Below are 54,936 nucleotides of genomic sequence, written 5' to 3'. Positions count from 1 at the left end.
AGGGCAGCGCGAGCTGGCCGCAGGGCACCGTCAGCCCCATCGCCAGCAGCACGGCGCCGCGGCCCGTCGCGTCGAGGCCATGGACGTCATAGAGGTAAGGGCCGGCCCAGAGCGTCAGCAGCGTCGCCATCACCGCATAGGCCACGCAATGCAGCGACAGGATCCGCAGCAGGCCGGGCGTCTTCCAGACGACGAACTGGCCGGCCAGGACCTCCTTCAGCGTCTCCTTGGGCCGCTGCGGCATGGTCACGCCGGGCGGCGTATCGGCCGCGAAGCGCCACCAGGCGATGCCGACCAGCACGGTCAGCCCCGCGGAGATGAGGTAGGCCCCCCGCCAGCCGACGAGGCCGGACATGAGCGCCAGCGGCGCCCCGGCTGCCAGGATGCCGACCTGGCTCCAGGCGAAGATGCCGCTCATGGCCTTGGTCAGGCCGGGGCCGGCATGCCAGCGGCCGGCCAGCACCACGGCCGACATGAAGCTCGCGGCGCAGCCGAGGCCCAGCAGGAAGCGCGCAGCGAGGAACTGCGCGCCATCCTGCGCCAGCGCCTGCGCCACCGAGCCGATGACCGCCAGGATGGTGAGCCAGGCCACCAGCCGGCGCGGCCCTATCCGGTCGAGGCCCACGCCCACGGGCAATTGCGCGACGAGCAGCGCCATGAAGAAGGCGGTGTTCGCGCTGCCGAGCGCGGTGGGGCCCAGGCCGAGCTCCGCCGCCAGCTCGGGCGCGACCACGCCGACGGCCGCCCGGTGAAATTGCGAGACGGCCGTCATCGCGGACATCGCCGCGCCTACACGTATAACGGGACTCATGCGGTGATCCCGAACTCCGATGAGAGGGCACGCGCGCCCTCGGGTGTACAGGTGAGCCGACGCCGCAGCAGCGTGTCGGACGAAGAGGGTTCGATCCGCCTGAGCCAGTGGCGGCGGGTGAGCATCGAAGTGATCTCCCGCCCCAGCCCGCCCGCAAGATGCGGCCGGCGCTCGGACCAGTCCATGCAGTCACAGGCGAAGCGGGTTGCGCGCCGGGCCTCGACCAGGTCGACGCCGAGCTTGCCGAGGCGCGCCTCGCCCATCTCGGTCGCGACCCAGCCGCCCGGGGCAGCCTCGATCCAGCGGTCGGTCGTGAGGCTGTCGTAGAGCGCCACGCCCAGCCTGCCGGCGAGGTGGTGCCAGCACAGACGGGCCTGCCGGAAGGCGTCGCCATGCGGCCAGGACCGGCGCGGGCTGGTCTGCGGCAGCGCGATCAGGGTCTCCAGCGCGGCCGCGACCTCCTCGCCCGCCAGGCGGTGATAGCGGTGGCGTCCCTGGGCATGGACGGAGACCAGGCCCGATTCGACCAGCGCCTTCAGCTGCCCGCTGGTGGCGGCCGCACCGATCCCGGCCACGCGGGCCAGCTCCCCGGCCGTCAACGCCTCGCCGGGCAGGAGGGCCTGCAGCATGGCCGCCCTCGAAGGGTCGCCGATCAGGTGGGCGATGGTGGCAAGGTTGGACATTTCCGTTCCGATCCTACCGAGTTTGGGAACGGCAACATACTGCCCTGGGAGCTTCTTTGTTTCGGGGGGGACCGAAGGCAGAGCCCGCTCGCCGGCACCGCGATTTGCGGTCAGGATGCCTGGATGAATCGACTGCTTCTCGCCCTCCTCCTGCTCGCCGCGGCACCCCTGCAGGCCGCGGAAATCAAGCTCTCCACCTGGAACATCGCCTGGCTCACGCTCCGGCCGCCGACCGATCGCGCCCTGCCGCGGGACCTGACGCCGCGCGAGCCAGGGGATTTCAACCTCCTCGCGAACTACGCCCGACGCCTCGATGCGGACGTCCTGGCGTTGCAGGAAGTGGACGGGCCGGAGGCCGCCGCCCGCATCCTCGACCCGCGCGACTACAACTTCTTCTTCGCCGACGAGCGCGACATCCAGCGCACCGGCTTCGCCGTGCGGCGCAACCTGCGCGTCATCCGCAATGCCGACCTCGAGGAGCTGGACCTCAACCCGCATGCGCGCTTCTCGCTCCGCCGGGGCACCGACATCACGGTGGAGGTCGATGGGCGGATGCTCCGCCTGCTCTCCGTCCACCTGAAGGCCGGCTGCCGCGAAGCCGCCGACGAGGGCCGCGACTGCGAGACGCTGATGCAGCAGTCGGAAATCCTCGCCGGCTGGATCTCGGCCCGCCGGCGCGAGGGCACGGCTTTCGCCATCCTGGGCGACTTCAACCGCCGCTTCCCGACGCCACGCGACCCGGTGCTGAGCCAGCTGAATGCCGCGGCCCCCCTCACCCGCGCCAATGAGGGCGTCTCCAACCCCTGCTGGTCGGATGCCCGCGGCGGCCGGCCCTTCATCTCCCATATCCTGCTGGGCGGCCCCGCCCGCGGGTGGCTGGTGCCGGACAGCCTCCGCGTCATGATCTATGCCGAGCGCGAGCGTTCCATGCGCCAGCGCCTCTCGGACCATTGCCCCATCAGCGTCCGCCTGCGGGTCGGCTGACATGCACACCTTCTTCCGGATCACCTTCCCGCTCGCCCTGGTCAATTTCCTGAATCAGGCGAGCCGGGCGGTGATGGCCGTCCTCGGCCCGCTCCTGGCGCTGGAATTCGAACTCTCCGCCTCGGATCTGGGGCTGCTGGCGGCGGTGTTCTTTGCCGCCTACGGCCTTGCGCAGCTGCCCGTGGGCCTGGCGCTCGACATCTTCGGCGCGCGCCGCGTCCAGACCGCGCTCGCCCTGACCGCGGGCGTGGGCTTCCTCATCTGCGCACTGGCGGAGGACGTGCTGGCGCTGGGCGCCGGCCGCTTCGTCACGGGCATCGGCGTGGCCGCCGGGCTGATGGCGATGCTCAAGGCGAATACCCAGTGGTTCCCGCGCTCCAAGGTCGCCGCCATGACGGGCAGCGGGGTCTTCATCGGCGGGCTGGGCGGCATGATCGCAACGCTGCCCCTGCAGGCGCTGATCCCGCATACCGGCTGGCGCGGCGGCTTCCTCATCTTCGCAATGCTGAGCTGCGTCGTCGCCCTCTGGATCTGGCTCTCGCTGGACGACGCGCCGCCGGGCCATGTGCCCCCGCCGCGCCGCAGCCTGCTCGCCGAGATCGGCGCCTTCGGGCCCATCTTCACCCACCCCTATTTCCGCCGCTTCGTGCCCGCGATCCTGATGCTGACGACGATGAACTTTGTCTATCAGGGCCTCTGGGCGGGCCCCTGGCTGCGCGACGTCGCCGGGCTCGATCATCACGCGCGCGGCGTCGTGCTCTTCACCTATGCCTGCGGCTCGGCAGTGGGCAGCCTGCTCACGGGCCAGGCAGCGAGCTTCTTCCAGGCGCGCGGCTTCTCGCCCCTGATGGTGCCCGCCATCGCCATGGGCGTGATGCTCGCGATCCAGGCGATCCTGATCCTCGCCCCGCCCTCGGGCGTGCCGGCGCTCGGCTTCATCTGGATGTGCTTCGCCATGGCCGCCTCCGCCGGGCCCGCCGGCTACGCCGCCGTGGGGCAGCGCTTCGGCCCCGAGCTGGCAGGCCGGGTCGCGACCGCGATCAACGCCTCCATGCTCGCGGTCGTCTTCCTTCTGCAGATCGTGATCGGCGCGATCCTGGACCTCTGGCCGCGAAATGCGGCCGGCGGATGGGACGCGACAGGTTATGGTTGGGCCATGGGCCTCACCCTCGCCGTCCAGGCCGCCGTCGTCCTGCATGCCTGGCGGGGCCGCAAATTGCTGGGAGCATGACCGACATGGACATCGAAAAGATCGACATCGAAGGAATCCTCGCGGGCTACCGCATCGAGAAGGGCAAGGGCTTCAAGCTGAAGAAGCACCGCCCCGATGACACCGCGGGGCTCAAGCTCTCCAAGACCGACGCCGCCGCGCTGCTGCACGAGGGGGTCGACCGCCTCACCCTCCAGCAGGACATGCTCTACGCGCAGGATCGCTGGTCGGTGCTCTGCATCTTCCAGGCCATGGACGCGGCGGGGAAGGACGGCACGATCAAGCACGTCTTCTCCGGCGTTAACCCGCAGGGCTGCCACGTGGCCGCCTTCAAGCAGCCGAGCACGACCGAGCTCGACCATGATTTCCTTTGGCGCCACGCCCTGGCCCTGCCTTCCCGCGGCCAGATCGGCATCCATAACCGCAGCTGGTACGAGGAGGTCCTCGTCGCCCGGGTGCATCCGGAGATCCTGACGCACCAGAAACTGCCCCCGAAGCTCGTGACCAAGCGCATCTGGGACGAGCGGCTGGAGGATATCTCCAGCTTCGAGCGCTACCTGGCCCGGCAGGGCATCGTCGTCCTGAAGTTCTTCCTCAACGTCTCGCAGGAGGAGCAGAAGCGGCGCTTCCTCCAGCGCCTCGACGAGCCCGAGAAGAACTGGAAGTTCTCCGCCTCCGACGTGGCCGAGCGCCAGCACTGGGACGACTACATGGAGGCCTACGAGCAGGCGATCGCCGCCACGGCCACTCCCCAGTCGCCCTGGTACGTCGTGCCGGCGGACCGCAAGTGGTTTACGCGGCTCGTCGTCGTCGCCGCCATCAACCGGGCATTGAAGTCCCTTGATCTGCATTACCCGAAGGTCACGGACGAACAGCGCGCGGCCCTCGCCGAGGCGCGCCGCAGCCTGGGCTGAGGCACGCCGTCCCTGGGAATCCTTCGGTTCGCGGAACCGTCACGCAAGCCCGCAACTGCCCGGCCCCGGATGCGTTGAAACCGCGAAAGGCCGCGTCATCCCGGCGCGCCATCTGAGGAGACCACCATGGACAAGGATCGCATCGAAGGCGCCGCGAAGCAGGCCAAGGGCGCCATCAAGGAAGCCGCCGGCAAGGTGATCGGCGACGCCAAGCTCGAGGCCTCGGGCAAGGCCGACAAGGTCGAGGGCAAGGTGCAGAACGCCGTTGGCGGCGCGAAGGATGCCGTTCGCGACGCCACCAAGAAGTAGCCTGCCTCGCGGGCCGGCGGGGAAACCCGCCGGCCCGCGCCCGCATTGACACCGCCGGTCGGAAGATGATCCTGCCGCCAGGACGCCCGCGTTGGGGCGTGACAGCGAAGGCAGTCTTTACATGCGGATTCTGATCCTGGGTGCCGGGGCGCTCGGCGGCTATTACGGGGCCCGACTCATTCAGGGCGGCGCGGCTGAGGAGGTCGCCTTCCTGGTGCGCCCCAGGCGCCAGGCGCAGATCGCGGCCGAAGGCCTCGTCGTGAAGAGCCCGCTCGGCGATTTCAGCCTCCCGGCGAAGACCGTCACGGCCGAGGCGCCAGGGACCGACTGGGACGCCGTCCTGCTCAGCTGCAAGGCCTACGACCTCGATTCCGCCATCGAGGCGATCCGCCCGGCCATGGGGCCGAAGACGGCGGTGCTGCCCGTGCTCAACGGCATGTCCCACCTCGGCACCCTGCAGGCCGCCTTCGGCGAGAAGGCCATCCTCGGCGGCGTCGCCAAGATCGGCGCCTCGCTCAGCGCCGAGGGCCATATCCTCCACATGCAGCCCATCGCCGACATCATCTTCGGCGAGATCGGCGGCGGCACCTCGCCCCGCGTCGAGGCCTTCTCGCGCGCCTTCGCGGCCGCGCCGCACATCAAGTCCACCGCTTCCGCCAATATCGTGGACGAGATGTGGGCCAAGCTGGTCATGCTGGGCTCCCTCGCTGCGCTGACCGTGCTGATGCGCGGCAATATCGGCCAGATCATCCGCGCCGGCGGCCAGGAGCTGATCCTGCGCATGTTCCGGCTCTCCGCCTCCATCGCCGCCGCCAGCGGGCATCCGCTGACGGAAGAGCAGCTGGCCGGCATCGAGCGCAACTTCACCAACCCGAAGTCCACCGCCACCGCTTCCATGTTCCGTGACCTCCTGGCCGGCGGCCCGATCGAGGTCGATCACATCGTGGGCTACCTCGCGGAAGCCGGGCGCCAAGCCGGGCTCGACGTCACGCTGCTCGAGGCGGCGCGGATCAACGGCCGGACCTATGAGGCCCAGCGGGCGGAGGCGGCGCACTGATGGATATCGCGGCGCTTCGCCCCCACGCCCACCTCGTCCTGCGCGAGGCGGCGATTCCCGAGCTGCCGGCGCATTACAGCGGCAAGGTGCGGGAGAATTACGACCTGCCGGACGGCCGGCGCATCCTCATCGCGACCGACCGGCTCAGCGCCTTCGACCGCATCCTCTGCGCCGTGCCCTTCAAGGGCCAGGTCCTGACCCAGACCGCGCGCTTCTGGTTCGAGCGCACGGCGGACATCTGCCCCAACCATGTGCTGGACTATCCCGACCCCAACGTCGTGATCGGGCGCCGGCTGGACATCCTGCCGGTCGAGATCGTGGTGCGCGGCTACCTGGCCGGGACCACCAGCACCTCGGTGCTGACCATGTACAAGGCCGGCCGGCGCGAGATGTACGGGCTGCGCCTGCCAGACGGCATGCGCGACAACGAGCGCCTGCCCCAGCCCATCATCACGCCCACCAGCAAGGCCGGCCACGGCGACCATGACGCGCCGCTCTCGCCGGAGGAGATCCTGTCCCAGGGCCTGCTGACCGCCGCGCAGTGGGAGCAGCTGACCGCCTATGCCCTGGCGCTCTTCGCCCGCGGGCAGGAGCAGGCGGCCGCACGCGGCCTCATCCTCGCCGACACCAAGTACGAATTCGGCACGGATGCCGAGGGCCGCATCGTCCTCGCCGACGAGATCCACACGCCGGACAGCAGCCGCTACTGGCGCGCGGGAAGCTATGACGCGCGCTTCGCCGCGGGCGAGAAGCCGGAGAGCTTCGACAAGGATTTCGTGCGGAACTGGGTGGCGGCGCGCTGCGATCCCTACCGCGATGAGATCCCCGAGATTCCGGAGGAGCTGATCCTCGGCACGGCCGCCGTCTATATCGAGGCCTTCGAGACCATCACCGGCCGGAAGTTCGAGCTGCCCCTCGGCGAGACCTCCGTGCTGGACCGGGTGCGGCGGAATCTGGCGCCTTTCTTCACCAAGTGAGTCCTCGCCTGAGGCTCACCCTTTCTGATAAGCTTCGCCTCCAGCGACACCCAGGAGGCGAAGCCATGCGTCCCAACCGGCATCGCGCCACGTGGCGGGACAACGCCATCGCGGCGCTATTTCTGCTCAGCTTCGTGGCCCTGCCCTTCGCCGCCTGGTCGCAGCACCTCTATTCCTGCGGCGCGGATGATCGCTGGGCCTTCGCGACGGTCGGCGCGATCGTCTTCCCGATCGGCGTCGTGCACGGCACCGGCGTCTGGTTCGGCGTCTGGGGATAGGGCGCAGGCCCTCGTCGGGGCCAGGGCGGGCGGCGTATCGGGGCGAGAGGATTCGAACCTCCGACCTCCTGCTCCCAAAGCAGGCGCACTACCAGGCTGTGCTACGCCCCGCCGTCTCGCACCTTTACGAGCAGCCCGCCGCCGTATCAAGCGCCGGGCCGCAAAGGCGTTTGCCCGGCGGTCTCAGACCGGCGGCAGTACCTTGCCCGGGTTCATCCGCCCGTCCGGATCCAGCGCCGCCTTGATGGTCCGCATCAGGTCGAGCGCCACCGGCGATTTCAGCAGCGCCATGCTCGGCCGCTTGGACTGACCGATGCCGTGCTCGGCCGAGAAGCTGCCGCCGAGCTCCACCGCCAGCTCGCTCACCCGCTCCTCGAAATCGGGCGCGCGCGCCTTCAGCTCGGCATGGCTGGTGCCGGCCGGCGCCTTCATCGACAGGTGGATGTTGCCGTCGCCCATATGGCCGAGCGCGACCATCCGCGCCTCCGGCCAGAGGGAGGCGATCAGCGCCTGGGTGCGCTCGAGGAACACCGGCACGGCCGAGACGGGCACGCAGGTATCCGTCGGCAGGCCCGGTGCCTCGAGGCGGGAGGCCTCGGGGAAGGTCTCGCGGATGTCCCAGAGGTTGCGGCGCTGGGCCTCGCTCTCGCAGATCACCACGTCCTCGGCCTCGCCGGCCTCGATGCCGGCCATGAGCGCGGCTTCCAGCGCCTCGCGCACCGGGATGGCGGCATGGGTGCTGGCGGCCTCGATCAGAACGTACCACTCGGTGCTCAGCGGCATCGGCTCGCGCACATTGGTGCCGTGCTGCAGCGTGATCTCGATGCAGTTGCGCTGGATGAGCTCGAAGGCGACGAGTTCCGCACCGCTCTCCTGGCAGCGTGCGAAGAGGCGCAGCGCCTCGTGCGGGGAGCGCACGGCGGCCAGCGCCGTCTCGCGCTTCACGAGCTGCGGGTACAGCCGCAGCGAGGCCGCGGTGATGACGCCCAGCGTCCCCTCGGCCCCGATGAAGAGATGCTTCAGCGCATAGCCGGAATTGTCCTTCCGGACGCGCCGCAGGTCGTCCAGCACGCGGCCGTCCGGCAGCACGACCTCCACGCCGAGCACGAGGTCCCGCGCATTGCCGTAGCGGATGGTGGTGATGCCGCCCGTGTTGGTGGAGAGCGCGCCCCCCACCATGGCGCTGCCCTGCGCGCCGAAATGCAGGGGGAAGAGGCGCCCCGCCTCGGCCGCCGCGTTCTGCACGGCCTCGATGGTGCAGCCGGCCTCGGCGACCAAGGAGTTGTCGAGCGGATCGACCGAGCGGAAGCGGTTCATGCGCTCCAGGCTCAGCACCACGCTGGCCGGCCCCTGCGACAGGGGCACCGCCGCGCCGCAGAGCGAGGTGCGCCCGCCCGCGGGCACCACTGCGAGGCCGAGCTCGGCGCAGGCGCGCAGCGCGGCGCTGACCTGGGCGGTATCGGCGGGCTTCAGGACGGCCGCCGGCGTGCCGCGATAGACGCCGCGCCAATCCACCGCATAGGGCGCGAGGGCGGCGTCATCACGCACGCAGCCGGCGGGGCCCAGCGTCTGGGCGAGGAGATCGAGAGGAGACATGCCCGCATGCGAAGCCCGCCGGCCGCATCGCGTCAAGAGGAGGGGAGGCGCCGATTCGCTTGACCGTGACGGCCGCCAAGCGGACCATCCATGGCGGATCGTTGGGAGGCGTCGCGTGGAAGAAACCGATGTGGTTGTGGTGGGCAGCGGCTCGGCGGGCAGCGCCCTGGCCGGACGGCTCAGCGAGGATCCCCGGATCCGCGTCACGGTCCTCGAGGCCGGCAGCCGAGACCGCAATCCCTGGCTGCACGTGCCCATCGGCTACGCCAAGACCATGTACCACCCCACCATCAGCTGGAACTACGCCACCGAGGCCGAGGAGGAGCTGGCGGGCCGTTCCGTGCCCTGGCCGCGCGGGCGCGTGCTGGGCGGTTCCTCCGCGATCAACGGGCTCATCTACATCCGCGGCCAGCCCGAGGATTACGACCACTGGCGCCAGCTCGGCTGCACCGGCTGGGGCTTCGACGACTGCCTGCCCTACTTCCGCAAGGCCGAGCGGCAGGAGCGGGGCGCCGATGCCCTGCACGGCGCGGACGGTCCGCTCTCGGTCACCGACCTGCGCGAGAAGGGCGTGCTGGAGCGCGCCTTCATCGATGCCGCGAAGGAGCTCGGCTATCCGGAAAACCCGGACTTCAACGGCCCCGAGCAGGAGGGCGCCGGCTGGTACCAGGTGACGGTGCGCAACGGCTTCCGCTGCTCGGCCGCTACCGCCTACCTCAAGCCCGCGCTGAAGCGGCCGAACCTGCGCGTGATCACCGACGCGCATGTGGAACGCATCCTCATCGAGGACGGGCGCGCGACGGGCGTGGTCTATCGCGTCGGCAACCAGACGCGGACGCTGAAGGCGAGTCGCGAGGTGGTGCTGAGCTCCGGCGCCATCGGCAGCCCGCAGATCATGATGCTCTCCGGCCTCGGCCCGGCCGCGCATCTGGCCGAGATGGGCATTGAGGTGCATCGCGACATCCCGGGCGTGGGCCAGAATCTGCAGGACCACCTGCAGGCGCGCCTGATGTATCGCGCCAACCAGCGCGTGACGGTGAACGAGCGCATGGGCCTGCTCGGCATGGCGCAGATGGGGGCGCAATTCGCGATGACGCGGCGCGGCCCGCTGAGCTTCGCGGCCGCCACCTCCGGCCTCTTCGCGCGCGTCCTGCCGCAGAGCGCCACGCCCGACGTGCAGTTTCACTTCATCCCCTGGAGCGCGGACAGCGTGAAGGAGGGGCTGCACAAGTTCCCGGGCTTCACCGTCAGCGTCTGCCAGCTCCGCCCCGAGAGCCGCGGGGAGATCAGGCTGGCCAGCACCGATCCGCTGGCCAAGCCGCGGATCCACGCGCGCTACCTGACAAGCGAGACGGACAAGCAATGCATGGTGGAGGGCGTGAAGCTGGCCAAGCGCCTGGCTGAGACCCGCGCCCTCGGCCGCTTCATCACCGATCGCTACTCGCCCCCCGAGGACGCGCCGGAGGACGACGACGCCTGGCTCGACTTCGTGCGTCGGACGAGCGGCACGATCTACCACCCCACCAGCACCTGCCGCATGGGCGAGGATGACGCCGCGGTGGTGGACACGCAGCTTCGCGTGAAGGGCGTGGGCAACCTGCGCGTGGCGGATGCCAGCATCATGCCGACGGTGGTCAGCGGGAACACCAATGCCGGCTGCATCATGATCGGCGAGCGCTGCGCCGTGTTCATGACGCGCGCGGCCTAGCCGGCGCGGATCAGGTCCACGAAGGCCCGCAGCCCAGCCGGCATCAGGCGCCGGCTGGGGTAGTAGAGGAAGGGGCCCGGAAAGGGCTCGCACCAGTCGTCCATCACGGGCTCCAGCGTGCCGGCGGCGATATCCGCCTCGCAGTATTCGGAGAAGGTCAGGAGCAGGCCCAGCCCGGCGCGCGCCGCCTGCAGGTGCAGCCGCGTCTCGTTGGCGCCGAAGGGCCCATGCGGCGGCAGCGTCACCACGCGCCCCTGCTTTTCCAGCGTCCAGGGCAGCTCGTTGCCGTGCGGGAAGAGGCGCGAGAAGCGGGCATGCGCCGCCAGCTCCTCCGGCGTCTCGGGCCGGCCCCGGCGGGCGAAGTAGTCCGGCGAGCCCACGATGCGGTAGCGCTGCGGCGCGCCGAGCGGCACCGCGATCATGTCCTGGTCCAGGTTCTCATCGTAGCGCACGCCGGCGTCGAAGCCCGCCGCCACGATGTCGGTGAGGGCCGCGTCGGACACGAGCTCCACCCGCATGCCGGGATAGGCCGCCATGAAGCGCGTCAGCCAGGGCATCAGCCGGAACTCGATGGCGGGCTGCGGGCCATTGATGCGCAGCGTGCCGACCGGGTCACGGCTGAAGCTACCGATATTCGCCACCGCAGCGCCGATCGTGCCGAGCGCGGGCCCGACTTCCCCCAGCAGGCGCGTGCCCGCCTCGGTCAGCGCCACGCTGCGGGTGGTGCGGTTGAAGAGCCGCGCGCCCAGTCGCTCCTCGAGGTCGCGCACCGCCTCGCTGACGCTGGCGGGCGAGAGGCCGAGCTGCAGCGCCGCGCGGCGGAAGTTGCGATGCCGGGCGACGGCGACGAAGAGGTTCAGGCGATTGAGATCCGGCGTCATTGTTCGGATTTTCCTGACGGCCCATTCAAATCTATCAGGATTAATCGAAAGGATCACGGGTCCTAGCCTCCGTTCACACCCAGCGAAGGATGCGAACCATGATCACCCGGCAACTCGGAACCACCGGCCCCACCGTCTCCGCCCTCGGCCTCGGTGCCATGGGCATGTCCGACTTCTACGGCCCGGCCGACCGCGGCGAGAGCATCGCCACGATCCACGCCGCCATGGAGGCCGGCGTGACGCTGATCGACACCGGCGACTTCTACGGCATCGGCCATAACGAGCTGCTGATCCGTGAGGCGCTGCAGGGCAAGCCGCGCGACAAGATGGTCATCAGCGTGAAGTTCGGTGCCTTGCGCGACCCCGCCGGCGGCTGGAACGGCTACGACGCCAGCCCCGCCGCGATGAAGAACGCGCTGGCCCATAGCCTGAACCGGCTGGGCACCGACCATATCGACATCTACCGCCCCGCCCGCCTCGACCCGAAGGTGCCGATCGAGGAGACGATCGGCGCGATGGCCGAGATGGTGAAGGCCGGCTACGTGCGCCACATCGGCCTCTCCGAGGTGGGGGCGGACACCATCCGCCGCGCCCATGCCGTGCACCCCATCTCCGACCTGCAGATCGAATACTCGCTCATCTCCCGCAATCCGGAGCACGAGATCCTGCCGACGCTGCGCGAGCTCGGCATCGGCGTGACGGCCTATGGCGTGCTGTCCCGCGGGCTCATCAGCGGCCATTGGAGCAAGACGCGCGACGCCGCGCCCGACTTCCGCTCCCACAGCCCGCGCTTCCAGGGCGGGAACCTCGATGCCAACCTCGCCCTGGTGGAGAAGCTGCGCCAGGTGGCGGCGCGCAAGGGCGTGACGGTGGCGCAGATTGCCATCGCCTGGGTCGCCGCGCAGGGCACGGACATCGTGCCTCTGGTGGGCGCGCGGAAGCGGGACCGGCTGGCCGAGGCGCTGGGCGCGCTCGACCTCACGCTGACGCCGGCCGATCTCGCCGAGATCGAGGCGGCCGTGCCCAAGGGCGCCGCGGCGGGCGACCGTTACAATGCGCAGGGCATGGTCATGCTCGACAGCGAGCGCCGCTAGGCGCCGCGGTCGGGGCAGCGGAGACGCCGGCGCGGGTGGCGCGCCGGGGCGGGACCGGTGAAAATCGGGAAACCGCTGCCGGGGCCGGGATGATGAGGATCGCCGACGAGGATCTTGCGCGCGCCCGGCTCCGGCAGGCGGCGCGGGCGGCCGGCCGATGATCGTCCGTACCAAGCCAGGCCTGCGGGATGTCCTGTTCTCGATCAACGGCTCCATCCTGCCGCGGATCGCCTGGCGACTGGTCACCATCGCCCTGGTCTGCCTGGCCGCCATCCTGGCCTCGCAGCAGCATCCGGGCATCTTCGGCCAGATCAGCGCGATCCCCTTCACGCTGATCGGCATCGCGCTCTCCGTCTTCATGAGCTTCCGGAACGGCACCTGCTACGATCGCTGGTGGGAGGGCCGGAAGCTCTGGGGCGGGCTGATCATCGCCTGCCGGTCCTTCGCGCGGCTGGCCTCGACGCTGGACGAGCCGGACCGGCAATACCTGCTGCGGGGGCTTTGCGGCTTCGCCAATGGCCTGGCAGCCCGCCTGCGCGGCCGCGACGAGCCGGCGGCCCTCGCGGCCTGGTGCGATGAGCCCAGCCTGGCTGCCTCCCCCAACCCCACCGATGCCCTGCTCCACCGGATGGGGCACCATTGCCTGCTGCTGATGCAGGAGGGGCGGATCGGCGCCATCCACCACTCCCTGCTGGAGGCGCAGCTCGGCGCGCTGTCGCAGGTGCAGGCGGGCTGCGAGCGCATCGCCAATACACCCATCCCCTTCGCCTATTCGCTGCTCCTGCACCGCACCGCCTATATGTTCTGCCTGGCCCTGCCCTTCGCCCTCGCGGGGCCGCTGAATTGGTGGACCTTCATGCCGGTGATCGTGGTCAGCTACACCTTCTTCGGCCTCGATGCGCTGGGCGATCAGCTGGAGGATCCCTTCGGCCTCGAGCCCAACGCCCTGCCGCTGGACGCGATGACGCGCACCGTCGAGCGGGAGATGCTGGCGCTGCTGGGAGAGACGCCCCTGCCGCCCCCGGCCGCGCCGCAGCGCTATGTCCTGACCTAGAAGCCGGCGCGCGGGTGCCGGGTGCCGGCGTTCCATCGCTTGACGCCACGTTCCAAACGGCCCGCGCCGTGCGGAAGATGCTTGTCTCCGCCACCGCCACCGGTGCTCCTGCGGTCTCGTTGAGAGGGATCCGTCCGATGCGCCGTTTTCACGCTTCTTCCGCCCGCCAGGGCTGTCTCTGCTGCCCCCCGGCCCTCGACCGCCGCGGGATGCTGAGCCTCGCCATGGGGGCGGCCGCCCTGCCCTTCCTCGCCCCCAAGGCCCGCGCCGAGGACGGCACCGTCTTCGATTCCATGCTGCTCACCTGCATCGATCCGCGCTTCGTCACGCCGGTGAATGGCTGGATGGCCACGCGCGGGCTGGCGGGCAAGTTCAGCCAGTTCGCCATCGCGGGCGCGCCCGTCGGCGTCGTGGCGCCGGCCTTCTCGGCCTGGCACACCGCCTTCTGGGACAATCTCGGCGCCTCGATCCAGCTGCATAAGATCACGCGCGTGATCTCCGTCAGCCATCGCGACTGCGGCGCGGCGGCGATCGCCTATGGCGATGCCTCCATCGCCACGCGCGACGCCGAGACGGCGCTGCACCGCCGGGTCTTCGGGGAATTCAAGGCCGAGCTCGCCAAGCGCCAGCCCACGATGCGGGTCGAAGGCACGCTGATGGCCCTCGACGGCACCGTGGAAACGCTGGACTGACGCCGGTCACGGTCGGGGGCGGCGCCCCCGGCCGCTCAGGCCTTGGCGGCGCCCAGGCCGTGCTGCTCGCGCAGCGCGTGGAAGCTCAGCGTCTTCCACTCGTCCTCGGCCCGCTTGCGCCGCCAGTCGGAGGTGAAGAGCGCCACCAACTCGCCGTCGTGGTCCTCGGCGAGCTCGTGGCGGTTGAACTGCCTGAACTTCTCCAGCGAGGCCTGGTCCGTGGTGCTCACCCAGCGCAGGTATTCCCACTGCGTCTGCTCGAAGCCCGCGGGCACGCCGTATTCCACCTTGAGCCGGCTCTGCAGCACGTCGACCTGCAGCAGGCCGACCACGCCGATCACGGGCGGCGAGCCGTCGAGCGGCTTGAAGATCTGCACCACGCCCTCGTCGGCCAGCTGCTCCAGCGCCTTGTTGAGCTTCTTGGCCAGCATCGGGTCGTCCAGCCGCACGCGGCGCAGATGCTCGGGCGCAAAGGAAGGAACGCCGCGGAAGTTGATCGGCTCGCCCTCGGTCAGCGTGTCGCCGATGCGCAGGATGCCGTGGTTGGCGATGCCCACCACGTCGCCCGGCCAGGCCTCCTCGGCCACCTGACGGTCCTTCGCGAAGAAGAAGAGCGGCGCGTTCACCGGCACCTGCTTGCCCGTGCGGACCTGCAGCAGCCGCGCCCCCTTCTCCAGCCGGCCGGAGCAGATGCGCAGGAAGGCCACGCGGTCGCGGTGCTGGGGGTCCATATTGGCCTGCACCTTGAAGACGAAGCCCGTCAGCTTGCCCTCGCCCGGCACGACCATCCGCGCGTCGGACTGCCGCGCCCGCGGCGGCGGGGCAAGGCGGCCGAGCCCGTCCAGCAGATGGCCCACGCCGAAGTCGCGCAGTGCGCTGCCGAAGAAGACCGGCGTCATGGTGCCCTGGAGGAAGGCCTCCTCGTCGAATGCCGGATAGCCGCCCTGGACCAGATCCGCCTGCTCGCGCAGCTCCGCGAGCCGCCCGGCGGGGATCATCTTGTCGAGCGCCGGATCCTCCAGCCCCGTCACGGGGATATGGCTGCCCTCCTCGGTGTCCAGCATGCGGACGGCGGGGTTCAGCAGGTCGTAGACGCCGAGCAGGTCGCGCCCCTGGCCGATGGGCCAGGCGGCAGGCGAGACGTCCAGCGCCAGGGTCTTCTCGATCTCGTCGAGGAGGTCCAGCGGGTCCCGCCCCTCGCGGTCCATCTTGTTGATGAAGGTGATGATGGGGATGTCGCGAAGCCGGCAGACCTCGAACAGCTTCAGCGTCTGCGCCTCGATGCCCTTGGCGGCGTCGAGCACCATCACCGCGGCGTCCACAGCAGTGAGGGTCCGGTAGGTGTCCTCGGAGAAGTCCTCGTGGCCCGGCGTGTCGAGCAGGTTGAAGATCAGCCCGTCCCGCTCGAAGGTCATGACCGAGGTGGCGACGGAGATGCCGCGGTCCTGCTCGATGCTCATCCAGTCCGAGCGCGTGGCGCGGCGGTTGCCCTTGGCGCGCACCTGGCCGGCCAGCTGGATGGCGCCGCCCTTAAGCAGCAGCTTTTCCGTCAGGGTGGTCTTGCCGGCGTCCGGGTGCGCGATGATCGCGAAGCTGCGGCGGCGTGCGGCTTCGGTCGCAGCCTGGGAGGCGACGGGGGTATTGGGCAGGGTGTCCATTTCCACAGGCAAATGGCACGCCGGAGGCCCGGGGTCGAGGGAGATCGCCCCCGGCCCCGGAATACCTGCATGGCCTGGCCGCATTTCCGGCCGCCGGGCCCTCAGGCCCGGCCCGAAAAATGCTCAGCCGGCGAGCGTGCGCCCGGCCGAGCCGAGGTCGGCGAAGGCCTCGTTCAGGCGCGCGACGATGCCCTTCTCGCCCGCGCGCAGCCACTTGCGGGGGTCGTAGAGCTTCTTCTGCGGCTTGCCGTTGGCCGGGTCGATCTGATGCTTGAAGGCCACCGGATTGGCGTCGACATAGGCGCCCACCGGCTCGGCGAAGGCGAACTGCGTGTCGGTGTCGATGTTCATCTTGAACACGCCGTAGGAGACGGCCTCGGTGATCTTGGCCTTCTCGGAGCCCGAGCCGCCGTGGAAGACCAGGCTCATCGGCTTGGCGCCGCCGCCGAAGCGGGCCGCGACCGCGTCCTGCGAGGCCTTCAGGATCTCGGGGCGCAGCTTCACGTTGCCCGGGGCATAGACGCCGTGGACGTTGCCGAAGGAGGCCGCCATGGTCACGTGGCCGAGGGGCGAGAGCACCTCCCACGCCTTCAGCACGTCCTCGGGCTGGGTGTAGAGATGGGCGTTGTCGGCCGATTCCTCGATGTCGTGGCCGATGCCGTCCTCCTCGCCGCCCGTCACGCCGAGCTCGATCTCGAGGCTCATGCCCAGGGGCGCCATGCGCTTCAGCACGCGCGCGCATTCGGCGATATTCGCCTCCAGCGGCTCGGCCGAAAGGTCGATCATGTGCGAGGAGAAGAGCGGCTGGCCGGTGGCCTTCAGGTGCTCCTCGCCGGCGTCGATCATCGCGTCCACCCAGGGCAGCAGCGAGCGGTCGGCATGGTCGGTGTGCAGCACCACGCAGACGCCATAGGCGGCGGCCACGGTGTGGACGTGCCGCGCGGCGGAGACGGCGCCCAGCAGGCGCGCGGCATTGGCGTCGGGGCAGCCCTCGCCGGCGAAGAAGCGCGCGCCGCCGTTGGAGAGCTGGATGATGACGTCGGACTTGTTCTTCGCCGCCGCCTCGAGCACCGCGTTGATGCTGTTGGTGCCGACCACGTTCACCGCCGGCAGCGCATAGCCACCCTCGCGGCAGGCCTCGAGCAGCTCGAGATACTGCGCGCCCGTGACGACGCCCGGCTTCAACTTGGTGGTCACCGACATAGTGCTTCCTTTTCTGTCAGGCAGAGGGGCCGAAATAGGCGCAGGCGTCGCCTTCGGAGTCGCGATAGACCGTGACTCGGGCAAGGTTGGGGCAGTCCGCCTCCAACCTGCGCCAGATCCAGGCGGAGAGGTTCTCGAGGGTCGCGGGGCCGAGGCCGGCCACCTCGTCGAGGAAACGATGGTCCAGCCCGTCCCGCACGTCATCGAGCGCGCGGCGGAAGACGCCGAGGTCCATGACCATGCCACTCTCCGGGTCGCGCGGGCCGCGCAGGGTGACCTCGGCGCGGTAGGAATGGCCGTGGATACGCCGGCTCGGCTCCACGTCGATCGCGCGGTGCAGGGTATGGGCCGCCTCGAAGCGGAACTGCTTGCTGAGCTCGAACATCAGGGGATCCCCAGCAGCTTGTGGGTCTGCAGGCTCAGCCGCCATTGCGGATGGGCCAGGCAATAGGCGATGGCGGCGGCGGTGTTTTCCGCCTGGGCCGGCCCGTCCATGGGCTGAAGCAGGAACTCCTCGAACCGCAGCCCCTCGAAGCGGGCCGGCAGGGCGGCGGGCTGGGGGAAGACGAGCTTCAGCTCGTGCCCCCCGGTCACGGCCAGCGGCGCATCCGCCTTCGGGCTCACGCAGATCCAGTCCAGCCCTTCGGGCGGGGCGATGGTGCCGTTCGTCTCGACGGCGATGGTGAAGCCCTGAGCATGGAGGGCGTCGATCAGCGGGGCATCCACCTGGAGCAGCGGCTCTCCGCCCGTCAGCACCACGAAGCGCTGGGAATGCGTGGCGCCGGTCCAGGCCGCGGCGACGGCGGCGGCCAAGGCGGGGCCATCGGCGAAACGCCCGCCCCCCGGCCCGTCCATGCCGATGAAATCGGTATCGCAGAAGGTGCAGACGGAGGTCGCGCGGTCCTCCTCACGGCCGGACCACAGGTTGCAGCCCGCGAAACGGCAGAACACGGCCGGGCGCCCGGCGTGACGGCCCTCGCCCTGCAGCGTGTAGAAGATCTCCTTGACGGCATAGCTCATCGCAGGGGGGCCTTAGCCCCGCGCAGCGTTCTTGTCACCGAGAGGAATGCGCAGGGCGCCCGAACGGGCGGCATGCGGGGTATGCCCGGAACCGCCGGCAGCTCCCGGGGCGCCGGCCAAAAGGCCCTCAGTTCGCCCCGCTGCCCGTCTTGGCCCGGCGGCGCGGCGCCGGGGTCCGGGCCGGGCGGACGGGGCATTCGATCCCCCGGATCAGCTCGCCGCGCTTCCCCGCGCCCTCCGCCGGCTTCCCCTCCTGGTCATCGAGGGGGCAGCACAGGCTGGCATAGCGGCCGGTGGCGGGCGGCTCCCGGACCAGGGTGCCGTCCAGGAAGATGTCGACGGCCCGGGTCACCCGCTCGGAAATCTCCTCCTCGCCGGGCGGGCCGCAGAGACCCAGCAGCATGCGCATATGCGGCTCGCCGATGGTCAGGCCGAACAGCATGCCTGCCATTCGCGCCGCATCGTCCACCTGGATGCGGCCGCGTGCCGCCTGGCTGGCGAGGTAGCGCTCCAGCACGCCCTTGCCGCGTCCCGGCCCCGCGCGGTGGAAGGCCTCCGCCAGCTCCGGCGCCCGATGCACCTCGGCGGTGATGAGGCGGAAGAAGCCGATGTGGCGCTCGTCCAGCAGATGCTCGGCGGCCCGCTTCAGGATGGCGATCAGGCCCTCCCGCAGGTCGTTCTCCTCCTCCTCCGGCGCGATCGCCAGGAGGGGCGCCAGGTGGTCGACCAGGACGGCCTCGAACAGCGCCTCCTTGGAGGAGAAGAGCTGGTAGAGCGTCTTCTTCGACATCCGCGCGCCGCGCGCCACGTCGTCCATGTTGGCCGCGGCATATCCCTGCGCGAGGAAGATGCCCTGGGCCGCCCGCAGCAGCGCCTGCCGGCGCTCCGCCTCCGGCAGGCGCGGACGGGCGGAACCCGTCGGTGCGCCCGGTATCATGGCTTCAGTGATCGCGGCTTGGGTGATCGCGGCCTCCGTGGGTTGGGAGTGGTCTCGTGTCGCCCCCGGCCCGACGGCGACATGCCCAGGATTGCACGACCGCCAGGCCGATGCATCAGGGATTGGCGGCCGTCAACCGGGTGGTCTCCGACCAGCCGCCGCCCAGCGCCTTGTACAGCGTCACCAGCGTCTGCAGCCGCTGCACCCGGAGCGCGATCAGCTCCTGCTGCGCGGTGAAGAGCTGCCGCTGGGAATCCAGCGGCGCCTGGTAGTTGTCCAGGCCGCTGCGGAACCGGAGCATCGAGAGGCGGAAGGCGTCGGCATAGGCGCCGGCCAGCGCCGTCTGGGCCGCGATCTGCGTGTCGTAGGTGCCCCGCGCCGCCAGGACGTCCGCCACCTCGCGGAAGGCGGTCTGGATGGTGCGCTCGTATTCCACGACCTGGAGCTGCGTCTGCACCTTCGCGACGTCGAGGCTGCCCTGCAGCACGCCAGCCGAGAAGATCGGCACGTTGATCTGCGGCGCGAAGCTCCAATTCCCGGTGCCCGGGGCAAAGAGGCGGTTGAAGCTCGTGCTCGCCGTCCCGCCATTGGCGGTCAGCGTGATCGAGGGGAAGAAGGCGGCCCGCGCAGCGCCGACATTCGCATTGGCGGCGAGCAGGTTGTGCTCGGCGGCCAGCACGTCCGGGCGCCGGATCAGGATGGCGGAATCCACCCCGGACGGCACCTCGGCCACCAGCGCACTGTCGAGCGACGCCGTGGGCAGAAGCTCCGCCGGGACAGGCGTGCCGACCAGCAGGTTCAGGGCGTTCAGGTCCTGCGCCTGCTGACGCGTGTACTGCGCGAGGCTGGCCCGCGCCGTCTCCACCGAGGTCTGCGCCTGCCGGAGCGCCAGGGCGGTGGCGTTGCCGCCGTCGAGGCCCGCCTGGGTGAGACGCAGCGCCTCCTGCTGGTTCACCAGGGTCTGCTCGGTCAGGGCCAGCAGCTCACGGTCGCCCACCAGCGCCAGCCAGGCATTGGCCACCTGGGCGATGAGGCTGATCTGCGAGGCGCGCCGCGTCTCGTCATAGCCGAGATACTGCTGGAAGGACTGCTGGCTCAGGCTCCGCACGCGACCGAAGAGGTCGATCTCGTAAGAGGTGAAGCCGATGCCGCCGGACCAGACGCGGCTCGTGACGGCGCCGCCGCCCGGCGTGAAGCCGGAAGGCGAGCGCTGGGCCGAGAGCGCGCCCGTGGCGCCCAGCTGCGGGAAGAGCCCGCCGCGCTGCACGCGGTACTGCGCCTCGGCCTGCGCCACGTTCAGCGCGGCCGTGCGCAGGTCACGGTTGTTGGCGAGCGCCAGCTCCACGACGCGCTGGAGCTGCGGGTCGCGCAGCACGTCGCGCCAGCCGATCGCATCCGCCTCGACGGCGGGATTGGCACTGGCCGGCAGGGCGGCGGGCGGACGGCGATACGCCGGCCCCTCCGGCCAGGCGGCCGGCACGGGTGCCGCCGGCCGGGCGATGTCGGGGATCAGGCTGCAGCCGGAGAGCAGCACTGCCGCAAGCGGCAGCGCGAGAACGGAACGGCGCATGGTCACTCTCCCGGCGCGGGGTGCGGGGTGGCGGGAAGGCTCGGCTTCGGCTCGTCATGGAGCTTCGGCTTCACCCGGAACAGGCGCAGCACCACCAGGAAGAAGACGGGCACGAAGAGGACGACGAGGATGGTGCCGGTGAACACGCCACCCACCACGCCGATGCCGATCGCGTTGCGTCCGCCGGCGCCTGCGCCCGTCGAGATGGCGAGCGGCAGCACGCCCAGCACGAAGGCGAGCGAGGTCATCAGGATGGGCCTCAATCGCTGGCGTGCCGCGAAGAGCGCGGAGTCGATGAGGTTGCTTCCCCGCTCGAACTCCTCCTTCGCGAATTCGACGATCAGGATGGCGTTCTTCGCCGTCAGGCCGACGGTGGTGAGAAGGCCGACCTGGAAGTACACGTCGTTCGCCATGCCGAAGCCCCAGGTGGCGCCGACGGCACCGAGCACGCCGAGCGGCACGGCCATCATCACCGCCGCCGGAATGGCCCAGCTCTCATAGAGCGCCGCGAGGCAGAGGAAGACCACGAGCAGCGACAGCATGTAGAGCGGCCCGGCCTGCGAGCCCGACTGGCGCTCCTCGAAGGAGAGGCCGCTCCAGTCGAAGCCGGTGCCCTCGGGAAGCTGCGCCGCCAGGCGCTCCATCTCCGCCATGGCCGCGCCCGTGCTGAAGCCCGGCCCCGCATTGCCCATGATCTGGAAGGAAGCGACGCCGTTGAAGCGCTCGAGCTTGGGCGGGCCATAGGTCCATTCGGCCGTCGCAAAGGCCGAGAAGGGCACCATCTGGCCGCCCGCATTGCGCACGAACCAGCTTTCGAGATCGCTCGGCAGCATGCGCGACGAGGCGTCGCCCTGCAGGAAGACGCGCTTCACGCGGCCCCGGTCGATGAAGTCGTTCACATAGGTCGAGCCCCAGGCGGAGGCGACCGTGCTGTTGATGCCGGCGATCGAGATCCCCAGCGCGCTCGCACGCTCCCAGTCGATGACGAGGCGATATTGCGGCTCGTCATCCAGCCCGTTCGGACGCACGCCGACGACGACGCCGCTCTGCGCCGCGAGGCCCAGGAGCTGGTTGCGCGCGGCCAGCAGCTCCGCATGGTCGAGGCCGCCGCGGTTGAGCAGCTGGAACTCGAAGCCCGTGGCGTTGCCGAGCTCCAGGATGGCGGGCGGCGCGAAGGCGAAGATCATCGCGTCCTGATAGCCGCCGAAGCGCTGCATCACGCGTCCGGCCAGGGCCTGCACGCTGTTCTGCGCGCCGGGGCGCTCACCCCAGGGCCGCATGCTGACGAAGGCCATGCCGGAATTCTGGCCGCGGCCGCCGAAGCTGAAGCCAGTGATGCCGAAGACCGAACCGACCGAGGCGCGTTCCTCCTCCAGCAGGTAGCGCGTGACCTCGTCCACCGCGCGCTGCGTGCGCTCGACGGTGGCGCCCGGGGGCGCCACGACCTGGACGAAGAGCGTGCCCTGGTCCTCGTCCGGGACGAAGGAGGTAGGCAGGCGCACGAAGATCACGGCCATGCCGACCACGAAGAGGCCGTAGATCAGCAGCATGCGCACCGGGCGCTTGAGGGCATGGCCCACGCCACGCTCGTAGCGATGCGCACCACGGTCGAAGTTGCGGTTGAACCAGCCGAAGAAGCCGCGCTTCTCGTGGCTCGCCTTGGTCGGCTTCTTGAGGATCGTGGCGCAGAGAGCAGGCGTGAAGATGATCGCCGTCAGCACCGAGAGACCCATGGCGGTGGCGATGGTGATGGAGAACTGCCGGTAGATCACGCCGGTGGAACCGCCGAAGAAGGCCATCGGCAGGAAGACCGCGGACAGCACCAGCCCGATGCCCACCAGCGCGCCGGTGATCTGCTGCATCGACTTGCGCGTGGCCTCGAGCGGGGAGAGGTCCTCCTCCTCCATCAGGCGCTCGACATTCTCGACGACGACGATGGCGTCGTCGACCAGCAGGCCGATGGCCAGCACCATGCCGAAGAGGGTCAGCGTATTGATGCTGTAGCCCAGGGCCTGCAGCACGGCGAAGGTGCCGAGCAGCACCACCGGAACGGCGATGGTCGGGATCAGCGTCGCCCGGAAGTTCTGCAGGAAGAGGTACATCACCAGGAAGACGAGGACGATCGCCTCGATCAGCGTCTTCACCACCTCCTCGATCGAGAGGCGGACGAAGGGCGTGGTGTCGTAGGGGTAGACCACGTCCACGCCGGCCGGGAAGGTCGGGCGCAGGCGCTCGATGGTGGCGCGCACCGCCTGCTCGGTGGCCAGGGCGTTGGCGCCGCTCGCCAGCTTGATGGCGATGCCCGAGGCCGGGTTGCCGTTGTAGCGCGAGGAGATGGCGTAGTTCTCGCCGCCCAGCTCGATGCGGGCCACGTCGCGCAGCAGCACGCGCGAGCCGTCGGGCTGGACCTTCAGCAGCACGGTGCCGAACTGCTCCGGCGTCTGCAGGTAGGAGGGGCCGATGATGGTGGCGTTGAGCTGCTGGCCCTGCACCGAGGGCAGTGCACCGAGCTCACCCGCCGCGATCTGCACGTTCTGCGCCTGGATGGCGGCGGAGACGTCGGCCGGCGTCAGGTTGAAGTTCACGAGCCGCGCCGGGTCGAGCCAGATGCGCATCGCATACTGCGCGCCGAAGAGCTGGTAGTCGCCCACGCCCGGCGTACGGCTCAGCGCATCCTGCACGTTGGAGGCGATGAAGTCGCCGAGGTCGGCATTGTTCAGGCGGCCGTCGGTGGAGACGAAGCCGACCACGAGCAGGAAGTTCCGCGTCGCCTTGGCGATGCGCAGGCCCTGCTGCTGCACCGCCTGCGGCAGGCGGGGCGTGGCGAGCGCGACCTTGTTCTGCACCTGCACCTGCGCGACGTCAGGGTCGGTGCCCTGGGCGAAGCTCAGCGTGATGGTGGCGCTGCCGTCCTTGCCGCTTTCGGACGTGAAGTAGAGCAGGTTGTCGATGCCGCTGAGCTGCTGCTCGATGACCTGCACGACCGTGCTCTGCACCGTCTCGGCGGAGGCGCCGGGATAGGAGACGGTGATGGAGATCGAGGGCGGCGCGATGTTCGGATACTGCGCGATGGGCAGCGCGCGGATCGCCAGCACACCCACGAGCATCGTCGCGATGGCGAGCACCCAGGCGAAGATCGGGCGGTCGATGAAGAAGCGGGCCATGTCGGGTGCCTAGTGGGTGGTCGCGGCGGGGGCCGCGCCGCGCTCGTTGAGCGCCTGCTGCGTCGTCTCGGTGGCGTTCACCTTGCCGCCGGGCCGTGCGCGCTGGACGCCTTCGACGATCACGCGGTCGCCCTCGTTCAGGCCCCCGGTGACCAGCCAGGCGTTGCCCACGGCGCGCTCGGCCGTGATGATGCGGGCGGCGACGGTGCCCTCACCGTCCACCACCAGCGCCGTCGCCTCGCCGCGCGGCGTGCGCGTGACGGCCTGCTGCGGAACCATGAGAGCGCGGTCGGTCACGCCCTCCTCGATGCGGGCGCGGACGAAGAGCCCGGGCATGAGCTGGCCCTGCGCATTGGGGAAGACGGCGCGGATGGTGATCGAGCCCGTCCCCTGGTCGACGATGACCTCGGAGAACTGCAGCTGCCCGGCCTCGGGATATTCGGTGCCGTCCTCGAGCGTCAGGCGGACGACCGCCTGGCCCGAGCTGTCGCGGCGCAGCGTGCCGTTCGCGAGATCGCGGCGCAGGCGCATGACGCGCGCGGCGGGCTGCGTCACATCCACGTAGATCGGGTCGAGCTGCGTGATGGTGACGAGGGACGCCGCCTGCTGGGCAGTGACCAGCGCGCCGGGCGTGACGGTGGAGCGCCCCGTGCGCCCCGCGATGGGCGAATTGACGGTCGTGTAGTCGAGGTTGATGCGCGCGGTCTGCACGGCGGCGCGCGCCTGCGCCACATCCGCCTGCGCCTGGCGCAGCGCGGCCTCGGCCAGGTCGAGATCCTGCTGGCTGACGGCCCGTGCGCGGACCAGCGGGCGATAGCGGTTCACGGTGACCGTCGCGGAGGCCGCCGTCGCCTCGTTGCGCTGGAGGGTCGCCTGCGCGCTGTCGAGGGCCGCCTGATAGGGCGCAGGATCGATCTGATAGAGCGGCTGGCCGGCCTGGACCTCGGCGCCCTCGGTGAAGAGGCGCTCGCGGATCACGCCGCCGACCTGCGGGCGCACCTCGGCCGTCTGGAAGGCGGAGGTCCGGCCCGGCAGCTCCGTCGTGATGGTCACGGGCTGCTGACGAAGGGTGACGACGGTGACGGCCGGCGGCGGGGGCGCCCCGGCGGGCGTCGCCGCGTGATTTTCATCGCAGGCGCCGAGCAGGAGCAGCGCGCCGAGGAGGCCAAGGGCGGGCCGCCCGAGGGAAGCGGGAGTGCCAGAAGGCCGGACGGGTGACAGACGGGGCATGCGGGCCTTCCAAATGGAAACTTCTGAGTTTCGAAATTGGATACTCGTGAGTTTCCATTCGGTCAAGCCATATCGCTGCGATGCAGCAAACTCGGCGAAGACCTGTGCGAGCACTGTTGCAGGCTCATGAATTGTGTTGGCCTCGACGCCTCCCGTTCGCGCGCCCAACCGCCGTCGCAGCTTCCGGTCGAGGTAACGTCGGCAACTTACCAACGCTCCCGGCCGTTCCTTCTGTGACGGACCCGAAAGGGCCGGAAACTCAAAGAAGGAAGCGTTCGATGAATCGATATGACTTCGCCGTCAGAGGACTCGCCCTCGCCGCCGCCTTGACCGTCTCGGGTGCCGCCTGGGCGCAGACATCGCCTGCCCGCCCCGGCGAGCCCACGCCGTCCCCGACCGTGCCGGGCGCGCCGCCCACCACGCCCGGTGTCGCGCCGCCGACTTCGCCGGCGCCGAACGTTCCGCCGACGATGGGCGGCTCCGCCACCGGCGGGATGGGCGGTTCCAACAGCTCGCCCGGGGGGACGCCGGGTACCAATACGGCGCCCGGGACGCCTGGAGGCGGCGCGTCGGGTGGGACAGGTGGATCTTCGTCCGGTACGGGCGGCCGCTGAACCCAGGCAAAAACGCCCGGCGCCTCTCGGTGCCGGGCGTGAAGCACGAAGGCGGTCGGGCAGTTCGGACAAACCCGAGACACCGGCCGCTGAGCCTCGTGCGACTGGCCGTTGATGACCGATTTTTTGTCGGAGCGGTGTGCCGCTCCGGCCCGTCCTGAGCCGCCCCGCGGCCATTAGGCTCCGCCAGTTCCCGGCGGATAGCTTGAAGGATGCAAGCCTGCTCATGCGAGGATCCCGCCGAAACCAAAAGGGCCGCGGCTAGGCGTCGAGAACCTTGCGCAAGGACGCCTCGATCTGTCCGCCGCAATAGGCATCGCCGTAATCTTTCCGCGCCTGGGCAGCCAGGTTGGCCAGGGGCGGCAGATCACTGATCCGTCGCGTGAGCGCCGCGGTCTTCGGGGCGGCCTTCTCCAGGAGCGTCCCGATCCTGGAGAAGCGGTCGGTCATGGTCGACCAGAGGGTGGCCGTCACGATGTCCGCGACGGCCGGCGCATCGCCGCCCAGAAGGAAGCCCGAGCCCTTCTTCAGCCCGTGGCGCCGCCCCGTCTCCTCCCAGAACGACATCCACTTTTCCAGGCGAGGGACGAAGTCATGCCAGCGCTTTTCCGTCCACATCTGACGGCCGCCATCGAGGGTGATTTCATCGATCACGTCGTTGGCGTCGTTGACGATCTTCATGGTCAGGGCGCGCAGCGCTGGGGTGGCAGGCAGGAGGTCCAGCGTCTCGCCCAGATACAGGACGATGGCGGGCATCTCGGCGATGGCGAAATCTGCCTTCTTATCGACCAGCAGGGGCGGGCCCATGAACGGGACCGGCATGTCCTTCACGGACCCGCCCATCAATTCGGAGATCGCGGCGTCTCCACCTTCGGTCCAGGTCTTACCCGCATAGGCCAGGACCGCGCGGACGAACTGGCCACGGAACGGCACGGACCAGTAGTAGAGATCGTAGTCAGACATCTCAGGGCCTCCAGCGCATGTGCATGGCGTTGATCAACAACGCCGGCGGGGCGCCCTCTGCTGAGGTGATGGGCGCCGATTAAGATGCACCATGAGATCGGGAGCACGGATCCGATCGACTTCCGGCCATGCAACGAGGCCGCGGATGTCGATCTGCAGTACATGTCGGAGTTCGGGGCCGCGACTGCGAGAAATACGGAGCGGTGAGCGCGGCCCACCTGCATGACGCCATGCGACAGAGCGCGTGACGGCCCAACTGATGCCCGGCCGAAGAGGGCTAAAGGTTCGCTGGGTGTTCCGGCCTGCCCGGAAGAAGGATGGACAAATCCAGGAAATCCAAGGATTCCTGGTAGCGGCGAGCGGACTTGAACCGCTGACCCCGGCATTATGAGTGCCGTGCTCTAACCAGCTGAGCTACGCCGCCATCCAGTGAGGGCGGGAGGTAATCGGCACTTTTGCCGCTGTCAATGGAACCCTCGCGCCGAAGTGCCTCGCAGGCCGCTGCCGGCACCCGGAAACGGCCCTTGCTGCCGGCCAAGCTGGCGTCCCGGCGATTTTCCGCCAGGATGCGCCCACCCCTGCCCCCGATCCGCCGCGCCAGGCCGTCCATCACCCGGAGAGTTGAGTTGAGCACGCACGAACCCGCCGATCTGATCCTCTCCGGCGGCAAGATCATCACCGCCGATTCGCGCTTCAGCATCGCCGAATCCGTCGCCATCCGGGCCGGCCGCTTCATCGCCGTCGGCGAAGCCGCGATGGTCGAGCGCCACCGCGCCCCGCACACCCAGTCGATCGCGCTGAACGGCCGCGCCGTGCTGCCCGGCCTTATCGACGGCCACGCGCACATGGACCGCGAGGGCCTGAAATCCGTCTTCCCCTCGCTGGCCGGCTGCCGCTCCATTCCCGAGATCCAGGCCCGCATCGCCGAGCTCGCGAAGGACAAGGCGCCGGGCGAATGGATCGTCACCATGCCGATCGGCGAGCCGCCCTTCTACTTCGGCCTGCCCGAATCGCTGGCCGAGGGCCGCTGGCCCACCCGGCAGGAGCTGGACGACGCCGCGCCGGACAACCCGGTCTATATCCGCTCCATCTGGGGCTACTGGCGGCACAGCCAGCCGCTCGTCTCCCTCGCCAATACCCGCGCGCTGCGGCTGGCCGGCGTGACGCGCGAGACGGCGCCGCCACACCCCACCGTGACCATAGAGAAGGACGCGGCGGGCGAGCCCAACGGCATCTTCACCGAGCGCGGCTTCGTGCCCCTGGTGGAGCTCTCGCTCTTCCACATGGCGCCCGGCTTCACGGTTGCGCAGCGCGTGGCCGCCCTGCCCCGCTCCACGGCCTGGTACCACGCCTTCGGCACCACCAGCGTCTATGAGGAGCACGGCGTCGCCTCCGAGGTGCTGTCGGCCTACCGGCAGGTGCACGCGGCCGGAAAGCTCACCATGCGCTCCCACCTCGCCTTCAGCCCGGACTGGCGCGGGATGGAGGACGTGCCGATGGAGCGGATCATCGGCGGCTGGGCGCATCAGCTCGCCGGCGCGGGCTTCGGCGACGACATGCTGCGCCTTTCGGGCATCATCACCGAGATCGGCCGCACGACCGACAACGCCGTGCGCGCCCAGGCCGCGCCCTACACGGGCTGGGCCGGCTTCAACTACGACATGGGGCTGGAGCGCGAGCGCGCGAAGGAGATGCTGATCGCCTGCGCGCGGAACGGCATCCGCGCCATCGGCATCTGGCCCAACATGCTCGACCTTTTCGCCGAGGTGAACGAGGTGGTGCCGATCCGCGACCTGCGCTGGGTGCTGGGCCATATCGCCGTGCTGAGCCGCGAGCAGGTGAGCAAGATCCGCGACCTCGGCCTGGTGCTGAGCACCCACACCAACCGCTACATCTACAAGGAAGGCCACCTGCTGCAGGAGCGCCACGGCCTGCCCGACGAGGACGCCATCTCGCCGCTGCGCTGGCTGGAGGAGGCGGGCATCACCTATTCGCTGGCGACGGACAACGTGCCCGTCTCGCTCTTCTACCCGATGTGGCAGGCGGTCTCGCGCATGAGCCTGCAGACCCAGCGGATGGTGGGCGAGAGCCAGGCCGTCAGCCGCGAAAGCGCCATCCGCGCCGCAACGAATGCGGGCGCCTATCTGACCATGTCGGAGAAGGACAAGGGCGCGATCGAGGTGGGGAAGCTGGCCGACCTCGCGGTGCTGACGGCGGACCCGCTGACGGTGGAGCTGCCAGCGCTGAAGGACGTGGCGTCAGAGCTGACGATGGTCGGCGGGAAGGTCGTGCATGAGGGGCGGCTGACGCCCTCGGCTTGACGGCAGAGGCCGCGATGGTGAAGGCTGCCCCCGTGAACTTCTGCAGCACCAAGCCCGCGACGTCGAAAAAAGTCCCCGCTCCGGGGACCTTGGATCTTTGCGCGCGCTGAAACTGTAGCGTTCCAGGATCGAATTGGACCCCGCCGGTTGGACGGGGTTCGCTGAAGTTCCGTCTCCGGCCTTTCGAAGGAGATGGATTTCATGGAAACCGAACAATCGACGCTGCAGGGCATCTGGCTGCCGCTCGTCACGCCCTTCCGCGACGGCGCGCTCGACGAAACCTCTCTGCGTCGGATGCTGCGGCACTATGCCGCGGAACCGATCGACGGCCTGATCCTGGCCGCCACGACCGGCGAGGGCATGACCCTGGACGAGGCCGAGGTCGAACGCCTCGTCGCCGTCTCGGCGGAGGAGTTGGCGCGCATTGGGCGGCCCCTGCCGATCTTCCTCGGCATCTCCGGCAGCTACACGCGCCAGGTCGCAGCGGAACTGGCCCACACGGCCTCCTGGCCGATCCAGGGCTACCTGATCACCTGCCCCTACTACACGCGCCCCTCCCAGGAGGGGCTGCGGCGCCATTTCTCGGCGCTGGCAGAGGCCACGGACAAGCCGATCCTGATCTACAACATCCCCTACCGGACCGGCGTGAACCTCCGGAACGAGGCGATGCTGGAACTGGCGCGGCATCCCCGGATCATCGGCGTGAAGGACTGCTCGGCCGACCCGGCGCAATCCTTCGACCTGACGTGCCGCAGGCCCTCCGGTTTCGCCGTGCTGACGGGCGAGGATCCGTTCTTCTATTCCGCCCTGACCCAGGGCGCCGATGGCGGCATCCTGGCCTCCGCCCATGTCCGGACGCGCGATTTCGCCGACGTCCGGGAGAAGCTGCTATGCGGCGACCAGCCCGGCGCGCTGGCCGATTGGCGGCGGCTGGCCGACCTTCCGCCGCTGCTCTTCGCGGAGCCGAGCCCGGCCCCGATCAAGCATTGGCTCTGGCGTGCCGGGCTCATCGACAGCCCCGAGGTGCGGTTGCCGATGACGGAGGTGAGCGAAGGGCTTGCGGCGCGGATCGACCGGGAGATCGAACGCATCCGGTAGCGCGATCAGCCCAATGGCGGCCGATCCTCGACAAGCGTTGTGTATTGAAGGACGTCAGGGGCGAACCGGCCCGGATCAGTCCGGCGGCCAGCTGAAACTGGCCGCCTAACTCCGGATGGCGCCACCCGCGACCACCCGCCCATCCTGGTACAGAACCGCCGCCTGCCCCGGCGCCGCGATGCCCGGCGCATCCGGCGTGAGCACCAACTCCGCGCCGTCCCATTCCGCCGTCATCCCCGCCGGGCGCTCACGCCCGCGCAGCTTCGCCTCGCAGCGGAAGGCGCCCTGCGGCGGATCGATCAGCCAGTTCACGTCGCCCACGCGGATGCGCGTCTGCGCCAGCTTCTCGCGATGCGCGACCACCACGCGGCGGCGCTTGGCATCCAGCTCGGCCACATAGAGCGGCGCCTCGTCCTCGCGCCGGGAGAGGCCCAGCCCGCGCCCCTGCCCCACCGTGTAGCGCGCCAGCCCGCGATGCGTGCCCAGGACATTTCCCGCAACGTCCACGATCTCACCCGGCTCCAGCGCCTCGGGCCGGAATTTTCCCACCACGTCGGAATAGGTCCCGGTGGGCACGAAACAGATGTCCTGGCTGTCGGGCTTTTCCGCCACCGCCACGCCGAGCCGCACGGCCTCGGCCCGCACCTCGGCCTTGGTGGCGTAGCCGCCGAGCGGGAAGAGCGTCTTCGCCAGCTGCGCGCGCGTCGTCTGCGCCAGGAAGTAGGACTGGTCGCGCACCGGATCCACGGCCTGGTGCAGTTCCGGCCCGTCCGGCCCGTCGAGGCGGCGCGCGTAATGGCCCGTGGCCAGCGCCTCGCAGCCGAGGTCGGCGGCCAACTCCGTCAGGTCGTGGAACTTCACCGTCTGGTTGCAGCGGATGCAGGGGATGGGCGTCTCGCCGCGCGCGTAGCTGTCGGCGAAGTCCTGGATCACGGCCTCGCGGAAGCGCTGCTCGCGGTCCAGCACATAATGCGGGATGCCCAGGTTTTCCGCCACGTTGCGCGCGTCGTGGATGTCCTGACCGGCGCAGCAGGCGCCCTTCTTCTGGACGGCGGCGCCATGGTCGTAGAGCTGCAGCGTGGCGCCGACGACCTCATGCCCCTGCTCGTGCAGCAGCGCGGCGACGACCGACGAGTCCACGCCGCCGGACATGGCGACAAGAATTTTCATGCCCTCAAACGCCGGGCGGCGGCTCCGCCGCCTTGGCTTCGCCGCGCTGCAGAAGCGCCCAGCCCGAAGGTCGAGTGGGCGGCGCCGGCCGCCATGCGGCCGGATACGGCGAGCGCGGCGCTAGCCATTCCCGATCTTGTCCGCGCGGCACGCATCCAGCCCCTGCTGCCAGAAGCGCTGTTCCAGCCGCGCGGCCATGGAGAAGTCGCGCAGCAGGGTTTGGAAGCGCGCCTCGCCGCCATGGCTGCGGCCCAGCGCATCGATGCGCTTCGCCGCGCCCTCGGCCAGCGCCTGGTAGCCGTCGCCGCCATAGGTCTCGATCCAGGACTGGTAGGGGTTGCCCTCCACCAGGCGGTTGGAATCGGCCAGGATGCGTCGCGCCACCTCGCCGTAGCCCACGGTGCAGGGCACCAGCGCGATCTCGAGGTCCAGGATGTCGCCGTGCAGGCCGCGGTCCATCACCCAGCGGGTGTAGCTGACCGTCTCCATCGTCTCGGGGATGCGCGTCACCTGCTCCTCGGTGAGCCCCCATTCCGCGCAGTACTTCAGGTGCAGCAGCGTCTCGTCGAGGATGGCGAGGACCGAGGCCGCCTTCTCGCGCATGGCGGCAAGGCTCTCGCCCTTCACGACGGCGAGCGCCTTGGCCCGCGCGAAGTGGGTCAGGAACAGGTAGTCCTGGATCAGGTAGTGCTGAAAGGCCTTCAGCGGCAGCGTGCCGGCCGAAAGCTGCTGGACGAAGGGGTGCCAGGTGTAGCCCGCCCAGTCCGCGCCCGAGGCGGCGCGCAGCTTCCGGAACAGGCCGTCCGCGGCCCCGAATTCGTCGATCCCGCGCATGAGGTCAGCGCGCCGCCGAGGGCAGCTTGACGACGAGGCCGTCGAGCTCGTCGGTGATGATGATCTGGCAGCCGAGACGGCTCGTCTCCTGCAGGTCGAAGGCGAGGTCGAGCATGTCCTCCTCGTCCTCGGTCGGCTCGGAGAGCTTGGGGAACCAGGCGCCGTCCACGATCACGTGGCAGGTGGCGCAGGCCAGGCTACCCTCGCAGGCGCCCTCGACATCGACGCCATTGCGATGCGCGATCTCGAGCACGGACAGGCCAAGCGGCGCCTCCACTTCGCGACGGGTCCCGTCACGCTCGATAAAGGTCATCTTGGGCATGGTATCGCTCTACTCCGCGGCATTCTGCTGGGCCACGAGGCCACGCCAGGCGCTCCCGATCAAGGTCGCCGCCTGCTCCGCCTCCGCGGGCGAGGTAAAGCGCCCCAGCCCCACGCGCAAGGTGGCACGGGCCTCGGCCTCTGGAATCCCCATGGCGCCGAGCACGTAGGAGGGCGCGATCTCGGCCGAGGAACAGGCCGATCCGGTGGAAAGGCAGAGGTCCGGCAGGGCGGCGAGCAGCGACTGGGCATCCACGCTGCCCGGGAAGGTCAGGTTGAGGTTGCCGGCGACGCGTGCCTCCATCGAGCCGTTCACGCGCAGGCCCGGAATGGCCGCCTTCAGCCCGTCCAGCAGGATCTGCCGCTGGCCGGCGATGCGCCCGGCATCCAGCGTGCCCTCGGCCAGGGCGATCCGGGCGGCCTCGCCGAAGCCCACGATGAGCGGGGCCGGCAGGGTGCCGCTGCGCAGCCCGCGCTCCTGCCCGCCCCCGGAAAAGAGCGGCGCCAGGCGCACGCGCGGCCGGCGGCGGACGTAAAGGGCGCCGACGCCCTTGGGCCCGTAGATCTTATGGGCCGTGACGGACATGAGGTCCGCATGGATCTCGTTCACGTCCAGCGGGATGCGGCCGGAAGCCTGGGCGGCGTCGGTGTGGAAGAGGGCGCCGGCCTCCTTCACCAGGGCGCCGATGGCGGCGAGGTCCTGGATGATGCCCGTCTCGTTGTTCACGGCCATGACGGAGACGAGGAGGGTCGGCGTCTGCAGCGCCGCGCGCAGCACCTCGAGATCGAGCAGGCCGTCCGGGCGCACGGGCAGGATGACCGGCTCGAAGCCCTCGGCACCCAGGTCGCGGACGGATTCCAGCACGCATTTGTGCTCGGTCGCCAAGGTGATGACGCGCCTTGGGGAGTCTTGGCCGCCTCGCGTTTCGCTGCCGGCGGAGATGCCAGCAAAGCGGGCCGCGCCCTTGATGGCGATGTTGTTGGCCTCCGTGGCGCCGGAGGTGAAGATCACCTCGCGCGGCTCGGCGCCGATCAGCTCGGCGACCTGCTCGCGGGCGGTTTCCACCGCTTCCTCGGCCGCGCGGCCGAGCGCGTGCTCGACGGAATGGGGATTGGCGAAATTCTCCTCCCACCAGGGCCGCATGGCGGCGAGGACGCGCGGATCCATCGGGGTCGTCGCGTGGTGGTCGAGATAGATGAGGCGGTTCGGGCGCATGCGGATTATGTGGCGCGGCTTGCCCGGCGTGACGAGAGGCGTGCGTACATCTCCGCATAGGCATGGAGGAAACGCGCCGGTGCCTCCTCCGGTGCATTCCATGGCAAGGAGATGCGCAGGCCGCATCCCGCATCCACCCCGAAGCCCATCGCCTCCAGCACCGGGGACGCCGCGACCTTGCCGGAGGAGCAGGCGGAGCCGGCGGAAACGCGGATGCCGGCGAGATCCAGCGCGATCACCTGCGTCTCGGCGGGGATGCCGGGCAGCACGGCCAGGCTGGTATTGGGCAGCCGCGGCGCGGTGGCGCCCGCGATCACCACCTCGGGCGCGATGCGGCGCAGCCCCGCCTCGATGGCATCGCGCAGGGCGGCGATGCGGCGGATATCGTAGGTCTCCGCCACCGCCGCGCCGAAGGCGGCGATGGCCGGCAGCGGCTCGGTCCCGCCTCGCCGCCCACGCTCCTGCCCGCCGCCGGCGATGAGGGCCGGCAGGTGCAGGCGCGGCGCCAGGATCAGCGCGCCCGCCCCCGGCACGCCGCCGAGCTTATGCGCGGAAAGGGCGATGCTGGCGGCGCCCAGGGCTTCCAGGCCTATCCGCCCGGCGGATTGCACCGCATCCACATGCAGCAGCGCCCCATGCCGGCGGCAGAGCTCCGCCACCTCGCCAAGGGGGTGCAGCACGCCGGTCTCGTTATTGGCGGCCATCAGGCAGACCAGCGCCGAGGGCCCCTCGGTCAGCAGGGCTTCCAGGGAGCCCAACGCCACCGTCCCGTCGCGCTCGACTGGCAGCAGCGTCGCGCCGGGTGCCGCGCTGCGTACCGCCGGATGCTCCGTGGCGCCGACCAGCACCCGCCTTCCGGCGGCCAGGCCATGCAGGGCCAGGGCATTGGCCTCCGTCCCGCCTGAGGTCAGGACGATGTCGCCGGGCGCCACGCCGAAGCGCGCGGCCAGGGCGGCGCGAGCCTGCTCCACAATCCGGCGTGCCGCGCGGCCGCCGCCATGGACGGAGGAGGGGTTGCCCCCCACATCAAGCGCGGCCAGCAGCGCCTCGCGCGCGGCGGGACGAAGGGCTTCCGTGGCATTGGCATCAAGGTCGAGCGCCGTCATGCCCCGCATGTCGCGGCGCGGTGGCCCCGGGTCAATTCTCGCGAGGCGCGGAATAGTTCATCGCGTGATTTTTCGGGACGATTTTCCGGCCTGACCGCCCCTTCGCGTAAGGGCGCATCGGCAAAGGTTTCGGATTTGCCTGGACGGTCATGCAATTACGGGGACCCAGCCATGCGGGCCTCCAGATGAATCCATTATGAAAACACGACAGGGCTGCGTATGATGGCTTTGCCGCGCTTGGCTACCGAGCGAGGCTCTCGAAGCGATTGTTTTCCGCGACGTTTATGTCTTTACGGCGCGGTGTCGGCAGCTCTCCGTGGGCCCCTTGGGTGATTTCTACGGAATGGAAGTCTGTAGACAGTCAGGCAGCACGTCAATGGCGTGCCCGGACGAAGCCTCGCTTGAGAATTCGAGTTCACGCGGACCGTCCCGCCGCGAATCCTTCCCCTGCGGGAAGGTTTCGCGGCGGGATGAGAAGCGACTGGCAATCCGGACGCAGTAGATGGGCCGAGACGAACGGCTGATCCCCTGCGGCCCAACCGATGAAACGGACAAAGGACACGATGCCTGAAGTCATGTTTGCCGGCCCCGACGGCCGCCTTGAAGGCCGTTACCATCACGCGAAGCGCCCGAACGCCCCCGTGGCGCTCCTGCTGCATCCGCATCCGCTCCATGGCGGGACGATGAACAACCGTGTGGTTCACAGCCTCTACGGGAAGTTCCAGTCGATGGGTTTCTCGGTGCTGCGCTTCAACTTCCGTGGCGTCGGCAAGAGCCAGGGCCGCTATGACGGCGGCATCGGCGAGATCAGCGACGCCGCGGCGGCGCTCGACTTCCTGCAGGCGATCAACCCCAGCGCCTCGATGCTGTGGGTCGCCGGCTATTCCTTCGGCTCCTATGTCGGCATGCAGCTCCTGATGCGGCGCCCGGAGATGGGCGGCTTCGTCTCGATCAGCGCGCCGGCCAGCCACTATGACTTCGGCTTCCTGGCCCCTTGTCCTTGCTCTGGCATGATCCTGCACGGCGAGGAGGATGAGCTGGTGCCGCTGAACAGCGTGCAGAAGCTTGTGGACAAGCTGAACACGCAGAAGGGTGTCGCCATCGACTTCCGCTCGATCCCGCAGGCCGGCCACGTCTATACGCCGAGCCAGGTCGAGACCATCAGCGACATGGCCGAGGATCACGTCCTCTCCGTCATGAACCGCAGCCGGATGGCCCTCGCGGCCGACTGACGAGAAGTCGTCCGCGGAATTTGGCCGGCCCGGCTCTGCCGCGGCCGGCTTTTTCTTGTCCGCCGGATGCCCGGCGGGCTTTTGCTCCGACGCATTATCTATGTGGGAAGGCGTATCCTTCCGACCCGGAAGTACCTAGTTCAAGACCTTCGGATGCGCTCCACGCCGCGTGGAAAGCAGGAGGGACACGATGCTGAACTGCACCCCGGAAGAGGCCGCTCCGTCGGCCCATATCGGCTGCCTTTGCCACCGCCCCGAGATCCGCAGCCTGACACGGCGCCTGGGCCGCGAGATGTCCCGCCGCGGCTTCGTCGCCGCCTCGGTCTCGGCCGCTGCCCTCCCTGCCCTGGCGCAGACCGCCCCGCGCCCGATCGTCTTCACGAATTTCCGCCTCTTCGACGGCAACGCGGCCAGCCTGCGCGACGGGCTCCGGCTGCGGGTCGAAGGCGGGCGCATCGCCGCGCTTGCCTCCGGCAGCCCCGCTCCGCCCGAGGGCGCACAGCTCATCGACTGCGGCGGGCGCACGCTGATGCCCGGCCTGATCGATGCGCATTGGCATTCCCTCTTCGCCGCCATCCCCCTGCCCGCGCTGCTGACCGCGGATATCGGCTACATCCAGCTCGTCGCCGCGGCCGAGGCCGAGCGCACGCTGATGCGCGGCTTCACCACCGTGCGCGACGCCGGCGGCCCCTCCTTCGCGCTGAAGCAGGCCATCGACGAGGGGCTGGTCCCCGGCCCGCGCATCTACCCCTCCGGCGCGATGATCACCGCCTCCGGCGGCCATGGCGATTTCCGCCCCCTCTCCGATTTCCCGAGCGCCGGCGGCGGAACGACCGCGACCGAGCGCACGGGCGCCCTCGGCATCGCCGATGGCCCGGACGAGATGCGCCGTCGCGTGCGCGAGCAGCTGCTGCAGGGCGCCTCGCAGATCAAGCTGACCGGCAGCGGCGGCGTCTCCACGCCGCGCAGCCCGCTCGACGCCCTCACCCTCACCGAGGCCGAGATCCGCTCGGCGGTGGAGGCCGCGGCTGACTGGGGGACCTATGTGATGGTCCACGCCTATACCCCGGCCTCCGTCACCCGTGCCCTCGACGCGGGCGTCCGTTGCATCGAGCACGGCCACCTCATGGACGAGGCCACCGCGGCGCGCCTGGCCGAGAAGGGCGCCTGGCTCAGCACCCAGCCCTTTGGCGACGGCACCTCGATTCCCCAGAGCGAACAGGGCGCGCGCGACGCGGAGCGGGTGCATGCGGGCACCGACCGTATCTACGCGCTGGCGAAGCGCCTCGGCATCAAGACCGCCTTCGGCACCGACCTGCTCTTCTCGGCCGCCCTGACGCCCCAGCAGGGCATGATGCTCACCCGCCTGACGCGCTGGTACTCACCCGCCGAGGCCCTACGCATGGCCACCGCCACCAATGGCGAGCTGATGGCGCTGTCGGGCGATCGCAACCCCTACCAGGGGAAGCTGGGCGTGATCGAGGAAGGCGCGCTGGCCGACCTGCTGCTCGTGGACGGCAACCCGCTGGAGAACCTCTCGCTGATCGCGGACCCGGCGCGGAACCTGCGGGTCATCATGAAGGACGGGCGGATCCACAAGAACACGCTGGCCGCCTAGCCGGCGCCCGGAATTCCGCGCGGCGGCGCTTGGATCGTCATGGAAATGAAAATATCCTCCGCGCTCCTCGGAGGAATTTCCATGATCGCCCGCCGTTCCCTGCTCGCCGCGCCCGGCCTGCTGGCCACGCCCGCCCTCGCCCAGGGGGAATGGCGCCCGGACAAGTCGCTCACCATGATCGTGGCCTTCGCGGCCGGCGGCGGCACGGATGCGGCGGCCCGCACCATCGCGCGCTTCATGGAGAAGGACCTCGGCCAGCCCGTGGTGGTGCTGAACCGGCCCGGCGCCGGCGGCGAGATCGGCTTCACCGAGCTGGCCCGCGCCCGGCCCGATGGCCTGACCATCGGCTTCATCAACACCCCGCATATCGTGACCCTGCCGATGGAGCGCCGCACGCGCTTCCGGCTCGAGGACTTCTCGCTGATCGGCAATATCGTGGACGATCCGGGCGGGCTCTGGGTCCGCGCCGATTCCGAGATCCGCGACTTCGCGGCGCTCCTGGCCGCAGCCCGTGCCCGGCCGGGCGCCATCGGCTACGGCACCACCGGCGTCGGCTCGGACGACCACCTCGCCATGATGGCGCTGGAGCGTGCCTCGGGCACGAGCTTCCTGCACGTGCCCTTCGGCGGCAGCGCCCAGGTGAAGCAGAACCTCATCTCGCGCGCGATCCCGCTGGCGGTGATGAACGTGGCGGAAGGCGTCAACGAGGTCCGTCAGGGCGTGCTGCGGCCGCTCGCGCAGATGGGCGCCACGCGCTGGGAGCCGCTGGGCGACGTGCCCACGCTCAAGGAGCTGGGCTTCGACGTGGTGGAGGGCTCGATGCGCGGCATGGCGGCGCCCGCCGGCCTGCCGCCCGAGATCCTGGCGCGCCTCTCGCTCTCCATCCGCCGCACCGTGGACGATCCGGACTTCAAGGCCAGCGCGACGCAGCAGAACCTGCCGCTGCGCTTCCTCGGCCCGGCGGAATACCTGGCCGAGCTGCGCGGCCTGCAGCGGAACTACCAGTCGCTCTGGGACCAGCATCCCTGGCGGGAATAGGCTCGGTGGGGGGAATGGACGTCACGCGGCCTTCGCGATGAAACTGCGCGCATGCCCGATATGATCACCGTTCCCTCAGACCTCCTGCATCGCCAGATCACGGAGGTCTTCGCCAGCTGGGGCATGTCCCCCGAGCACGCCGCGACCGCGGCCACCGTCATGGTCGAGACCGACCTCTCCGGCGTAGACTCCCACGGCATCGGCATGCTGCCGACCTACCAGAAGCTCTTCGCCGAGGGCCGGCTGGAGCCGAAGGCGGTGCCCGCCGTGGTCCGCGACCATGGCCCGGCCGTGCTCATCGACGCCAATAAGGGGATCGGCCACGTCGCCTCCCACCAGGCCATGCGCGCCGCCATGGACAAGGCGAAGCAGCACGGCATCGGCGTGGCCGGCGTCACCGGCTCGAACCACTACGGCGCCGCCGGCTGGTACGCCCGCATGGCGGCCGAGGAAGGCCTGGTCGCCATCTCGCTGACCAATGTGGTCAATCCCTTCCTGGTCCCGGTCCGCGGCACCGAACGCGCCCTCGGCACCAACCCCATCGCTTTCGCAGCACCGACCACCGATCCCGAGCGCCCGGTGCTGCTCGACATGGCGACCACCACCGTTGCCTACGGCAAGGTCAATATCGCCCGCCGCGCCGACAAGCCGCTGCCCGCGGGCTGGGCCATCAACGGCGAGGGCGGGGCCGAGACGGACAGCCACAAGGCCTTCGAGTCACGCCGCCTCGCCCCGCTCGGCGGCACGCGGGAGCTCGGCGCCCATAAGGGCTACGGCCTGGCCCTGATGGTCGAGATCCTCTGCGCCACGCTGACCGGCGCCCGCATCAGCGACCTCGCCACCGGGCATTTCTTCCTGGTGCTGGATCCCTCCGCCTTCCGGGATCGCGCCGATTTCGAGGCGGACATGGCAGAGCTCCTCGGCCGCATGCGCGGCAATGCCCCGGTGGATCCGGCCGCACCCGTCCTGATCCCCGGCGATCCCGAGCATGAATCGGTGACCCGCCGCCGGCAGGAGGGCATCCCGGTGGTGTCGACGCTGGTGGAGGAAGTGCGCACCGTCTGCGCTGCCAGCGGAGCCAGCTTCCTGCTCGCCGGCTGAGGCGTATCCGGGGCCTGTCCTGGGACAGGCCCCCCTTCCCGGATCAGGCGACGCCGCTCGTCCGCAGCAGGACGTGGGGGCCGAGCTCCTCGAGCGTGTTGACGCCGAGCAGCGCCATGTCGCGGTCCAGCTCGCCCTTCATCAGGCTGATGGCGTGGCTGATGCCCTCCTCGCCCGCCACGGCGGCGGCGTGCAGCATCGGCCGGCCGAAGAAGCAGAAATCCGCGCCGAGCGAGAGCGCCTTCAGCACATCCGTCCCACGCCGCAGCCCGCCATCCAGCATCACCGTCATGTTGCCCGAGGCAGCGGCGATCTCCGGCAGGACGCGCAGCGTGCCCGCCGTGCCGTCGAGCTGGCGGCCGCCATGGTTGGAGACGACGATGCCGTCCGCGCCCTCGGCCTCCGAGCGGCGGGCATCGTCGGGGTGCATCACGCCCTTCACGATCAGCCGGCCCTTCCAGCGGCGGCGGATGAGTGCCAGGTGCTCCCAGTTCAGGTGGTCGCGGGCGGTGAAGTCGCGCAGCACGTTGCGGGCGAGAATGGGCGCGCCGCGCTCGGCGAAGCTGTTCTCGAAATGCGGCATGCCGTGCTTGAGCCAGGTGTACATGAAGGACCCGAAGGTCCAGCGCGGATGCAGCATCCCGTCCCAGGCCAGGCGCAGCGAGGGCTTGAGCGGCGTGGAGAAGCCGTTGCGCACGTTGTTCTCGCGGCTCGGCAGCACGGCCGTGTCCACCGTCAGCAGCAGGGTCTCGAAGCCCGCCGCGGCCACGCGGTCCACCAGCGCCTCGACCCGCGTGGAATTGCCCGGGAGATAGGCCTGGAACCAGGCGTCGGGATTGGCCGCGATGACCTCCTCCATCCGGATCAGTGAGGAGCCGGAAAGGATATAAGGAATATTCGCGGCCTTGGCGGCCTTGGCGAGGGCGATGTCGCCCCGGTAGGCGACGAGCGCCGCCATGCCCATGGGCGCGATGCCGAAGGGCGCGGCCCATTCGCGACCGAAGATGGTCCGCTTGTAACTGCGCGGCGAGACGTCCCGCAGCACGCGCGGCAGGAAGTGGAACTCGGAATAGGCCTTGGCGCTATCCTCCAGGGCCGCGTTGCGCTCGGTGGCGCCGGCGATGTAGCCGAAGATCGGCCGCGGCAGGCGGCGGCGGGACAGCTCCTCGAAATCGTCGAGACAGAGGGCGCGTTGGGCGATGTCACTCATGGCGCCCGACTGTAACGTCTGGACGAATCAGCGCCAGACGGTCGCGGCTCATTTTGCGCGCCCGGCCCCTCGATAGGGTCGAGGCCCTGGGTTCAGGGCTGGTGGTGCGCGATCCAGTGTCGCGCGATCTCCTCGCGCCGGCAGACCCAGACCTGCGGTTGCGTCTTCAGCCAGTCCAGCAGCTTCGCGAGCCCCGCCGCGCGGCCGGGATGGCCGATGATGCGGTTGTGCAGCCCCACGCTCAGCATGCGCCCGCCCGGCTCGGCCAGCATCAGCTCCACCGCGCCCTTGATGTACTGGAAAAACTCCTCGCCCGCCGTCAGCGCCGCGCGCTGGAAGCGGATGTCGTTATGCGCGAGGTTGTAGGGCAGGACGAGGCGCGGCTGGCCGGCGAGGTCGGTCCAGTAGGGCAGCTCGTCGTCATAGGCGTCGCTGTCGTAGAGGTAGCCGGCCTCGGCCAGCAGCCGCCGCGTGTTCAGGGACGGCGCGTAGCGCGTGTACCAGCCGAGCGGCGGCTTGCCGATCAGCTTCGCGATGAGGGCGGTGGCGTCGGCGATGCGCTGGCGCTCCTGCGCCTCCTCCATGCCGATGTGCATCTCCCACTTCCAGCCATGGGCGCAGACGTCCCATCCGGCCTCGCGGATGGCCGCCACGGCCTGGGGCGTGCGCTCCAGCGATCGGGCCACGGCGAAGACGGTGCAGGGCAGGCCGCGCTCGGTGAAGAGGCGGTGGAGGCGCCAGAAGCCCACGCGGCTGCCGTACTGGAACATGCTCTCGGCGCCGAGGTCGCGGCCCTTCACGGGCGCGGTGCTGCCTTCGGTCAGCGCGTTCTCGGTGCGCGGGTCGCCGTCGGGCACGCTCTCCTCGCCGCCCTCCTCGTGGTTGATCACGAAGTTCAGCGCGAGCTTCGCGCCGTTCGGCCAGCGCGGGTCCGGCGGGTTGCGGCCGTAGCCTTCGAAATCGCGCATCAGACCTCCGATCCCGGCACGAGGCCGCGCGGCAGCCCTGCCACGTATTCCGCCAGCTCGCCCGGCCGCGTCACCCAGAGCTTATCGCGATGCGCCATGATGTGGCGCAGCGCCTGCCGCAGCGGCTTCAGCCGATGCGGCTGCCCGACGATGAAGGGATGCAGCACCACGCTGCAGACCAGCGGCCGCTTCTCCGACTGGCGCAGCAGCTCGTCGAACTGGTCGATGATCATCTCGGCGAATTCGCGCGCGCTGTGCTGGCGGGCGATCAGCGCCGGGCTGTCATTGATCTCGACCGAATAAGGCACCGAGAGGATCGGCCCCGCCCGCGTCGCCATCCAGAAGGGCTGGTCGTCGGCCGGCCAGTCCATGACATAGGCGAAGCCGGATTCCCGCAGCAGGTCGAGCGTCACGTTGCTCTGGGCGATATAGGGACCGAGCCAGCCTAGCGGCGGCTTGCCGGCATGGCGCGCCAGGATGTCGCGGCTCTCCACGATCAACCGGCGCTCATCCTCCTCCCAGAGGATATCCTGCCGTTCGGAATTGCTGCGGCCATGGCCGATGAACTCGTCGGCGCGGGCGCGCAGCGCGGGGCCGATCTCGGGGCAGGCCTCCAGCGCCGCGCTGTTGATGTTGTGCGCCGAGGGGATCTCCAGCTCGTCCAGCGTGTCGAGCAGGTTCCACAGGCCCACGCGGTTGCCGTAGTCGCGCCAGGCGTAGCTGCGCTGGTTCTGCACGGGGTTGAGGCCCGTGCTGTCCGAGCCCATCCCCGCCCGATAGGCGAAGTGCTCGATGTTGTTGACCACGAGCACGGCCAGGCGCTTGCCCCCCGGCCATTCGTAGGTTGGCCGGGTGGGGATCGCGCTATGCGCGTAGCGGGCATGGGCGGGGAGCTTCATGGCGCGATGCTGGCCCGCGACGGCGCGCGGTTCAACCGCCCTATTCGATCCGCACGCCCGAGGCGCGGACCACGGGCGTCCAGCGCTCGTATTCCTCACGCACGAAGCGGTCGGTCGTGGCGGCGTCCATCCAGATTGGCTCGCTGCCGAGATCGGCGAGGCGGGCTCGCATCTGCGGCGTCTCCATGATCTCCTTCGAGAGGTTGGACATGCGCTGGACGATCGCGTCGGGCGTGCTCTTCGGCGCGAAGAGCCCCGTCCAGGACCGCACGGCATAATCCGGCACGCCGCCCTCGGAGACGGTGGGGAGATCCGGGCGCAGGCTCACGCGCTGCCCGGTGCAGACGGCGATGACCTTCACGCGCCCCGCCTCGGCCGGGGGGATCACCGTCGGCAGGTTCATGAAGGCGAGCTTGATGGTGCCGCCGATGAGGTCCGCCAGCACGGGCCCGCCGCCGCGATAGGGGACATGCGTCATGTCGAGCCCCGTGCGCATCCGGAAGAGCTCGCCGGCCAGGTGGTTGGAGGAGCCGACGCCCGAGGAGCCGAAGCTCATGCCGCCCGGCGTCGCCCGGATATGGGCGATCAGCTCCGGGATGTTCTGCGCGGGCACGGAGGGGTGCACCGCGACGACATTGGGTACGTCCACCCACATGGCCATGCCATGGAAGGCCTCCCGCACGTCGTAGCCGAGGTCGCCCGAGATCAGCGGATAGAAGACATGGTTGGAGGCGGAGGAGACGAAGAGCGCATGCCCGTCCGGCCGCGCCCGCATCGCCTGCCCCATGCCGACCGAGCCGCCGCCGCCCGGCTTGTTGTCAATCAGGAAGGGATGGCCGGTCCGCGCCTCCAGCCCCGGCGAAAAGAGGCGCGCCACGACGTCGTTGGAGCCGCCGGGCGCCCAGGGCACCAGCATGGTGACGGCGCGGGAGGGCCAGTTCTCCTGCGCGGAAGCCGCCCGCGGCGCGAGGCCGGGGGCAAGCAGGGCCGGGGCAGCCAGCAGGGCGCGACGTTTCATGGATTTGTTTCCTCAGCTTCTTTCGACAGGCGGCCGGAAGCTGCCCTCGGGCGCCTCCGGCAGAAGGTCGGAAGGATCATACCAAGGCGCCGCGTCCGATCGCCAGATGTGACCCACGGGCCGCTCGGTCACCGGCGTGTCCAGGCAGCCGAGGCGCAGGAGGACCTGATCCTTCGCAACCCGCTCCGCGAAGACCTGCGACCCGCAGCTGCGGCAGAAGCGCCGGAACTTGCCGGGCGAAGATTCGTACTCGCCGAGGTTTTCCGCCCCGCGCACCCAGCGGAAGGCGTCGCGCGGCACCGGCATCACGCTGGAAAAGGCGGCGCCATGCGCCTTGCGGCAGGTCCGGCAGTGGCAATGGATGACGGGGCCGGGCGGCGCCTCCACCTCATAGGCGACGGCACCGCAAAGGCAGCTTCCCGTGAGCATCGGCATTCCCCTTCCCTGTCGGGGATCAGCCTGGGCGAAGGGCGTCGCGATGCCCAGGGGGCCGCTGAAGCCTGGGCTGCGCAAGCGCATGGCGGATTCTTCCCACCACGGTTAAGCTTTCGCCATCGAAGCAGATTGAGAGACCAGATGCGCGCGACCTGCCTGACCGTGCTGACTGCGGCTTCCGCGCTGCTGGGGGCCTGCGCCTCCCAGGAAATCCGCTCGGGCGGCGGCGACACCTTCCTGCTGCAGACGACCGGGCTGAACGGCTCGCGCGCCGTCGAACGCGGCCTCGTCGATGCCCGCGACTTCTGCGCCGCCCAGGGCCGCGACTTCCTGGTGCAGGACCGCCGCGTGGGCTCCGGCCGCTATCAGCTCCAGTTCCGCTGCACCGCACCCTTCGGGATGGCCGCGGCCAACGGCGTCGACCCCCTTCTCGCCGCGGCAGCCCGGCCGGTCGTGCGCGAGCCCGCGGAGCTGGCCGCGCGCCGCCGTTCCCGCCCTTCCGCGGCCCCCGAGCAGGCTTCGACCGAACCTGCGCGGCCGCGCCGGGCGCGTGCGCCCCGGACCAGCGAGCCCGTCGCCGAGAATGCGCCGCTGGAGCCCCTGCCCGCCTATCCCACGCTGCCGGCCCGCTTCGCCCGGCCCGCGCCGGAGCCGCAGGGCCTGCCGCCCGTCTCCACCACGCCGCTGTTCAATCCGCGCGGGGCGAGCTTCCCGCCACCGGCCCCCACCGTGACCTCGGCGCCCGCGCGACAGGTCTACGGCGGCGGGCAGGTCTTCGCGCCGGTGACGCGCACCGACGTCCCTCGCGCCGCGTTGAATGACGGGCTGCCGCCGATCGCGGCCCAGCCGAGCACCCCGCCCGAGGGTTTCTTCAGCGGCCGCAGCCGCTGAAGAAACAGTCCCGGCCGATCAGTCGTAGACCTGGCTGAGCGTCTCGGCGACGAGGCAGGGCCGCGGGCTGCCCTCCAGCTCCATCTCGTTCTCCACCGTCAGGCGGACGCCGCCCTGGATGGGGTCGCAGGCCTTCAGCGTGGAATGCAGCCGCACGCGCGAGCCGGCGGGCACCATGGCCGTGAAGCGCACCTTGTTGGTGCCGTAGTTGATGGCGCGCGACCGCTGCTTGATCCCGTAGATCGTCGGCCCCAGGCGCGGCAGCAGCGAGAGCGTCAGGAAGCCATGGGCGATGGTCTTGCCGCCCGGCATCTCCTTCTTCGCGCGCTCCACGTCGATATGGATCCACTGGTGGTCGCCCGTGGCCTCGGCGAAGAGGTCGATGGTCTTCTGGTCGACGGTGAACCAGTCGCTGGTGCCGAGCTTCTTGCCGACCCACTCGGCCATGTCGGCGGGCTTCTCGATTTCGAGCATGTCGTTCCTCCCGGATTCTATCCGGGAAGCTTGCCGCGCAAGACCGGGAAGGACCAGCCCTCCCGGCGGCAGCCTTCACCCCTCGAGCCCGACCAGGCTGCGCGCGAAGTCCCGCGCCTCGAAGGGGCGCATGTCGGCCGCCTTCTCGCCCACACCCACGGCATGGACCGGCAGGCCGAATTCCTGCGCCAGCGCCACCACCACGCCGCCCTTGGCCGAGCCGTCGAGCTTCGTCACCACGAGGCCGGTGATATCCACCATCTCCTTGAAGACCTTCACCTGGCTGACGGCGTTCTGGCCCGTGGTGGCATCCAGCACCAGCAGCGTGGTGTGCGGCACGGCGTCGTCGCCGCGCTTGAGCACGCGCACGACCTTGCGCAGCTCCTCCATCAGCGCGGTCTTGTTGTGCAGGCGGCCGGCGGTGTCGACGAGGAGCACGTCGATCCCCGCCTCCTTCGCGCCCTTCAGCCCGTCGAAGGCGAGGCCGGCGGCATCGGCGCCCATCTTGGCCGGCGCCACGACATGCGCACCCGTGCGCTCGCCCCAGATCTGCAGCTGCTCCACCGCCGCGGCGCGGAAGGTATCGCCGGCGACCATCCAGACCTTGAGGCCCTGGGCGCGGTACTGCTCGGCCAGCTTGGCGATGGTGGTGGTCTTGCCGGTGCCGTTCACGCCGACGACCAGCACGACATGCGGCGCGTGCCCGGCATGGATGGTCAGGGGCCGGGCGACGGGGGCGAGGATGGCGGCGATCTCGTCCGCCAGTGCCGTCTTCACCTCCTCGTCCGTGACCTCCCGGCCGAACTTCGTGCGCCGGAAACCCTCCACGATGCGGCCGGCGGCCGCGACGCCAAGATCGGCGCCGATCAGCATCTCCTCCAGCTCCTCCAGCGCGGCGTCGTCCAGCTTGCGCTTGAGGAAGACGCTGCCGATGGCGTCGGTCAGCTTGGCGGTGGAGCGGGAGAGGCCGGCCTTCAGCCGGGCGAAGAACCCGGCTTTCGGCGCATCTTCCTCCGCCGCCTCGTCGGGCACCGCCGCGGGCGGCGCCTCGAAGGCGGTCTCAAGGGGCTCCGCGACAGGCGCGACGGGAAGCTCGGCCCGCGCGGGGTTGGGGATCTCCGGTTCGCGGACGGGCTCGGGCGGAATCTCCTGCGGCGGCGGCTCGCGCACCGGCTCCGGGGTCGGGGGCGGCAGCTCGGCCGGGGGCGTGGGCTCGGCGGGCGGCTCCGGCGGCGGCACGATCTCGGGCGTGGAGGGCGGCGGGATGTCGCTCGCCCGGCCGGTGAGCTTTCCCCATAGATCGCGCAGCGCCATCAGGCGGCCTCCTCGGCGATGAGCATGCGGCCGTCGCTGGCCGTGATCCGGGCGCGACGCAAGGCGCCCCTTGGTGCGGAAGAAAGGCGAACGGGCACGAAATGCCGTGTGTGCCCCATGCCTTCGGCCTCCATCAGCACCTCCTCCACCTGCCCGATGCGGGAGGCCAGGAAGCGCGAGCGCTCGGCCTCGCCGGCCTGGCGGAGCCGGGCCGCGCGCTCGCGGCGCAGCGGCATCGGCAGCTGCGGCATGCGCGCGGCGGGCGTGCCGGCGCGGGCGGAATAGGGAAAGACGTGCAGGAAGGCGAGCTGCGCCTCCGCCACCAGATCGATCATCGCGCACAGATGCTCCTCCGTCTCCGTCGGGAACCCGGCGATGAGGTCGGCCCCCAGCGCCACGTCTGGACGTAACGCGCGGGCACGGGCGGAAAGTTGCACGAGGTCGGCGCGGGAATGCCGGCGCCGCATGCGCTTCAGGATCAGGTCGTGGCCATGCTGGGCCGAGAGATGCAGCTGCGGCATCAGGCGTTCCTCCTCGGCGAAGAGGGCCCAGAAGGCCTCGTCCAGCGCCGCCGGATCGAGCGAGGAGAGGCGCAGGCGGGCCAGTTCCGGCACCTCGCGGAGGACGGCGCGGATCAGGGCTGCGAGCTCCGGATGGCTGGCCAGGTCGACCCCGGTCAGCACCACCTCGGCATGGCGCGTGGCGAGGTCGCGCACGGCGGAGACGGCCTCGGCAATGGGCATGGCCCGGGCCGGGCCACGGCCCTGGGGGATGATGCAGAAGGTGCAGGCGTGGTCGCAGCCCTGCTGGACGGCGAGAAAGGCCCGCGTCGCCCCGCCGGCCGCGATGCCGATCGGCGTCTCCCGCAGGATGGGCGCCACCTCGGCCGACCAGGCGGCCGGATCGAGCTTCTGGCCGTTGCCGATGACCCGGACGACGCCCGGCAGCCCGGCCCATTTGCCCGGCGCGATCTGGGAGGCGCAGCCGGTGACCAGGATGGGCCGCCCCGGCTGCTCGCGCGCGGCGCGGCGGATGGCCTGCCGGGCCTGGGCCTCGGCCTCGCCGGTGACAGCGCAGGTATTGACGATCAGTGCATCGGCGAAGCCGGCCCGCGCGGCGAGCGCGCGCATGGTCTCGCTCTCGGCGATATTGAGCCGGCAGCCGAAGGTCAGCGTGTCGGCGGCAGGCTCGCCCGGCCGATTCACGCCGGCGCGCCTTCGGCGCTCTGGCGATCGGACGGGATCACAGATCCAACTCGCCCGTGAAGGACGTCGCGACAGGGCCGCTCATCAGCACATGCCCGTCCTCACGCTGCTCGATGACGAGGTCCCCGCCCCCGGGGACGGTCACGGCGCAGCGGGCGTCCACCAGCCCGCGCCGGCGGGCGCTCACCACGGCGGCGCAGGCGCCCGAGCCGCAGGCCAGGGTCAGCCCCGCGCCCCGCTCCCAGACCACGAGCCGCATCTGGCTGCGCGAGAGGATCTGCGCGAAGCCGATATTGCCGCGCTCGGGCAGCAGGGGGTCGTTCTCGAGGCCGGGCCCGATGGCCGGGATGTCCAGCGCGTCGAGGTCCTCCACGAAGAAGGTCGCGTGCGGGTTGCCCATGGAGCAGCAGGCCGCGTCCGACACGCCCTCGGCCGAGAGCGGCACATGCAGCGTGTCCATCTCCCGCGCCAGGGGCACGTCCCGCCAGCCGAGCCGCGGCGGGCCCATATCCACGCGGACGCTGCCATCGGGCAGGAGGTCGGCGGCGAGCTGGCCGGCGATGGTGCGGATGGCGATGTGGCTCCGCCCCGTCTCGGCCAGGACCAGCGAGGCGGCGCAGCGCGTGCCGTTGCCGCAGGCGCCCGCCTCCGACCCATCGGAATTATGGAAGCGGATGAAGAGGTCGGCATCCGGCGCAGCCTCCAGCGTCACGAGCTGGTCGAAGCCCACGCCCTTATGGCGGTCGCCGATGAAGCGCACGGCGTCCTCGCCGAGACGGAGGGGGGTCGCACGCGCGTCGAGCACGACGAAATCGTTGCCCAGCCCATGCATCTTGCGGAACGGAACCTTCATGCGAGGGATATAGGGCACGTTCCGTCCGAGCGGAACGCGGCGGCCGCGAATCGCTGGAGTTCCAGCCCCGGATCGCTGCTGCGGTGCACAAGAGGGTTGAGACCGGGGCGTTGTGGGCCTAATTCCCCCGCATGAGAAGTTTGTCGCCCCGCTTGGCAGCTCCCCTCCTCCTGATCGCCGTCCTCGCGGGCTGCGCACCGACCTATTCCGCCGATGAATACGCCGCCCGCGCGGTCCAGCAGGCCAATCCCGTCCAGCAGGGCATCATCGCCGGCTCACGCCGCGTGGCCGTGACGGCGGACGGCTCCACCGGGGCCGCGGCCGGCGCGGCGGCAGGCGGCGCCATCGGCGGTGCGGCGGCGGCCGGCAATTCCGTGAGCACCGCTCTCGGCGCCGTCGGCGGCGCGCTGGTCGGCGGGCTGGTCGGCACCACCGCCGAGCGGACCTCGGCCAATACCAACGCCATCGAGTACATCGTCCGCAAGACCAATGGCGAGCTGATCTCCGTCACCCAGCGCGACCAGGAGGCGATCCCTCTCGGAACCCGCGTGCTGGTGATCGCCGGCGCCCAGGCCCGCATCGTGGCGGACTACACCGACAGCCAGACCGACCCCGCGCCGCAGCCGGCCCCTGCCCCGCGCCGCACAGCTGCTCCGCGTCCGGATTCCACCCCGGCGGCACCGTCCCTTGCCGGGACCGCCCCGCTTCCCGAGGCGCCCCTGTCCGAAAGTCTGCCCAACCTGGCGCCGCCCGGCCCCGGCGGCGCCGTTCCCCCCGCGCCGGGCGAGACACCGCCTGCCGCCGCCCCTGACACCGGCCTCGCTCCCATCGCCGGCACGGCTTCCGCGCCGGCGCCTGCGCCAGCCGCGCCGGAGGCCCCCGCGCCCGCCACCCCGCCTGCCCCGGCCGCTCCGGCCGCGGCTCCCGCTCCCGCCACCACGCCGGTCCTGCCGCATGCCGAGGCGATAACGCCCATCCTGGCGCCCTTGCCGGCCGCCGCGGGGGCCACCGCCGACGTGCTGGCTCCCATCGCCGGCCCCCTCGCGCCCGTGGTCCGGCCCTAAGAGGGGACGGGGCGCTTTCCTTCCCGGGGCCTCTGGACTTCGCCCGGGCACGCGTCTAAACACCCGCCTCCCGCACCGAGGCCCTGGACAGCCCGGTCGGGGAAGCTCGCCCCCGCCGCATGGTGCGGTCGCCGGGGTAGCGCCAACCCACCGACAGGAGGGCCCAATGTCCAAGATGAAGACGACCTCGAGCGCGAAGAAGCGCTTCAAGATCACGGGTACCGGCAAGGTCATGGCCGGCCCGGGCCGCAAGCGGCACATGCTCTCCAACCGCAGCCAGAAGGCCAAGCGCCAGAACCGCGGCTCCCAGGTGCTCGAGCCGCAGGATGCCAAGACGGTCATGAACTGGCTGCCGTACGGCCTGTCGCGCTAAGACCCGGGAAGGAGAAGACAAATGGCTCGTGTCAAGCGCGGCGTTACCGCCCATGCCCGCCACAAGAAGGTTTTGGACCTCGCCAAGGGTTACGTGGGGCGCAGCTCCACCACCTATCGCGCGGCCCTGCAGCGCGTCGAGAAGGCGCTCCAGTACGCCTATCGCGACCGCCGCAACAAGAAGCGCGATTTCCGCGGCCTCTGGATCCAGCGCATCAACGCCGCCGTCCGTGAGCAGGGGATGACCTATTCCCAGTTCATCGCCGGCATCAAGGCCGCGGGCATCGAGATGGACCGGAAGGTCCTCGCCGCCCTGGCCTATGACGAGCCTGCAGCGTTTGCGGCCGTCGTCGAGAAGGCCAAGGAAGCGCTCGCCCCCGCCGCCTGAACTACGGCTCCGGGTTAGCTAATCGTTTCGGAAGGGCCGCTGCGCGAAAGCGTGGGCGGCCCTTTTTCATTTTCGATGACCGCGTGATTCAGGCCTCCGGCGCCTTCGCGCCTTCGCCCATCACGCTTGGGGTAAGAGACCGATGACGGATGATCTCGCGGCCCTCGCGGCCAGCACCGAGACGGAACTCGCCGCCGCCACCGACCTGCGCGCGCTGGACGCGGTGCGCGTCAGCGTGCTGGGCAAGTCGGGCGCGCTGACGGCGCTGCTCAAGGGCCTCGGCGCCATCCCCGCCGACCAGCGCAAGGAGCGCGGCGCGGCCGTGAACGCGCTGAAGAACCAGCTGGAGGCCGCCATCGAGGCCCGCCGCGTCGTGCTCGACGCCGCCGCGCTCGACGCCCGCCTCGCCGCCGAGAAGCTCGACATGACCCTGCCGCCGCGCCCTGCGGCGCCGGGCGGGGTGGGCGGCATCCATCCGATCAACCGCACGATCGAGGAGCTGACGGCGATCTTCGGCTCCATGGGCTTCAAGGTCGTCGAAGGGCCGGACATCGAGGGCGACTGGTACAATTTCGCCGCGCTCAACATCCCCGACCATCATCCCGCACGGCAGGACCAGGACACCTTCTACCTGCCCGGCCTGGTGGACGGCCGCCGCACCGTGCTGCGCACGCAGACCAGCCCGCTGCAGATCCGCACCATGATCGGCCAGGAACCGCCGATCCGCATCATCGCGCCCGGCCGCACCTATCGCTCGGACCATGACGCCACGCATTCGCCCATGTTCCACCAGGTGGAGGGGCTGGTGATCGACCGCGGCATCACCCTCGGCCACCTCAAGGGCTGCCTGACCGACTTCCTGCGCACCTTCTTCGGCATCGCGACGCTGCCGGTGCGCTTCCGCTCCAGCTACTTCCCCTTCACCGAGCCCTCGATGGAGGTCGATATCGGCTGGAACCGGAAGACGGGCGAGCTTGGCGCCGGCACCGACTGGCTGGAGATCCTGGGCAGCGGCATGGTGCATCCGCGCGTGCTGGCCAATTGCGGGCTTGATGCGCGCGAGTGGCAGGGCTTCGCCTTCGGCATGGGCATCGAGCGCATCACCATGCTGAAACATGGCATGAGCGACCTGCGCCCCTTCTTCGAGGCCGATAGCCGCTGGCTGAGCCATTACGGCACCAGCCCGCTTTCCCCCGCCACGCTGCACGAGGGCGTGTGAGATGAAGTTCCAACTCTCCTGGCTGCGCGAGTATCTCGACACCGACGCGAGCGTCGATGAGATCGCCACCACGCTGAACGCCATCGGCATCGAGGTCGAGGGCATCGAGAACCCGGCCGCGGCGCTCTCCAGCTTCCGCGTCGCGCGCGTGATCGAGGCCGTGCAGCACCCCAATGCCGACCGCCTGCGCTCGCTGCGCGTCGATATCGGCGACGGGCGCGAATACTCCGTGGTCTGCGGCGCGCCCAATGCGCGGACGGGCCTCGTCGGCGTGGCCGCCCTGCCCGGCGACTATATCCCCGGCACCGAGGTCACGCTGAAGGTCGGCGAGATCCGCGGCGTGAAGTCCGAGGCCATGATGCTCTCCAAGCGGGAGATGGGCCTCGGCGACGACCATTCCGGCATCGTGGAGCTGCCGGAGGACGCGCCCGTCGGCGCGCGCTACGTGGACTACGCCGGGCTCGACGAGCCGATCCTCGAGATCAAGGTCACCCCCAACCGTGGCGACGCCCTGGCGATCCGCGGCGTGGCGCGCGACCTCGCCGCGGCCGGGCTCGGCACGCTGAAGCCCTGGGCCCCGCCCCCGATCGCCTCGGTCTACGAGACGCCGCTGCAATGGCGCATCGAGGACCCGCGCGCCTGCACCTGGGTGCTCGGCCGCGCGATCCGCAAGGTGAAGAACGGCCCCTCGCCGCAATGGCTGCAGGACCGGCTGACGGCGATCGGGCTGCGCCCCATCTCCGCGCTGGTGGACGTGACCAACTGGTTCACCTTCGCGCTCGGCCGCCCGCTGCACGTCTTCGACGTGGCGAAGGTGAAGGGCAGCACCCTGTCCATGCGCATGGCGCGCCCGGGCGAGGAGCTGCAGGCCCTCAACGGCAAAACCTACGCCCTGACCGAGGAGGACGGCATCATCGCCGACGCGGCCGGCGCCGAGGCGCTGGGCGGCATCATCGGCGGCGAGCCCTCCGGCTGCGACGAGACGACCACCGAGGTCTTCATCGAATGCGCCCTCTTCGACCCCGTGCGCATCGCGCTCAGCGGGCGCCGGCACAATGTCTTCACCGATGCCCGCGCGCGCTTCGAGCGCGGCGTCGACCAGGCGCTGCTGCCGGCGGCGCTGGACGCCGCCACGGCGATGATCATCGAGCTCTGCGGCGGCGAGCCCTCCACCGTCAGCGAGGCGGGCTCCGAGCCGCTGTGGCGGCGCGAGGCGACGCTGCGCTTCGAGCGGCTGTCGGGCCTCGGTGGCCTCATGCTGCCGCCGCACGAGGTCGAGGGCCGGCTGGAGCGGCTGGGCTTTGCCGTCACCGCCCGTGGCCATGACCGGCTGACCGTGGCCGTGCCGTCCTGGCGCAACGACGTCGCGGCCCACATCGTGCTCGACCAGGATCCGACGCTGGCGCCCGAGCGCGCGCGCGTCGCGGCCGAGGGCTGCGCCGCCGTCGAGGCGGAATGCGATCTGGTGGAGGAGGTGCTGCGCCTCGGCGGGCTGGATGCCGTGCCCTCGGTCTCGCTGCCCGTCTCCTCGCCGGTGCCGCTGCCCTCGCTGGGCGCGAAGCAGGTCCGCGCCGTGCTGGCCCGCCGCGTCCTGGCCTCGCGGGGGCTGCAGGATGCCGTGACCTACGGCTTCCTCGAGACGCGCGTGGCCGCGATGTTCGGCGAGACGCCGGCCTCGCTGCACCTCGAGAACCCGATTGCCTCGGATCTCGACCAGATGCGGCCCACGCCGCTCGCCTCGCTCGCGCTGGCGGCGGCGCAGAACGCCGCGCGCGGCTTCGCCGACGTGGCGCTGTCCGAGGTCGGCGGCGGCTATCGCGACACGACGCCGGCCGGGCAGCTCGCTATGGCCTGCGGGCTGCGCGCCGGCCAGACGCCGGCGAACTGGGCGATGCCCGCGCGGCCGGTCGATGCGCTGGACGCCAAGGGCGACGTGCTGGCGGTGCTGGAGGCACTGGGCGTGCCGATGGCGGCGCTGCAGGTCACGACCGATGCGCCGGGCCATTATCATCCCGGCCGCTCGGGCATGCTGCGCCAGGGGCCGAAGGTCGTGCTCGCGCAGTTCGGCCAGCTGCATCCGCGCCTCTGCGCGGCGCTGGACCTGCCCGCCGGCTCGGTGGGCTTCGAGCTCTTCCTCGATGCCATTCCCGAGCCGAAGCGCCGCAAGAAGGCCGCGCCGGAGCTCTCGGCCCTGCAGCCGCTGCGCCGCGACTTCGCCTTCCTGGTGGATGCCGACGTGCCGGCCGACAAGCTGCTGCGCGCCGTCGCGGCCTCCGAGCGCACGCTGATCACCGACGTCGTGCTCTTCGACCGCTATGCGGGCGAGCGCCTGCCGGAGGGCAAGGTCAGCCTCGCCCTGCAGGTGACGCTGCAGCCGCGCGAGAAGACGCTGACGGACCAGGAGATCGAGGCCATCGGCGCGAAGATCGTCGCGGCCGCGGCCAAGGCGACGGGCGCGACGCTGCGCGCCTGAGAAGGTGCCGGAGCGGATCGGCGTCTCCCGCAGGGATACGCCGATCCATCAGGGCTGCCGGCATCCGTGTTTTCCCGCACTGGAGCCCGGCCCCAAGGCGCCAACTAATGGGCAGCCTGATTTTCCTGGGAAAGTTCGATCGATGCGCCGCCTTGTCCTTCTGGCCGCCCTGTTGCTCGGGGCGGCGCCGGCCATGGCGCAGCCGCACATGCTCGCCGCCTATCAGCGGCCGCCGGCCGAGGTGGATTGCATCGCCTCCGGCATCCTGGCGATCGTCAGCGTCGACCGGGAACTGACGGGGCCCCATGACGGCGGGCGGCTGGGCATCGCGGTGACGCTGGAGAACCGCGCGCGGCACTCGGTCTCCTTCGTGCTGAACTTCGCCTCGCCCAATGTGCAGATGGCTGCGGTGAACCAGTGGCGGCGGCTGGAACCACGCGCCCGCGGCACCCATTTCGTCGGCTCGATGCCGCGCGGCACATTGGTGACCG

At 70.4% G+C, this 54,936-nt stretch carries 52 protein-coding genes and 2 tRNA genes (2 of these 54 only partly in view); 24 read left to right on the top strand and 30 right to left on the bottom strand.

Translation table 11 applies throughout. The features are described from left to right. Together KHU32_RS08130 and KHU32_RS08125 are read right to left on the bottom strand one after the other, a co-directional pair. Positions 1 to 781: the 5' portion of an MFS transporter gene (locus KHU32_RS08130; RefSeq protein WP_213669492.1), read on the bottom strand. It extends 395 nt beyond the left edge of the window; 781 of the gene's 1,176 nt are visible here — the first part of the coding sequence; it begins with the start codon at positions 779 to 781; its stop codon lies beyond the left edge, outside the window. Between the two features lie 26 nt (positions 782 to 807). Then, positions 808 to 1,494, bottom strand: coding sequence for an ArsR/SmtB family transcription factor (locus KHU32_RS08125; RefSeq protein ID WP_213669491.1), 687 nt, complete (start codon positions 1,492 to 1,494; stop codon positions 808 to 810). Between the two features lie 123 nt (positions 1,495 to 1,617). Between KHU32_RS08125 and KHU32_RS08120 the strand changes: the two genes are divergently transcribed. From KHU32_RS08120 to KHU32_RS08090, 7 genes are all read left to right on the top strand, one after another. Then, a complete protein-coding gene (locus KHU32_RS08120; protein WP_213669490.1) occupies positions 1,618 to 2,478 on the top strand; it encodes an endonuclease/exonuclease/phosphatase family protein in 861 nt (286 codons plus the stop codon). Between the two features lies 1 nt (position 2,479). Continuing rightward, positions 2,480 to 3,709: an MFS transporter gene (locus KHU32_RS08115; protein WP_213669489.1), complete on the top strand. Its 1,230-nt coding sequence runs from the start codon at positions 2,480 to 2,482 to the stop codon at positions 3,707 to 3,709. 5 nt (positions 3,710 to 3,714) lie between these two features. Beyond that, on the top strand, positions 3,715 to 4,602 hold the full coding sequence (locus tag KHU32_RS08110; RefSeq protein ID WP_213669488.1) for a polyphosphate kinase 2 family protein: 888 nt from the start codon (positions 3,715 to 3,717) through the stop codon (positions 4,600 to 4,602). 126 nt (positions 4,603 to 4,728) lie between these two features. Further along, a complete protein-coding gene (locus tag KHU32_RS08105; RefSeq protein WP_213669487.1) occupies positions 4,729 to 4,911 on the top strand; it encodes a CsbD family protein in 183 nt (60 codons plus the stop codon). Positions 4,912 to 5,032: 121 nt separating this feature from the next. Then, the gene (locus KHU32_RS08100) at positions 5,033 to 5,968 is read left to right on the top strand and encodes a 2-dehydropantoate 2-reductase (RefSeq protein WP_213669486.1); all 936 of its coding nucleotides are present in this window, start codon (positions 5,033 to 5,035) and stop codon (positions 5,966 to 5,968) included. Further along, positions 5,968 to 6,945 carry a phosphoribosylaminoimidazolesuccinocarboxamide synthase gene (locus tag KHU32_RS08095; RefSeq protein ID WP_213669485.1) on the top strand — a complete coding sequence of 326 codons (978 nt, stop codon included), beginning with the start codon at positions 5,968 to 5,970 and terminating at the stop codon, positions 6,943 to 6,945. Before KHU32_RS08100 ends, KHU32_RS08095 begins: the two co-directional genes overlap by 1 nt. A gap of 65 nt (positions 6,946 to 7,010) precedes the next feature. After that, a complete protein-coding gene (locus KHU32_RS08090) occupies positions 7,011 to 7,223 on the top strand; it encodes a hypothetical protein (RefSeq protein WP_213669484.1) in 213 nt (70 codons plus the stop codon). Positions 7,224 to 7,260: 37 nt separating this feature from the next. On the opposite strand, the gene KHU32_RS08085 is transcribed toward KHU32_RS08090, so the two are convergent. Both KHU32_RS08085 and KHU32_RS08080 read right to left on the bottom strand, forming a co-directional pair. After that, a tRNA-Pro gene (locus KHU32_RS08085) sits at positions 7,261 to 7,334 on the bottom strand. A gap of 72 nt (positions 7,335 to 7,406) precedes the next feature. Further along, complete coding sequence (locus KHU32_RS08080) at positions 7,407 to 8,819, bottom strand: FAD-binding oxidoreductase (RefSeq protein ID WP_213669483.1); 1,413 nt, start codon at positions 8,817 to 8,819, stop codon at positions 7,407 to 7,409. A 115-nt stretch (positions 8,820 to 8,934) separates the two neighbouring features. Here KHU32_RS08080 and KHU32_RS08075 point away from each other — a divergent pair, with 115 nt between their 5' ends. After that, a complete protein-coding gene (locus KHU32_RS08075) occupies positions 8,935 to 10,527 on the top strand; it encodes a GMC family oxidoreductase (protein WP_347265518.1) in 1,593 nt (530 codons plus the stop codon). Here the strand turns inward: KHU32_RS08075 and KHU32_RS08070 are convergent. After that, complete coding sequence (locus KHU32_RS08070; RefSeq protein WP_213669481.1) at positions 10,524 to 11,408, bottom strand: LysR family transcriptional regulator; 885 nt, start codon at positions 11,406 to 11,408, stop codon at positions 10,524 to 10,526. The genes KHU32_RS08075 and KHU32_RS08070 overlap by 4 nt on opposite strands. Before the next feature lie 98 nt (positions 11,409 to 11,506). Between KHU32_RS08070 and KHU32_RS08065 the strand changes: the two genes are divergently transcribed. The 3 genes from KHU32_RS08065 (at position 11,507) to KHU32_RS08055 (ending at position 14,248) form a co-directional block, all read left to right on the top strand. Beyond that, a complete protein-coding gene (locus tag KHU32_RS08065; RefSeq protein ID WP_213669480.1) occupies positions 11,507 to 12,502 on the top strand; it encodes an aldo/keto reductase in 996 nt (331 codons plus the stop codon). Between the two features lie 157 nt (positions 12,503 to 12,659). Beyond that, a complete protein-coding gene (locus KHU32_RS08060) occupies positions 12,660 to 13,556 on the top strand; it encodes a bestrophin family protein (protein WP_213669479.1) in 897 nt (298 codons plus the stop codon). A 137-nt stretch (positions 13,557 to 13,693) separates the two neighbouring features. Continuing rightward, a complete protein-coding gene (locus KHU32_RS08055) occupies positions 13,694 to 14,248 on the top strand; it encodes a carbonic anhydrase (protein WP_213669478.1) in 555 nt (184 codons plus the stop codon). 35 nt (positions 14,249 to 14,283) lie between these two features. Here KHU32_RS08055 and KHU32_RS08050 read toward each other — a convergent pair whose 3' ends face one another. The 11 genes from KHU32_RS08050 to KHU32_RS08000 all read right to left on the bottom strand — a co-directional run bounded on the left by KHU32_RS08050 (position 14,284) and on the right by KHU32_RS08000 (position 27,031). Continuing rightward, positions 14,284 to 15,906, bottom strand: coding sequence for a peptide chain release factor 3 (locus KHU32_RS08050; RefSeq protein ID WP_213669708.1), 1,623 nt, complete (start codon positions 15,904 to 15,906; stop codon positions 14,284 to 14,286). A gap of 123 nt (positions 15,907 to 16,029) precedes the next feature. Continuing rightward, positions 16,030 to 17,109, bottom strand: a complete 1,080-nt coding sequence (gene fbaA / locus KHU32_RS08045; protein ID WP_213669477.1) for a class II fructose-bisphosphate aldolase — start codon at positions 17,107 to 17,109, stop codon at positions 16,030 to 16,032. Between the two features lie 16 nt (positions 17,110 to 17,125). Continuing rightward, a complete protein-coding gene (locus KHU32_RS08040; RefSeq protein ID WP_213669476.1) occupies positions 17,126 to 17,494 on the bottom strand; it encodes a 6-pyruvoyl trahydropterin synthase family protein in 369 nt (122 codons plus the stop codon). Next, positions 17,494 to 18,129 carry a 7-carboxy-7-deazaguanine synthase gene (queE, locus tag KHU32_RS08035; protein ID WP_213669475.1) on the bottom strand — a complete coding sequence of 212 codons (636 nt, stop codon included), beginning with the start codon at positions 18,127 to 18,129 and terminating at the stop codon, positions 17,494 to 17,496. The genes KHU32_RS08040 and queE overlap by 1 nt, the downstream gene beginning before the upstream one ends. A 127-nt stretch (positions 18,130 to 18,256) precedes the next feature. After that, entirely contained in the window at positions 18,257 to 19,066 is an 810-nt protein-coding gene (locus tag KHU32_RS08030; RefSeq protein WP_213669474.1) for a TetR/AcrR family transcriptional regulator, read from the bottom strand. Positions 19,067 to 19,181: 115 nt separating this feature from the next. Further along, positions 19,182 to 20,636, bottom strand: a complete 1,455-nt coding sequence (locus KHU32_RS08025; protein WP_213669473.1) for an efflux transporter outer membrane subunit — start codon at positions 20,634 to 20,636, stop codon at positions 19,182 to 19,184. Between the two features lie 2 nt (positions 20,637 to 20,638). After that, positions 20,639 to 23,800: an efflux RND transporter permease subunit gene (locus KHU32_RS08020; RefSeq protein WP_213669472.1), complete on the bottom strand. Its 3,162-nt coding sequence runs from the start codon at positions 23,798 to 23,800 to the stop codon at positions 20,639 to 20,641. A gap of 9 nt (positions 23,801 to 23,809) precedes the next feature. Further along, the gene (locus KHU32_RS08015) at positions 23,810 to 25,030 is read right to left on the bottom strand and encodes an efflux RND transporter periplasmic adaptor subunit (RefSeq protein ID WP_213669471.1); all 1,221 of its coding nucleotides are present in this window, start codon (positions 25,028 to 25,030) and stop codon (positions 23,810 to 23,812) included. 259 nt (positions 25,031 to 25,289) lie between these two features. Then, the gene (locus KHU32_RS08010) at positions 25,290 to 25,538 is read right to left on the bottom strand and encodes a hypothetical protein (protein ID WP_213669470.1); all 249 of its coding nucleotides are present in this window, start codon (positions 25,536 to 25,538) and stop codon (positions 25,290 to 25,292) included. Between the two features lie 367 nt (positions 25,539 to 25,905). Then, entirely contained in the window at positions 25,906 to 26,607 is a 702-nt protein-coding gene (locus KHU32_RS08005) for a glutathione S-transferase (RefSeq protein WP_213669469.1), read from the bottom strand. Between the two features lie 347 nt (positions 26,608 to 26,954). Continuing rightward, positions 26,955 to 27,031 (bottom strand) — tRNA-Met (locus KHU32_RS08000). Positions 27,032 to 27,233: 202 nt separating this feature from the next. Between KHU32_RS08000 and KHU32_RS07995 the strand changes: the two genes are divergently transcribed. After that, on the top strand, positions 27,234 to 28,928 hold the full coding sequence (locus KHU32_RS07995; RefSeq protein ID WP_213669468.1) for an amidohydrolase: 1,695 nt from the start codon (positions 27,234 to 27,236) through the stop codon (positions 28,926 to 28,928). 201 nt (positions 28,929 to 29,129) lie between these two features. Further along, entirely contained in the window at positions 29,130 to 30,026 is an 897-nt protein-coding gene (dapA, locus tag KHU32_RS07990) for a 4-hydroxy-tetrahydrodipicolinate synthase (RefSeq protein ID WP_213669467.1), read from the top strand. Positions 30,027 to 30,131: 105 nt separating this feature from the next. Here dapA and mnmA read toward each other — a convergent pair whose 3' ends face one another. From mnmA to KHU32_RS07965, 5 genes are all read right to left on the bottom strand, one after another. Continuing rightward, positions 30,132 to 31,196, bottom strand: coding sequence for a tRNA 2-thiouridine(34) synthase MnmA (mnmA, locus tag KHU32_RS07985; RefSeq protein ID WP_213669466.1), 1,065 nt, complete (start codon positions 31,194 to 31,196; stop codon positions 30,132 to 30,134). 120 nt (positions 31,197 to 31,316) lie between these two features. Next, on the bottom strand, positions 31,317 to 32,030 hold the full coding sequence (locus KHU32_RS07980; RefSeq protein ID WP_213669465.1) for a TenA family protein: 714 nt from the start codon (positions 32,028 to 32,030) through the stop codon (positions 31,317 to 31,319). Between the two features lie 4 nt (positions 32,031 to 32,034). Then, entirely contained in the window at positions 32,035 to 32,352 is a 318-nt protein-coding gene (locus KHU32_RS07975) for a ferredoxin family 2Fe-2S iron-sulfur cluster binding protein (RefSeq protein ID WP_213669464.1), read from the bottom strand. 9 nt (positions 32,353 to 32,361) lie between these two features. Continuing rightward, the gene (locus KHU32_RS07970; protein WP_213669463.1) at positions 32,362 to 33,567 is read right to left on the bottom strand and encodes a cysteine desulfurase family protein; all 1,206 of its coding nucleotides are present in this window, start codon (positions 33,565 to 33,567) and stop codon (positions 32,362 to 32,364) included. A 5-nt stretch (positions 33,568 to 33,572) separates the two neighbouring features. Next, complete coding sequence (locus KHU32_RS07965) at positions 33,573 to 34,673, bottom strand: cysteine desulfurase family protein (protein ID WP_213669462.1); 1,101 nt, start codon at positions 34,671 to 34,673, stop codon at positions 33,573 to 33,575. A 563-nt stretch (positions 34,674 to 35,236) separates the two neighbouring features. Between KHU32_RS07965 and KHU32_RS07960 the strand changes: the two genes are divergently transcribed. The 4 genes from KHU32_RS07960 to KHU32_RS07945 all read left to right on the top strand — a co-directional run bounded on the left by KHU32_RS07960 (position 35,237) and on the right by KHU32_RS07945 (position 39,662). Next, positions 35,237 to 35,905: an alpha/beta hydrolase gene (locus tag KHU32_RS07960; protein ID WP_213669461.1), complete on the top strand. Its 669-nt coding sequence runs from the start codon at positions 35,237 to 35,239 to the stop codon at positions 35,903 to 35,905. Between the two features lie 190 nt (positions 35,906 to 36,095). Next, positions 36,096 to 37,523, top strand: a complete 1,428-nt coding sequence (locus tag KHU32_RS07955; RefSeq protein WP_249680606.1) for a metal-dependent hydrolase family protein — start codon at positions 36,096 to 36,098, stop codon at positions 37,521 to 37,523. Positions 37,524 to 37,604: 81 nt separating this feature from the next. After that, the gene (locus tag KHU32_RS07950) at positions 37,605 to 38,561 is read left to right on the top strand and encodes a tripartite tricarboxylate transporter substrate binding protein (protein ID WP_213669460.1); all 957 of its coding nucleotides are present in this window, start codon (positions 37,605 to 37,607) and stop codon (positions 38,559 to 38,561) included. Between the two features lie 51 nt (positions 38,562 to 38,612). After that, positions 38,613 to 39,662, top strand: coding sequence for an Ldh family oxidoreductase (locus tag KHU32_RS07945; protein ID WP_213669459.1), 1,050 nt, complete (start codon positions 38,613 to 38,615; stop codon positions 39,660 to 39,662). A gap of 43 nt (positions 39,663 to 39,705) precedes the next feature. Here KHU32_RS07945 and KHU32_RS07940 read toward each other — a convergent pair whose 3' ends face one another. From KHU32_RS07940 to KHU32_RS07920, 5 genes are all read right to left on the bottom strand, one after another. Beyond that, positions 39,706 to 40,872 (bottom strand): alpha-hydroxy acid oxidase, encoded by a 1,167-nt coding sequence (locus KHU32_RS07940; protein ID WP_213669458.1) that lies wholly within the window; start codon positions 40,870 to 40,872, stop codon positions 39,706 to 39,708. Positions 40,873 to 40,964: 92 nt separating this feature from the next. Then, the gene (locus KHU32_RS07935; RefSeq protein WP_213669457.1) at positions 40,965 to 41,840 is read right to left on the bottom strand and encodes a polysaccharide deacetylase family protein; all 876 of its coding nucleotides are present in this window, start codon (positions 41,838 to 41,840) and stop codon (positions 40,965 to 40,967) included. Next, complete coding sequence (locus tag KHU32_RS07930; protein WP_213669456.1) at positions 41,840 to 42,739, bottom strand: polysaccharide deacetylase family protein; 900 nt, start codon at positions 42,737 to 42,739, stop codon at positions 41,840 to 41,842. Before KHU32_RS07930 ends, KHU32_RS07935 begins: the two co-directional genes overlap by 1 nt. Positions 42,740 to 42,779: 40 nt before the next feature. Next, positions 42,780 to 43,757: a Bug family tripartite tricarboxylate transporter substrate binding protein gene (locus KHU32_RS07925; RefSeq protein ID WP_213669455.1), complete on the bottom strand. Its 978-nt coding sequence runs from the start codon at positions 43,755 to 43,757 to the stop codon at positions 42,780 to 42,782. Between the two features lie 12 nt (positions 43,758 to 43,769). Next, a complete protein-coding gene (locus KHU32_RS07920; RefSeq protein WP_213669454.1) occupies positions 43,770 to 44,276 on the bottom strand; it encodes a GFA family protein in 507 nt (168 codons plus the stop codon). Positions 44,277 to 44,333: 57 nt separating this feature from the next. On the opposite strand from KHU32_RS07920, the gene KHU32_RS07915 reads away from it, so the two are divergent. Then, a complete protein-coding gene (locus tag KHU32_RS07915; protein ID WP_213669453.1) occupies positions 44,334 to 45,083 on the top strand; it encodes a hypothetical protein in 750 nt (249 codons plus the stop codon). An 18-nt stretch (positions 45,084 to 45,101) separates the two neighbouring features. On the opposite strand, the gene KHU32_RS07910 is transcribed toward KHU32_RS07915, so the two are convergent. From KHU32_RS07910 to dapF, 4 genes are all read right to left on the bottom strand, one after another. Next, positions 45,102 to 45,557, bottom strand: coding sequence for a MaoC family dehydratase (locus tag KHU32_RS07910; protein ID WP_213669452.1), 456 nt, complete (start codon positions 45,555 to 45,557; stop codon positions 45,102 to 45,104). Positions 45,558 to 45,632: 75 nt separating this feature from the next. Next, on the bottom strand, positions 45,633 to 46,589 hold the full coding sequence (gene ftsY / locus KHU32_RS07905) for a signal recognition particle-docking protein FtsY (RefSeq protein WP_456315938.1): 957 nt from the start codon (positions 46,587 to 46,589) through the stop codon (positions 45,633 to 45,635). Between the two features lie 281 nt (positions 46,590 to 46,870). Then, positions 46,871 to 48,076 (bottom strand): MiaB/RimO family radical SAM methylthiotransferase, encoded by a 1,206-nt coding sequence (locus tag KHU32_RS07900; RefSeq protein WP_347265517.1) that lies wholly within the window; start codon positions 48,074 to 48,076, stop codon positions 46,871 to 46,873. 37 nt (positions 48,077 to 48,113) lie between these two features. After that, a complete protein-coding gene (gene dapF, locus KHU32_RS07895; RefSeq protein WP_213669705.1) occupies positions 48,114 to 48,929 on the bottom strand; it encodes a diaminopimelate epimerase in 816 nt (271 codons plus the stop codon). 152 nt (positions 48,930 to 49,081) lie between these two features. Between dapF and KHU32_RS07890 the strand changes: the two genes are divergently transcribed. From KHU32_RS07890 to KHU32_RS07865, 6 genes are all read left to right on the top strand, one after another. Beyond that, on the top strand, positions 49,082 to 49,993 hold the full coding sequence (locus tag KHU32_RS07890; protein ID WP_213669450.1) for a hypothetical protein: 912 nt from the start codon (positions 49,082 to 49,084) through the stop codon (positions 49,991 to 49,993). A 166-nt stretch (positions 49,994 to 50,159) separates the two neighbouring features. Continuing rightward, on the top strand, positions 50,160 to 50,366 hold the full coding sequence (gene rpmI, locus KHU32_RS07885) for a 50S ribosomal protein L35 (RefSeq protein ID WP_213669449.1): 207 nt from the start codon (positions 50,160 to 50,162) through the stop codon (positions 50,364 to 50,366). A 21-nt stretch (positions 50,367 to 50,387) separates the two neighbouring features. Continuing rightward, positions 50,388 to 50,753 (top strand): 50S ribosomal protein L20, encoded by a 366-nt coding sequence (rplT, locus tag KHU32_RS07880; RefSeq protein ID WP_213669448.1) that lies wholly within the window; start codon positions 50,388 to 50,390, stop codon positions 50,751 to 50,753. Between the two features lie 142 nt (positions 50,754 to 50,895). Continuing rightward, positions 50,896 to 51,972, top strand: coding sequence for a phenylalanine--tRNA ligase subunit alpha (gene pheS / locus KHU32_RS07875; RefSeq protein ID WP_213669447.1), 1,077 nt, complete (start codon positions 50,896 to 50,898; stop codon positions 51,970 to 51,972). A gap of 1 nt (position 51,973) precedes the next feature. Then, on the top strand, positions 51,974 to 54,445 hold the full coding sequence (pheT, locus tag KHU32_RS07870; protein WP_213669446.1) for a phenylalanine--tRNA ligase subunit beta: 2,472 nt from the start codon (positions 51,974 to 51,976) through the stop codon (positions 54,443 to 54,445). Positions 54,446 to 54,587: 142 nt separating this feature from the next. Beyond that, positions 54,588 to 54,936 carry the 5' portion of a hypothetical protein gene (locus KHU32_RS07865; RefSeq protein ID WP_213669445.1) on the top strand. It continues 44 nt past the right edge of the window, so only the first 349 of its 393 coding nucleotides appear in the window; it begins with the start codon at positions 54,588 to 54,590; its stop codon lies off the right edge, out of view.

The sequence above is a fragment of the Roseococcus pinisoli genome, assembly GCF_018413645.1.
Taxonomy (GTDB): domain Bacteria; phylum Pseudomonadota; class Alphaproteobacteria; order Acetobacterales; family Acetobacteraceae; genus Roseococcus; species Roseococcus pinisoli.
This window is presented reverse-complemented; position numbering and strand designations above follow the sequence as displayed.

What these genes read in the sequence shown, in the direction of transcription:
- KHU32_RS07955 (WP_249680606.1), top strand. Translation starts at nt 36,096, where the DNA reads ATGCTGAACTGCACCCCGGAAGAGGCCGCTCCGTCGGCCCATATCGGC.
- KHU32_RS08095 (WP_213669485.1), top strand. Translation starts at nt 5,968, where the DNA reads ATGGATATCGCGGCGCTTCGCCCCCACGCCCACCTCGTCCTGCGCGAG.
- KHU32_RS08115 (WP_213669489.1), top strand. Translation starts at nt 2,480, where the DNA reads ATGCACACCTTCTTCCGGATCACCTTCCCGCTCGCCCTGGTCAATTTC.
- queE (WP_213669475.1), bottom strand. Translation starts at nt 18,129, where the DNA reads ATGAGCTATGCCGTCAAGGAGATCTTCTACACGCTGCAGGGCGAGGGC.
- KHU32_RS08065 (WP_213669480.1), top strand. Translation starts at nt 11,507, where the DNA reads ATGATCACCCGGCAACTCGGAACCACCGGCCCCACCGTCTCCGCCCTC.
- KHU32_RS08005 (WP_213669469.1), bottom strand. Translation starts at nt 26,607, where the DNA reads ATGTCTGACTACGATCTCTACTACTGGTCCGTGCCGTTCCGTGGCCAG.
- KHU32_RS08100 (WP_213669486.1), top strand. Translation starts at nt 5,033, where the DNA reads ATGCGGATTCTGATCCTGGGTGCCGGGGCGCTCGGCGGCTATTACGGG.
- KHU32_RS07915 (WP_213669453.1), top strand. Translation starts at nt 44,334, where the DNA reads ATGCGCGCGACCTGCCTGACCGTGCTGACTGCGGCTTCCGCGCTGCTG.
- KHU32_RS07940 (WP_213669458.1), bottom strand. Translation starts at nt 40,872, where the DNA reads ATGAGTGACATCGCCCAACGCGCCCTCTGTCTCGACGATTTCGAGGAG.
- mnmA (WP_213669466.1), bottom strand. Translation starts at nt 31,196, where the DNA reads ATGAAAATTCTTGTCGCCATGTCCGGCGGCGTGGACTCGTCGGTCGTC.
- pheT (WP_213669446.1), top strand. Translation starts at nt 51,974, where the DNA reads ATGAAGTTCCAACTCTCCTGGCTGCGCGAGTATCTCGACACCGACGCG.
- pheS (WP_213669447.1), top strand. Translation starts at nt 50,896, where the DNA reads ATGACGGATGATCTCGCGGCCCTCGCGGCCAGCACCGAGACGGAACTC.
- KHU32_RS07970 (WP_213669463.1), bottom strand. Translation starts at nt 33,567, where the DNA reads ATGCGCCCGAACCGCCTCATCTATCTCGACCACCACGCGACGACCCCG.
- KHU32_RS08020 (WP_213669472.1), bottom strand. Translation starts at nt 23,800, where the DNA reads ATGGCCCGCTTCTTCATCGACCGCCCGATCTTCGCCTGGGTGCTCGCC.
- KHU32_RS08090 (WP_213669484.1), top strand. Translation starts at nt 7,011, where the DNA reads ATGCGTCCCAACCGGCATCGCGCCACGTGGCGGGACAACGCCATCGCG.
- KHU32_RS07960 (WP_213669461.1), top strand. Translation starts at nt 35,237, where the DNA reads ATGCCTGAAGTCATGTTTGCCGGCCCCGACGGCCGCCTTGAAGGCCGT.
- KHU32_RS08080 (WP_213669483.1), bottom strand. Translation starts at nt 8,819, where the DNA reads ATGTCTCCTCTCGATCTCCTCGCCCAGACGCTGGGCCCCGCCGGCTGC.
- KHU32_RS07910 (WP_213669452.1), bottom strand. Translation starts at nt 45,557, where the DNA reads ATGCTCGAAATCGAGAAGCCCGCCGACATGGCCGAGTGGGTCGGCAAG.
- KHU32_RS07930 (WP_213669456.1), bottom strand. Translation starts at nt 42,739, where the DNA reads ATGAAGCTCCCCGCCCATGCCCGCTACGCGCATAGCGCGATCCCCACC.
- KHU32_RS07975 (WP_213669464.1), bottom strand. Translation starts at nt 32,352, where the DNA reads ATGCCCAAGATGACCTTTATCGAGCGTGACGGGACCCGTCGCGAAGTG.
- KHU32_RS08025 (WP_213669473.1), bottom strand. Translation starts at nt 20,636, where the DNA reads ATGCGCCGTTCCGTTCTCGCGCTGCCGCTTGCGGCAGTGCTGCTCTCC.
- KHU32_RS08060 (WP_213669479.1), top strand. Translation starts at nt 12,660, where the DNA reads ATGATCGTCCGTACCAAGCCAGGCCTGCGGGATGTCCTGTTCTCGATC.
- KHU32_RS07945 (WP_213669459.1), top strand. Translation starts at nt 38,613, where the DNA reads ATGCCCGATATGATCACCGTTCCCTCAGACCTCCTGCATCGCCAGATC.
- KHU32_RS08070 (WP_213669481.1), bottom strand. Translation starts at nt 11,408, where the DNA reads ATGACGCCGGATCTCAATCGCCTGAACCTCTTCGTCGCCGTCGCCCGG.
- KHU32_RS08055 (WP_213669478.1), top strand. Translation starts at nt 13,694, where the DNA reads ATGCGCCGTTTTCACGCTTCTTCCGCCCGCCAGGGCTGTCTCTGCTGC.
- rpmI (WP_213669449.1), top strand. Translation starts at nt 50,160, where the DNA reads ATGTCCAAGATGAAGACGACCTCGAGCGCGAAGAAGCGCTTCAAGATC.
- KHU32_RS08105 (WP_213669487.1), top strand. Translation starts at nt 4,729, where the DNA reads ATGGACAAGGATCGCATCGAAGGCGCCGCGAAGCAGGCCAAGGGCGCC.
- KHU32_RS08120 (WP_213669490.1), top strand. Translation starts at nt 1,618, where the DNA reads ATGAATCGACTGCTTCTCGCCCTCCTCCTGCTCGCCGCGGCACCCCTG.
- KHU32_RS08110 (WP_213669488.1), top strand. Translation starts at nt 3,715, where the DNA reads ATGGACATCGAAAAGATCGACATCGAAGGAATCCTCGCGGGCTACCGC.
- KHU32_RS08015 (WP_213669471.1), bottom strand. Translation starts at nt 25,030, where the DNA reads ATGCCCCGTCTGTCACCCGTCCGGCCTTCTGGCACTCCCGCTTCCCTC.
- KHU32_RS07935 (WP_213669457.1), bottom strand. Translation starts at nt 41,840, where the DNA reads ATGCGCGATTTCGAAGGCTACGGCCGCAACCCGCCGGACCCGCGCTGG.
- KHU32_RS08030 (WP_213669474.1), bottom strand. Translation starts at nt 19,066, where the DNA reads ATGATACCGGGCGCACCGACGGGTTCCGCCCGTCCGCGCCTGCCGGAG.
- KHU32_RS07925 (WP_213669455.1), bottom strand. Translation starts at nt 43,757, where the DNA reads ATGAAACGTCGCGCCCTGCTGGCTGCCCCGGCCCTGCTTGCCCCCGGC.
- rplT (WP_213669448.1), top strand. Translation starts at nt 50,388, where the DNA reads ATGGCTCGTGTCAAGCGCGGCGTTACCGCCCATGCCCGCCACAAGAAG.
- dapF (WP_213669705.1), bottom strand. Translation starts at nt 48,929, where the DNA reads ATGAAGGTTCCGTTCCGCAAGATGCATGGGCTGGGCAACGATTTCGTC.
- dapA (WP_213669467.1), top strand. Translation starts at nt 29,130, where the DNA reads ATGGAAACCGAACAATCGACGCTGCAGGGCATCTGGCTGCCGCTCGTC.
- KHU32_RS07965 (WP_213669462.1), bottom strand. Translation starts at nt 34,673, where the DNA reads ATGACGGCGCTCGACCTTGATGCCAATGCCACGGAAGCCCTTCGTCCC.
- KHU32_RS08050 (WP_213669708.1), bottom strand. Translation starts at nt 15,906, where the DNA reads ATGGACACCCTGCCCAATACCCCCGTCGCCTCCCAGGCTGCGACCGAA.
- KHU32_RS07950 (WP_213669460.1), top strand. Translation starts at nt 37,605, where the DNA reads ATGATCGCCCGCCGTTCCCTGCTCGCCGCGCCCGGCCTGCTGGCCACG.
- KHU32_RS07920 (WP_213669454.1), bottom strand. Translation starts at nt 44,276, where the DNA reads ATGCGCTTGCGCAGCCCAGGCTTCAGCGGCCCCCTGGGCATCGCGACG.
- fbaA (WP_213669477.1), bottom strand. Translation starts at nt 17,109, where the DNA reads ATGTCGGTGACCACCAAGTTGAAGCCGGGCGTCGTCACGGGCGCGCAG.
- KHU32_RS08125 (WP_213669491.1), bottom strand. Translation starts at nt 1,494, where the DNA reads ATGTCCAACCTTGCCACCATCGCCCACCTGATCGGCGACCCTTCGAGG.
- KHU32_RS07980 (WP_213669465.1), bottom strand. Translation starts at nt 32,030, where the DNA reads ATGCGCGGGATCGACGAATTCGGGGCCGCGGACGGCCTGTTCCGGAAG.
- KHU32_RS08040 (WP_213669476.1), bottom strand. Translation starts at nt 17,494, where the DNA reads ATGTTCGAGCTCAGCAAGCAGTTCCGCTTCGAGGCGGCCCATACCCTG.